The organism is Citrobacter sp. RHBSTW-01044, from assembly GCF_013781945.1.
GTDB lineage: Bacteria > Pseudomonadota > Gammaproteobacteria > Enterobacterales > Enterobacteriaceae > Citrobacter > Citrobacter braakii.
Window position 1 is genome coordinate 3096661 of the sequence record NZ_CP056180.1, and the last position, 57671, is coordinate 3154331.

The 57671-nt window shown below is 52.1% G+C and carries 47 protein-coding genes (2 of these 47 only partly in view); 19 read left to right on the forward strand and 28 right to left on the reverse strand.

Annotation, left to right across the window (positions count from 1 at the left end):
• The 4 genes in view from HV352_RS15135 to ssuB are tightly spaced (at most 11 nt apart) and all read left to right on the forward strand, a layout consistent with a single transcriptional unit that may run on beyond the window.
• On the forward strand, window positions 1-223 hold the 3' end of the coding sequence (locus tag HV352_RS15135; protein WP_181634844.1) for a sulfonate ABC transporter substrate-binding protein. The gene continues 752 nt to the left of window position 1, outside the view; the window shows 223 of its 975 coding nt (coding positions 753-975); the start codon falls outside the window, past its left edge; it ends in the stop codon at window positions 221-223.
• Complete coding sequence (ssuD, locus tag HV352_RS15140) at window positions 220-1365, forward strand: FMNH2-dependent alkanesulfonate monooxygenase (RefSeq protein ID WP_149381063.1); 1146 nt, start codon at window positions 220-222, stop codon at window positions 1363-1365. The genes HV352_RS15135 and ssuD overlap by 4 nt, the downstream gene beginning before the upstream one ends.
• 11 nt (window positions 1366-1376) lie before the next feature.
• On the forward strand, window positions 1377-2168 hold the full coding sequence (ssuC, locus tag HV352_RS15145) for an aliphatic sulfonate ABC transporter permease SsuC (protein ID WP_149381065.1): 792 nt from the start codon (window positions 1377-1379) through the stop codon (window positions 2166-2168).
• Window positions 2165-2932 (forward strand): aliphatic sulfonates ABC transporter ATP-binding protein, encoded by a 768-nt coding sequence (gene ssuB, locus HV352_RS15150; RefSeq protein ID WP_049042117.1) that lies wholly within the window; start codon window positions 2165-2167, stop codon window positions 2930-2932. Before ssuC ends, ssuB begins: the two co-directional genes overlap by 4 nt.
• A 103-nt stretch (window positions 2933-3035) precedes the next feature.
• Here the strand turns inward: ssuB and pepN are convergent, their stop codons facing one another.
• Window positions 3036-5648 (reverse strand): aminopeptidase N, encoded by a 2613-nt coding sequence (gene pepN, locus HV352_RS15155; RefSeq protein WP_016152466.1) that lies wholly within the window; start codon window positions 5646-5648, stop codon window positions 3036-3038.
• A 265-nt stretch (window positions 5649-5913) separates the two neighbouring features.
• Here pepN and pncB point away from each other — a divergent pair, with 265 nt between their 5' ends.
• The 4 genes from pncB (at window position 5914) to aspC (ending at window position 11734) form a co-directional block, all read left to right on the forward strand.
• The gene (pncB, locus tag HV352_RS15160; RefSeq protein ID WP_016152465.1) at window positions 5914-7116 is read left to right on the forward strand and encodes a nicotinate phosphoribosyltransferase; all 1203 of its coding nucleotides are present in this window, start codon (window positions 5914-5916) and stop codon (window positions 7114-7116) included.
• A gap of 165 nt (window positions 7117-7281) precedes the next feature.
• A complete protein-coding gene (asnS, locus tag HV352_RS15165) occupies window positions 7282-8682 on the forward strand; it encodes an asparagine--tRNA ligase (RefSeq protein ID WP_016152464.1) in 1401 nt (466 codons plus the stop codon).
• A gap of 601 nt (window positions 8683-9283) precedes the next feature.
• A complete protein-coding gene (ompF, locus tag HV352_RS15170) occupies window positions 9284-10360 on the forward strand; it encodes a porin OmpF (protein ID WP_016156126.1) in 1077 nt (358 codons plus the stop codon).
• Between the two features lie 183 nt (window positions 10361-10543).
• Window positions 10544-11734, forward strand: a complete 1191-nt coding sequence (gene aspC / locus HV352_RS15175; RefSeq protein ID WP_016152462.1) for an aspartate transaminase — start codon at window positions 10544-10546, stop codon at window positions 11732-11734.
• 54 nt (window positions 11735-11788) lie between these two features.
• On the opposite strand, the gene HV352_RS15180 is transcribed toward aspC, so the two are convergent.
• The 7 genes from HV352_RS15180 to cmoM form a co-directional block, all read right to left on the reverse strand.
• Window positions 11789-12436, reverse strand: coding sequence for an MBL fold metallo-hydrolase (locus tag HV352_RS15180; RefSeq protein WP_003035823.1), 648 nt, complete (start codon window positions 12434-12436; stop codon window positions 11789-11791).
• Window positions 12437-12464: 28 nt separating this feature from the next.
• Window positions 12465-13013 carry a YcbK family protein gene (locus HV352_RS15185; RefSeq protein ID WP_016152461.1) on the reverse strand — a complete coding sequence of 183 codons (549 nt, stop codon included), beginning with the start codon at window positions 13011-13013 and terminating at the stop codon, window positions 12465-12467.
• Window positions 13014-13190: 177 nt separating this feature from the next.
• Window positions 13191-14942, reverse strand: a complete 1752-nt coding sequence (ldtD, locus tag HV352_RS15190; protein ID WP_016152460.1) for a L,D-transpeptidase — start codon at window positions 14940-14942, stop codon at window positions 13191-13193.
• Between the two features lie 255 nt (window positions 14943-15197).
• Window positions 15198-19658, reverse strand: a complete 4461-nt coding sequence (gene mukB / locus HV352_RS15195; RefSeq protein WP_131352054.1) for a chromosome partition protein MukB — start codon at window positions 19656-19658, stop codon at window positions 15198-15200.
• Window positions 19658-20362, reverse strand: coding sequence for a chromosome partition protein MukE (gene mukE / locus HV352_RS15200; protein ID WP_016152457.1), 705 nt, complete (start codon window positions 20360-20362; stop codon window positions 19658-19660). The genes mukB and mukE overlap by 1 nt, the downstream gene beginning before the upstream one ends.
• Complete coding sequence (mukF, locus tag HV352_RS15205; RefSeq protein WP_016156123.1) at window positions 20343-21665, reverse strand: chromosome partition protein MukF; 1323 nt, start codon at window positions 21663-21665, stop codon at window positions 20343-20345. Before mukF ends, mukE begins: the two co-directional genes overlap by 20 nt.
• Complete coding sequence (gene cmoM / locus HV352_RS15210; RefSeq protein ID WP_080858507.1) at window positions 21658-22461, reverse strand: tRNA uridine 5-oxyacetic acid(34) methyltransferase CmoM; 804 nt, start codon at window positions 22459-22461, stop codon at window positions 21658-21660. The genes mukF and cmoM overlap by 8 nt, the downstream gene beginning before the upstream one ends.
• Window positions 22462-22596: 135 nt before the next feature.
• Here cmoM and elyC point away from each other — a divergent pair, with 135 nt between their 5' ends.
• The gene (gene elyC, locus HV352_RS15215; RefSeq protein ID WP_016156121.1) at window positions 22597-23361 is read left to right on the forward strand and encodes an envelope biogenesis factor ElyC; all 765 of its coding nucleotides are present in this window, start codon (window positions 22597-22599) and stop codon (window positions 23359-23361) included.
• Window positions 23362-23396: 35 nt separating this feature from the next.
• On the opposite strand, the gene HV352_RS15220 is transcribed toward elyC, so the two are convergent.
• From HV352_RS15220 to HV352_RS15280, 13 genes are all read right to left on the reverse strand, one after another.
• Window positions 23397-24290, reverse strand: coding sequence for a YcbJ family phosphotransferase (locus HV352_RS15220; protein WP_016156120.1), 894 nt, complete (start codon window positions 24288-24290; stop codon window positions 23397-23399).
• 163 nt (window positions 24291-24453) lie between these two features.
• The gene (gene kdsB, locus HV352_RS15225) at window positions 24454-25200 is read right to left on the reverse strand and encodes a 3-deoxy-manno-octulosonate cytidylyltransferase (protein ID WP_155574099.1); all 747 of its coding nucleotides are present in this window, start codon (window positions 25198-25200) and stop codon (window positions 24454-24456) included.
• Window positions 25197-25379: a protein YcaR gene (ycaR, locus tag HV352_RS15230; RefSeq protein ID WP_003035793.1), complete on the reverse strand. Its 183-nt coding sequence runs from the start codon at window positions 25377-25379 to the stop codon at window positions 25197-25199. Before ycaR ends, kdsB begins: the two co-directional genes overlap by 4 nt.
• Before the next feature lie 51 nt (window positions 25380-25430).
• Window positions 25431-26663, reverse strand: a complete 1233-nt coding sequence (locus tag HV352_RS15235) for a winged helix-turn-helix domain-containing protein (RefSeq protein ID WP_181634845.1) — start codon at window positions 26661-26663, stop codon at window positions 25431-25433.
• Between the two features lie 41 nt (window positions 26664-26704).
• On the reverse strand, window positions 26705-27682 hold the full coding sequence (lpxK, locus tag HV352_RS15240; RefSeq protein WP_016152450.1) for a tetraacyldisaccharide 4'-kinase: 978 nt from the start codon (window positions 27680-27682) through the stop codon (window positions 26705-26707).
• Window positions 27679-29427: a lipid A ABC transporter ATP-binding protein/permease MsbA gene (msbA, locus tag HV352_RS15245; protein ID WP_016156118.1), complete on the reverse strand. Its 1749-nt coding sequence runs from the start codon at window positions 29425-29427 to the stop codon at window positions 27679-27681. The genes lpxK and msbA overlap by 4 nt, the downstream gene beginning before the upstream one ends.
• Before the next feature lie 36 nt (window positions 29428-29463).
• The gene (locus HV352_RS15250) at window positions 29464-31728 is read right to left on the reverse strand and encodes a ComEC family protein (RefSeq protein ID WP_181634846.1); all 2265 of its coding nucleotides are present in this window, start codon (window positions 31726-31728) and stop codon (window positions 29464-29466) included.
• A 206-nt stretch (window positions 31729-31934) separates the two neighbouring features.
• Complete coding sequence (ihfB, locus tag HV352_RS15255) at window positions 31935-32219, reverse strand: integration host factor subunit beta (protein ID WP_003035780.1); 285 nt, start codon at window positions 32217-32219, stop codon at window positions 31935-31937.
• Window positions 32220-32379: 160 nt separating this feature from the next.
• Complete coding sequence (gene rpsA / locus HV352_RS15260) at window positions 32380-34053, reverse strand: 30S ribosomal protein S1 (protein WP_003035776.1); 1674 nt, start codon at window positions 34051-34053, stop codon at window positions 32380-32382.
• Window positions 34054-34166: 113 nt separating this feature from the next.
• Window positions 34167-34850 carry a (d)CMP kinase gene (gene cmk / locus HV352_RS15265; RefSeq protein ID WP_016152447.1) on the reverse strand — a complete coding sequence of 228 codons (684 nt, stop codon included), beginning with the start codon at window positions 34848-34850 and terminating at the stop codon, window positions 34167-34169.
• A 233-nt stretch (window positions 34851-35083) separates the two neighbouring features.
• Window positions 35084-36367: a 3-phosphoshikimate 1-carboxyvinyltransferase gene (gene aroA, locus HV352_RS15270; RefSeq protein WP_047414126.1), complete on the reverse strand. Its 1284-nt coding sequence runs from the start codon at window positions 36365-36367 to the stop codon at window positions 35084-35086.
• A 68-nt stretch (window positions 36368-36435) separates the two neighbouring features.
• On the reverse strand, window positions 36436-37524 hold the full coding sequence (serC, locus tag HV352_RS15275; protein ID WP_137367140.1) for a 3-phosphoserine/phosphohydroxythreonine transaminase: 1089 nt from the start codon (window positions 37522-37524) through the stop codon (window positions 36436-36438).
• Window positions 37525-37736: 212 nt separating this feature from the next.
• A complete protein-coding gene (locus tag HV352_RS15280) occupies window positions 37737-38429 on the reverse strand; it encodes a DUF421 domain-containing protein (RefSeq protein ID WP_016156114.1) in 693 nt (230 codons plus the stop codon).
• A gap of 136 nt (window positions 38430-38565) precedes the next feature.
• Here HV352_RS15280 and ycaO point away from each other — a divergent pair, with 136 nt between their 5' ends.
• From ycaO to pflA, 4 genes are all read left to right on the forward strand, one after another.
• Window positions 38566-40326, forward strand: coding sequence for a 30S ribosomal protein S12 methylthiotransferase accessory factor YcaO (ycaO, locus tag HV352_RS15285; RefSeq protein WP_181634847.1), 1761 nt, complete (start codon window positions 38566-38568; stop codon window positions 40324-40326).
• A gap of 404 nt (window positions 40327-40730) precedes the next feature.
• A complete protein-coding gene (gene focA, locus HV352_RS15290) occupies window positions 40731-41588 on the forward strand; it encodes a formate transporter FocA (RefSeq protein WP_003831909.1) in 858 nt (285 codons plus the stop codon).
• 59 nt (window positions 41589-41647) lie between these two features.
• A complete protein-coding gene (gene pflB, locus HV352_RS15295; RefSeq protein ID WP_016152441.1) occupies window positions 41648-43930 on the forward strand; it encodes a formate C-acetyltransferase in 2283 nt (760 codons plus the stop codon).
• 185 nt (window positions 43931-44115) lie between these two features.
• The gene (gene pflA, locus HV352_RS15300; RefSeq protein ID WP_003035751.1) at window positions 44116-44856 is read left to right on the forward strand and encodes a pyruvate formate lyase 1-activating protein; all 741 of its coding nucleotides are present in this window, start codon (window positions 44116-44118) and stop codon (window positions 44854-44856) included.
• Window positions 44857-44917: 61 nt separating this feature from the next.
• On the opposite strand, the gene HV352_RS15305 is transcribed toward pflA, so the two are convergent.
• Window positions 44918-45766: a MurR/RpiR family transcriptional regulator gene (locus HV352_RS15305; protein WP_016156113.1), complete on the reverse strand. Its 849-nt coding sequence runs from the start codon at window positions 45764-45766 to the stop codon at window positions 44918-44920.
• Window positions 45767-45887: 121 nt separating this feature from the next.
• On the opposite strand from HV352_RS15305, the gene HV352_RS15310 reads away from it, so the two are divergent.
• From HV352_RS15310 to HV352_RS15330, 5 genes are read left to right on the forward strand one after another with little or no spacing between them, the layout of a single operon-like run.
• The gene (locus tag HV352_RS15310; protein WP_016152439.1) at window positions 45888-46163 is read left to right on the forward strand and encodes a PTS sugar transporter subunit IIB; all 276 of its coding nucleotides are present in this window, start codon (window positions 45888-45890) and stop codon (window positions 46161-46163) included.
• Window positions 46164-46179: 16 nt separating this feature from the next.
• A complete protein-coding gene (locus HV352_RS15315) occupies window positions 46180-47445 on the forward strand; it encodes a PTS ascorbate transporter subunit IIC (RefSeq protein ID WP_016156112.1) in 1266 nt (421 codons plus the stop codon).
• Between the two features lie 12 nt (window positions 47446-47457).
• Window positions 47458-48255 (forward strand): transketolase, encoded by a 798-nt coding sequence (locus HV352_RS15320; RefSeq protein WP_016156111.1) that lies wholly within the window; start codon window positions 47458-47460, stop codon window positions 48253-48255.
• Entirely contained in the window at window positions 48255-49166 is a 912-nt protein-coding gene (locus HV352_RS15325) for a transketolase C-terminal domain-containing protein (protein WP_103283675.1), read from the forward strand. The genes HV352_RS15320 and HV352_RS15325 overlap by 1 nt, the downstream gene beginning before the upstream one ends.
• Before the next feature lie 53 nt (window positions 49167-49219).
• On the forward strand, window positions 49220-49696 hold the full coding sequence (locus HV352_RS15330; protein WP_046274696.1) for a PTS sugar transporter subunit IIA: 477 nt from the start codon (window positions 49220-49222) through the stop codon (window positions 49694-49696).
• 45 nt (window positions 49697-49741) lie between these two features.
• Here the strand turns inward: HV352_RS15330 and HV352_RS15335 are convergent, their stop codons facing one another.
• A complete protein-coding gene (locus HV352_RS15335) occupies window positions 49742-50890 on the reverse strand; it encodes an MFS transporter (protein WP_019076392.1) in 1149 nt (382 codons plus the stop codon).
• A 385-nt stretch (window positions 50891-51275) separates the two neighbouring features.
• Between HV352_RS15335 and ycaC the strand changes: the two genes are divergently transcribed.
• Complete coding sequence (ycaC, locus tag HV352_RS15340) at window positions 51276-51902, forward strand: isochorismate family cysteine hydrolase YcaC (RefSeq protein ID WP_016152433.1); 627 nt, start codon at window positions 51276-51278, stop codon at window positions 51900-51902.
• 29 nt (window positions 51903-51931) lie between these two features.
• On the opposite strand, the gene HV352_RS15345 is transcribed toward ycaC, so the two are convergent.
• The 5 genes from HV352_RS15345 to rarA form a co-directional block, all read right to left on the reverse strand.
• A complete protein-coding gene (locus HV352_RS15345) occupies window positions 51932-52795 on the reverse strand; it encodes a dimethyl sulfoxide reductase anchor subunit family protein (protein WP_016152432.1) in 864 nt (287 codons plus the stop codon).
• A 1-nt stretch (window position 52796) separates the two neighbouring features.
• A complete protein-coding gene (locus HV352_RS15350; RefSeq protein ID WP_003035741.1) occupies window positions 52797-53414 on the reverse strand; it encodes a DMSO/selenate family reductase complex B subunit in 618 nt (205 codons plus the stop codon).
• Window positions 53415-53424: 10 nt separating this feature from the next.
• Complete coding sequence (gene dmsA, locus HV352_RS15355; RefSeq protein WP_049269642.1) at window positions 53425-55869, reverse strand: dimethylsulfoxide reductase subunit A; 2445 nt, start codon at window positions 55867-55869, stop codon at window positions 53425-53427.
• Between the two features lie 236 nt (window positions 55870-56105).
• Entirely contained in the window at window positions 56106-57398 is a 1293-nt protein-coding gene (serS, locus tag HV352_RS15360; RefSeq protein WP_049043013.1) for a serine--tRNA ligase, read from the reverse strand.
• A 92-nt stretch (window positions 57399-57490) separates the two neighbouring features.
• Window positions 57491-57671, reverse strand: partial view of a replication-associated recombination protein RarA gene (gene rarA / locus HV352_RS15365; protein WP_016152429.1) — the end only. The gene runs 1163 nt beyond the window's last position; only the last 181 of its 1344 coding nucleotides appear in the window; the start codon falls outside the window, past its right edge; the stop codon is at window positions 57491-57493.

The window sequence follows — 57671 nt, forward strand, 5'->3', positions numbered from 1 at the left end:
AAGCATTACTCTGCTGGCTAAAACCATGGGCCTGCCCGAGCCGGTAATTGCGTCTTATCTGGATCACCGTCCGCCAACCACCATTATGCCCGTCAGCGCCTCTGTTGCCGCCCTACAACAACAAACCGCCGATCTGTTTTATGACAACCGTCTGGTGCCGAAAAAAATCGATATTCGCCAGCGTATCTGGCAACCCACTCAGCAGGCAGGAGAAAAATTATGAGTCTGAACATGTTCTGGTTTTTACCCACCCACGGTGACGGTCATTATCTGGGGACGGAAGAAGGTTCGCGCCCGGTCGATCACGGTTATTTGCAACAAATTGCGCAAACAGCCGATCGCCTGGGATTTACTGGCGTTCTGATCCCAACCGGTCGCTCCTGTGAAGATGCCTGGCTGGTCGCCGCGTCGATGATCCCGGTCACCCAGCGATTAAAGTTTCTGGTCGCGCTACGTCCAAGCGTAACCTCGCCGACGGTCGCCGCCCGCCAGGCCGCGACGCTCGACAGACTCTCTAACGGCCGGGCGTTGTTCAACCTGGTAACCGGCAGCGATCCACAAGAGCTAGCGGGTGACGGCGTGTTCCTTGATCACACCGAGCGCTATGAAGCCTCTGCTGAATTCACTCAGGTCTGGCGGCGTTTGCTGCAAGGTGAAACCGTGGATTTCAACGGCAAACACATTCATGTCCGCGGCGCGAAACTGTTTTTCCCTCCTGTACAACAACCCCGGCTACCGCTTTATTTCGGCGGTTCGTCTGATGTTGCACAAGATCTTGCTGCCGAGCAGGTTGATCTCTATCTGACCTGGGGCGAGCCGCCTGAACAGGTGAAAGAGAAGATTGAACAGGTGCGGGCCAAAGCGGCGGCGCTCGGGCGCAAGATCCGCTTTGGTATTCGTCTGCATGTGATCGTCCGAGAGACAACGCAAGAGGCGTGGCAGGCAGCGGATCGTCTGATAGCCCATCTGGATGACGACACCATTGCCAAAGCCCAGGCCGCCTTCTCAAGAACGGATTCGGTTGGTCAGCAGCGAATGGCTGCACTGCACAACGGTAAACGCGACAAACTGGAAATCAGCCCGAACTTGTGGGCAGGAGTAGGACTGGTGCGCGGTGGCGCGGGTACCGCGCTGGTCGGAGATGGTCCGACGGTCGCGGCGCGTATCAACGAGTATGCCGCACTGGGAATCGACAGTTTTGTCTTGTCCGGGTATCCACATCTGGAAGAGGCATACAAGGTTGGCGAGCTGCTGTTCCCACATCTGGATGTCGCTATACCAGAAATTCCGCAGCCGCAGCGCCAGCATCAACAAGGCGAAGCGGTAGCAAACGAATTTATCCCACGCAAAATCGCGCAAAGCTAAGGAGCCTGCTGATGGCAACGCCGAAAAACAGGTGGTTACTGCGCCTCGCGCCCTGGTTTTTACCGGTTGGGTTGGTCGCGCTCTGGCAGCTCGCATCATCATTGGGCTGGTTGTCCACCCGCATCCTGCCCTCTCCGGAGGGCGTTGTCGAAGCCTTCTGGACGCTTTCCGCCAGCGGCGAGCTTTGGCAGCATCTGGCGATCAGCTCCTGGCGCGCGCTGGTAGGCTTCTCCATCGGCGGATCGATTGGCCTGACGCTGGGACTGATTAGCGGTCTTTCGCGGTGGGGAGAACGCCTGCTGGATACTTCGGTGCAGATGCTGCGTAACGTGCCGCATCTGGCGCTGATCCCACTGGTGATTTTGTGGTTCGGCATTGATGAATCCGCCAAGATCTTTCTCGTCGCGCTGGGCACGCTTTTTCCGATTTACATCAACACCTGGCATGGGATCCGCAATATCGATCGCGGTCTGGTAGAGATGGCTCGCAGCTATGGGCTGTCTGGTTTTTCACTATTTATTCATGTGATCCTCCCCGGCGCCCTGCCCTCGATTATGGTTGGCGTGCGTTTTGCTCTCGGGCTGATGTGGTTAACGCTTATTGTCGCGGAAACCATTTCAGCCAATGCCGGCATTGGTTACCTGGCAATGAACGCCCGCGAATTTCTGCAAACCGATGTGGTCGTGGTGGCCATTATTCTCTACGCCCTGCTCGGCAAACTTGCCGACGTCAGCGCCCAATGGCTAGAGCGGATCTGGCTGCGCTGGAACCCGGCTTACCATGTGAAGGAGGCTACCGTATGAATACCGCTCGCCTAAACCAAGGCACGCCGCTTTTACTAAGTGCCGTGACGAAACAATACGCCGCCAATACGGTGCTCAATCAGTTAGATTTACACATTCAGGCCGGACAGTTTGTTGCCGTGGTTGGCCGCAGCGGGGGAGGAAAAAGCACGTTGCTGCGTCTGCTGGCTGGGCTGGAGTCTCCCACCTCAGGTGCATTACTTGCCGGAACCACCCCGCTGGCAGAAATTCAGGAGGATACGCGAATGATGTTTCAGGATGCGCGTCTGCTGCCCTGGAAGACGGTTATCGATAATGTGGGTCTGGGTCTGAAAGGTCACTGGCGCGATGCGGCCCGGGACGCGCTGGCCGCAGTTGGGCTGGAGAATCGTGCTCAGGAATGGCCTGCCGCCCTGTCCGGTGGACAAAAACAGCGCGTGGCCCTGGCGCGGGCATTAATTCATCGTCCCGGTCTGCTGCTGCTGGATGAACCCCTCGGTGCGCTGGATGCCTTAACCCGCCTTGAAATGCAGGAGCTGATTGTCTCTTTATGGCAAGAGCACGGCTTTACCGTACTGCTGGTCACCCATGACGTCAGTGAAGCGGTGGCAATGGCCGATCGCGTGTTGCTTATTGAAGATGGAAAAATCGGACTGGATTTAACGGTGGATATTGCGCGACCACGCCGGATTGGTTCGGTGCGTCTGGCAGAGCTGGAAGCAGAAGTGTTGAACCGGGTAATGCAGCGTAGCGAAATGGAACAGCCGATCCGCCGGCATGGATAAGCATTCAGAAAAATCAGGCCCAGTAAGCGCAAGCGCCACCGGGCCTTTTGCCGGATAGCGGCGTTACCGCCTAATCCGGCTTACAAAACGACAGGTCAACGTTTCAGGCTAACGCTTTGGTTACCTTCTCGAACAGATCGCCGGAGAGATTCTCCAGACCTTTCAGCTGCTCCAGCGCCGCGCGCATCTGCGTCTGACGTTTTGCATCATACCGTTTTAAGCGAATCAGCGGCTCAATCAGACGTGACGCCACCTGAGGGTTACGGCTATTGAGTTCAGTCAGCATGTCGACCAGGAACTGATAGCCGCTGCCATCTTCCGCATGGAATGCCGCCGGGTTGCTGCCCGCAAAGGCGCCAATCAGAGATCGGATTCGGTTCGGGTTACTCATACTGAAGGAACGGTGCTTCAGTAAGCCACGTACCGTTTCCAGCACGTTTCTCGCCGGGCTGGTGGATTGCAGGATAAACCATTTGTCCATCACCAGACCGTCATGATGCCACTTATCGTCATACTCCTGCATTAGCGTGTCGCGGCAAGGCAGTTGCGCCGCGACTGCCGCGGACAGCGCCGCCAGCGCATCGGTCATATTGTTTGCTTCACGGTACTGCTTGCTGACCAGCGTGTCGGCCAGATGGGTTTCGCCAAAGGCCAGGAAACGCAGGCAGGCATTACGTAGCGTACGCTTGCCAATATCGGCATGTTCAACGCGGTACTCATCAAGATGGTTAGCGTTATAAATGGCGAGGAATTCATCCGCCAGTTCGGCCGCCAGCGTGCGAGTTAACGCTTCACGTACTTCCGTTATCGCCACCGGATCGATGATGTCGAACAGTTCAGCAATTTCATTCACCGAAGGCAGCGTCAGAATCTCTGCCGCCAGTGCCGGATCGATTTTCTCATCCAGCAAAATCGCCCGGAATGCATCGGCCACGTGTACCGGCAGCGACAGCGGCTGTCCCTGCTGATGGCGGGCTACGTTGAGCTTAATATAGGTCGCCAGCAAGCTTTGCGCCGCATCCCAACGAGAGAAATCGTTACGCGCATGACGCATCAGGAAAGTCAGCTGCTGATCGCTCCATTTGTATTCCAGTTTTACCGGTGCGGAGAATTCGCACAGCAGTGCCGGAACCGGCTGGAAGTAGACATTATCAAAGACAAACGTCTGCTCAGCCTGGGTGACATTGAGTACGGAATTCACCGGGTGCCCGCCTTTTTGCAGCGGGATCACTTTCCCTTCGTTGTCATACAACTCGAGGGCGAAAGGAATATGCAGCGGCTGTTTTTCGGCCTGATCCGGCGTGGCCGGCGTGCGCTGGCTGATAGTCAGCGTGTACTGCTCAGTGGATGGATTGTAGTCATCACGCACGGTCAGAATCGGCGTACCGGACTGACTGTACCAGCGGCGGAAATGCGATAGATCGACGTTGGACGCATCTTCCATCGCCTGCACGAAATCATCACAGGTTGCAGCGCTGCCGTCATGACGCTCAAAGTACAACTGCATCCCTTTCTGGAAGTTAGCCTCACCGAGCAGGGTGTGGATCATACGAATAACTTCAGCGCCCTTTTCGTACACGGTCAGGGTATAGAAGTTGTTCATTTCAATAACCATATCCGGACGGATAGGATGCGCCATTGGGCTGGCATCTTCTGCAAACTGCAGGCCGCGCATGGTGCGCACATTGCTGATCCGGTTTACCGCGCGTGAGCCGAGATCGGAACTGAACTCCTGATCGCGAAACACGGTTAGCCCCTCTTTCAGGCTCAACTGGAACCAGTCGCGACAGGTCACGCGGTTGCCGGTCCAGTTGTGGAAATATTCGTGACCGATGACGCGCTCAATATCGAGGTAGTCTTTGTCGGTGGCGGTATCGGTACGTGCCAGCACATATTTGGAGTTAAAGATGTTCAGACCTTTATTCTCCATCGCCCCCATGTTGAAGAAATCGACCGCGACAATCATATAAATGTCGAGGTCATATTCGAGGCCAAAGCGCTCTTCATCCCATTTCATGGAGTTTTTCAGCGAGGTCATCGCCCACGGCGCGCGGTCCAGGTTGCCGCGATCGACGTACAGTTCCAGCGCCACTTCACGCCCGGAACGGGTGGTAAAGGTGTCGCGCAGGACGTCGAAATCACCGGCTACCAGCGCAAACAGATAACACGGTTTCGGGAACGGATCCTGCCACTGTACCCAGTGACGACCATTTTCCAGTTCCCCCTGCGCCACGCGGTTACCATTGGAGAGCAGGAACGGATATTGGGTTTTATCGGCGATAATTTTGGTGGTAAAACGCGCCAGGACATCCGGCCTGTCGAGATACCAGGTAATATGGCGGAACCCTTCCGCTTCACACTGGGTGCACAGCGCGTCGCCGGACTTGTACAGTCCTTCCAGCGCGGTATTGGCCGCCGGGCTAATTTCATTCACGATACGCAGCGTAAAACGTTCCGGCAGTTGACTGATGACCAGAGCGCCCTCTTCTTCTTTATACTCTGCCCACGGCTCGTCGTTCACGTGGATCGACACCAGGGTCAGATCTTCGCCATTCAGGCGCAGGGGCGCATCGGACGCTCCATGACGGACAGCCTGGCTCACGGCGGTGACCACGGTTTTTTCAGCATCCAGGTCAAAGGTCAAGTCAATATCAGTAATCTGGTAATCCGGCGCACGATAGTCGTGACGGTATTTGGCTTGTGGCTGTTGTGTCATAAAAAACCTTTAGCATCTTTGGTAGAGTCTCGGCTTCAGTCTATTCCTGTTGCGTAAATCGCGCTACGCAGAATGTTCATCTTTTCAGGCACAAACACCCTTTTTGCTACATTTTTATAACACGCGGCACGAATTGCCCTCGACCAGAAAGACAGCTTATGGTGTGATCGGGGTTCAATAAATCGCTAAACAAGGTATACTCCAGCGGTTTTCTTAGTTGTTTATTGTACTAAACGCTCCCGTGAGAGGATGCTACTGCGCACCTATGACACAATTCGCTTCTCCTGTTCTGCACTCGCTGCTGGATACAGACGCTTATAAGTTGCATATGCAGCAAGCCGTTTTTCACCACTACTATGATGTACAAGTAGCGGCTGAATTTCGTTGCCGTGGCGATGACCTGCTCGGTATTTATGCCGATTCTATTCGTGAGCAGGTGAATGCTATGCAACACCTGCGACTGCAGGAGGACGAGTACCAGTGGCTCTCCGGCCTGCCTTTCTTTAAAGCTGATTACCTCACCTGGTTACGTGATTTCCGCTATAACCCGGAACAGGTTTGCGTCACCAATGATAACGGTAAGCTGAACATCCGCTTAACCGGGCCGTGGCGTGAAGTGATCATGTGGGAAGTCCCGCTGCTAGCGGTCATCAGCGAGATGGTACACCGTTACCGTTCGCCCGAATCAGGCGTCCCGCAGGCACTCGATGAGCTGGAAAGCAAACTAGTAGAATTCTCTGCTTTAACGAAAGATGTCGATATGTCCCGCTTCCATCTGATGGATTTCGGTACGCGTCGTCGTTTTTCACGTGAAGTACAGCAGGCTATTGTTAAACGCCTGCAGCGAGAGCCCTGGTTTGTCGGCACCAGTAACTACGATCTGGCCCGCCGCCTGTCATTAACCCCAATGGGCACGCAGGCGCATGAGTGGTTCCAGGCTCATCAGCAAATCAGCCCTGAGCTTGCCACCAGCCAGCGCGTTGCCCTGGCCGCCTGGTTAAATGAATATCCTGACCAACTCGGCATTGCGCTGACCGATTGCATCACTATGGATGCGTTTTTACGCGACTTTGGCGTCGAGTTTGCGACCCGCTATCAGGGTTTACGCCATGACTCAGGCGACCCGGTGGAATGGGGTGAAAAAGCCATCGCCCATTATGAAAAACTGGGCATTGATCCGCTGAGCAAAACGCTGGTGTTTTCAGATAACCTCGATTTGAAAAAAGCGATTGAGCTCTACCGCCACTTCTCTTCTCGTGTGCAGTTGAGTTTTGGTATTGGCACACGTTTAACCTGTGATATTCCCCAGGTTAAGCCGCTCAATATTGTGATCAAGCTGGTGGAATGTAACGGCAAACCTGTGGCGAAGTTATCTGATAGCCCGGGTAAAACCATCTGCCACGATAAAGCGTTCGTGCGCGCGCTACGCAAAGCCTTCGATTTGCCGCATATTAAAAAAGCCAGTTAAACCTTCCAGGGAGCCAGTTTGGCTCCCTTTTCACGCTAATTTCCGAAATCTTTCACTCCAGCTACGAATTCTGCTTGTCTGATTGCAGATGCCAGGTAACATAGGTATCCCCCCATTACGGGTGGACATGTGTTTATATATCCGACTATTAACAGAGAGAATATTATGAGCGTTGTGCCTGTAGCCGACGTACTCCAGGGCCGCGTAGCCGTTGACAGCGAAGTCACCGTGCGCGGATGGGTGCGTACCCGCCGAGATTCAAAAGCTGGCATCTCCTTCCTCGCCGTTTATGACGGTTCCTGCTTTGATCCTGTACAGGCCGTCATCAATAATTCTCTGCCCAATTACAATCAGGACGTACTGCGCCTGACGACGGGTTGTTCAGTTATCGTAACGGGTAAAGTCGTTGCATCTCCTGGACAAGGACAGAGCTTTGAAATTCAGGCCACTGAGGTTGAAGTAGCCGGCTGGGTTGAAGATCCTGATACCTATCCAATGGCGGCTAAGCGTCACAGCATTGAGTATCTGCGTGAAGTGGCGCACATGCGCCCACGTACCAACATGATTGGTGCCGTCGCGCGTGTACGTCATACGCTGGCGCAAGCGCTGCATCGCTTCTTCCACGAGCAGGGTTTCTTTTGGGTATCGACTCCGCTGATCACCGCTTCCGACACCGAAGGTGCCGGTGAAATGTTCCGCGTGTCTACGCTGGATCTGGAAAACCTGCCGCGTAACGATCAGGGCAAAGTCGATTTCGACAAAGACTTCTTTGGTAAAGAAGCTTTCCTGACCGTTTCCGGTCAGCTGAACGGCGAAACCTACGCCTGTGCTCTGTCCAAAATTTATACCTTTGGCCCGACGTTCCGTGCAGAAAACTCTAATACCAGTCGTCACCTGGCAGAGTTCTGGATGCTGGAACCGGAAGTGGCTTTCGCCGACCTGAACGATGTTGCAGGCCTGGCTGAAGCGATGCTGAAGTACGCGTTCAAAGCCGTACTGGCTGAGCGTGCGGATGATATGAAATTCTTCGCCGAACGTGTCGACAAAGACGCGATTTCACGCCTGGAACGTTTCATTGAGGCTGACTTCGCGCAGGTGGATTACACCGACGCGGTAAGCATTCTGGAAAAATGCGGCAAACAGTTCGAAAACCCGGTTTACTGGGGTGTGGATCTGTCTTCTGAGCACGAACGTTACCTTGCTGAAGAGCACTTTAAAGCGCCGGTCGTCGTTAAAAACTACCCGAAAGATATCAAAGCGTTTTATATGCGCCTTAACGAAGACGGTAAAACCGTTGCAGCAATGGACGTCCTGGCTCCAGGAATCGGTGAAATCATCGGTGGTTCTCAGCGTGAAGAGCGTCTGGACGTCCTGGATGCCCGTATGCTGGAAATGGGTCTGAACAAAGAAGATTACTGGTGGTATCGCGACCTGCGTCGCTACGGTACCGTTCCACATTCCGGCTTCGGTTTGGGCTTTGAGCGTTTGATCGCTTACGTTACCGGCGTGCAGAACGTCCGTGACGTTATTCCGTTCCCGCGTACCCCGCGTAACGCCACGTTCTAACCCTGCATTTTTGATACAAAAGCCAGCATTGCTGGCTTTTTTTGTCACCGCTTCACGTTTTGGGATCCCCCTCCCGCGTTTAACACAACCCTTCGCCTTCCCCCCTTCCTGTTACGTAATATTTCACTGCAACATATTTGAACAAAAAATAATCAGCATTTTTATTGTGGATTAGTATTTTCTGATTAAATAGTACATTTTCTGACCATTTGCACGGCATTCCAGACGTCCAGAAATAGCCATCTGTAAAGCAGGAACTTTATGGCAGAACAGAGAAAAAAGGAGTTTATCTAAATTAAATATAAGAAAATCATATAAATAGAAATAGAAGCGGTGATTTTTAGCGTACGGACATCTGAAATTTGAAGTTGTTCACAAAGTTGCACAAAAATAACATTTTGTTACACACTTTTTCTTTTTGAAACCAAATCTTTATATTTGTAGCACTTTGACGGTAGCGAAACGATAGTTTGAATGGAAAGATGCCTGTCAGACACATAAAGACACCAAACTCTCATCAATAGTTCCGTAAATTTTTATTGACGGAAATTATTGGCGGCAGTGGCAGGTGTCATATAAAAACCGATGAGGGTAATAAATAATGATGAAGCGCAATATTCTGGCAGTGGTTATCCCTGCTCTGCTGGTAGCCGGGGCAGCTAACGCTGCAGAAATCTATAACAAAGATGGCAACAAAGTAGACCTGTACGGTAAAGCAGTAGGTCTGCACTATTTTTCCAAGCACAACGGTGACAATGCCTACGCACCTAATGGCGATCAGACTTACGCCCGTCTTGGTTTCAAAGGGGAAACTCAGATTAACGACCAACTGACCGGTTACGGCCAGTGGGAATACCAGTTCAGCGGCAATAACTCTGAAGGCGGTGATGATGCTCAGAATGGCAACAAAACCCGTCTGGCGTTTGCCGGTCTGAAATTCGGTGATGCAGGCTCCTTCGATTACGGTCGTAACTACGGCGTCGTTTACGATGCTCTGGGTTACACCGATATGCTGCCAGAATTCGGTGGTGATACTGCTGCTTCCGACCAGTTCTTCTCTCAGCGTAACGGCGGTCTCGCAACTTACCGTAACTCTAACTTCTTCGGTTTGGTTGAAGGCCTGAACTTCGCTGTTCAGTACCTGGGCAAAAACGAGCGTGATGACGTTCGTCGCTCTAACGGTGATGGCGTTGGCGGTTCTGTTAGCTACGAATTCGAAGGTTTTGGTATCGTAGGTGCGTATGGTGCAGCTGATCGTACCGATGCCCAGCAAAACCCACTTCTGCGCGGCCACGGCGACAAAGCTGAGCAGTGGGCGACCGGCTTGAAATACGATGCTAACAACATCTACCTGGCGGCGAACTACAGCGAAACCCGTAACGCAACCCGTATCGCTAACGGTTATGCTAACAAAACTGAAGACGTCCTGTTGGTTGCTCAGTACCAGTTCGACTTCGGCCTGCGTCCGTCCCTCGCCTATACCAAATCTAAAGGTAAGGACATCGAAGGAATCGGCGACGTAGATCTGGTGAACTACTTCGAAGTGGGTGCGACTTACTACTTCAACAAAAACATGTCCACCTATGTTGATTACATCATCAACCAGATCGATTCTGACAACAAACTGGGCGTAGGCTCTGACGACACCGTTGCAGTGGGTATCGTTTACCAGTTCTAATAGCAGACCTCTTTGTTAAATGCCTAAAAAACAGGACTTCGGTCCTGTTTTTTTATCTCTGCTAGCGGATTCTTGCGTCTTAAAAAAACACCTCGGCTTTTCGTCAGTAACGGTTGGCATTTTGTAAATCTACCGTTAACCTGATAGCGGACTTCCCTTCTGTAATCACTATGGAACCTCGTCATGTTTGAGAACATTACTGCCGCTCCTGCCGACCCCATTTTGGGTCTGGCTGATTTGTTTCGTGCCGATGACCGCCCAGGAAAAATAAACCTTGGGATCGGTGTATATAAAGATGAGACAGGCAAAACGCCGGTACTGACCAGCGTTAAAAAAGCCGAGCAATATATTCTGGAAAATGAAACCACCAAAAATTACCTTGGCATCGACGGTATTCCAGAGTTTGGTCGCTGCACTCAGGAATTACTGTTTGGTAAAGAAAGTTCGCTTATCAACGACAAACGTGCGCGTACAGCACAGACCCCTGGCGGCACTGGCGCACTGCGTGTGGCCGCTGATTTCCTGGCAAAAAACACCTCAGCTAAACGCGTATGGGTGAGCAATCCAAGCTGGCCAAACCATAAGAGCGTCTTTAACTCTGCCGGTCTGGAAGTTCGTGAATACAACTATTACGATGCCGCGAATCACTCATTAGACTTTGATGCGCTGCTGGCAAGCCTCAGCGAAGCGCAGGCTGGCGACGTGGTGTTATTCCACGGCTGCTGCCATAACCCAACCGGTATCGATCCTACGCTGGAGCAGTGGCAAACGCTGGCTCAGCTTTCTGTCGAAAAAGGTTGGTTGCCGCTGTTTGACTTCGCATACCAGGGCTTTGCCCGCGGTCTGGAAGAAGATGCAGAAGGTCTGCGCGCATTCGCTGCGCTGCACAAAGAGCTGATCGTCGCCAGCTCCTACTCCAAGAACTTTGGTCTGTACAATGAGCGCGTAGGCGCCTGTACTCTGGTTGCAGCCGATGCTGAAACCGTCGACCGCGCATTTAGCCAGATGAAATCCGTCATTCGTGCCAACTATTCCAACCCACCAGCACACGGTGCGTCGGTTGTGGCAACCATCCTGAGCAACGATGCCCTGCGCGCTATCTGGGAGCAGGAACTGACTGATATGCGTCAACGCATCCAACGCATGCGTTTGCTGTTTGTGAATACGCTGCAAGAGAAAGGTGCGAACCGCGACTTCAGCTTTATCATCAAACAGAACGGCATGTTCTCATTCAGCGGCCTGACCAAAGAGCAGGTTCTGCGTCTGCGTGAAGAGTTTGGTGTCTATGCCGTCGCTTCCGGACGTGTGAACGTAGCAGGAATGACGCCAGATAACATGGCGCCGCTGTGCGAAGCGATTGTCGCAGTACTGTAATCTATCGCGTACTAAAAAGGCCGCAATAGCGGCCTTTTTCATTTATCTGCGGTGTTACCAGACTGGCATTTCATCCTGCAGGAACGGATTATGTAGCCGTTCGTTGCCCAACGTCGAAAGTGGGCCGTGACCCGGAATAAACGTCACGTCATCGCCCAACGGCAACAGTTTACGTTTAATCGAATCAATCAATTGACTATGATCTCCGCGAGGAAAATCGCTGCGCCCTACGCCGCCTTTGAAAATCACGTCACCAGAAATCAGTAGCTTTGATTGTTCATCAAAGAAGACCACATGTCCCGGCGTGTGACCCGGGCAATGCAGTACCTGCAACGTCACGTTACCCACGCTTACCCGGTCGCCTTCATTCAACCAGCGATCGGGCGTCAGCGGCTCACAATCGCCCAGGCCAAACATGCGACTCTGAGCAGGAAGTCCTTGTAACCAGAACTCATCTTCTTTTTCCGGACCAATAACCGGTACACCATAATGCTGTGCCAGTTCAGCCGCCGCACCTACGTGATCAAGATGACCATGGGTGAGCAGGATCTGCATTAGCGTCAGGCCACTGGCATCGACTTCCTGTTTGATTTTCTCAGCATCGCCGCCGGGATCGACCAGCGCAGCCAGACGGGTTTGCTCACACCAGATTAACGAGCAGTTCTGGGCGAATGCAGTGACCGGAATAATACGATAGTTCATACGGCTCCTGTTTCATTAAGCTTATGGATCACCAATGACGCGCCGGTCCGGTGTCAATATGCACAAAGTTACTGCGTGGGTAGTATCCTACACCACCTGCGCGCATAGATAACGCAGCTTTGCGAATATTACTTAATGCGATGCCTTCAATATGGAAATCCATGGCCTGCCCTTTCGTGTGGTAGCTTTTCTTTGCCACACCGCGGCTGTGCGCACGTAATTCATTATTGGTATCAATAGAGCGGTAACCAGAAATAAGCTGTACGGGTTTACGCGTGCCCAGCAGGCCCTGCAGACGGAAGAGTTGATCGAACAATCCCGGATCGATGGATTTCACTTTATTCGCACGAAAATCACGGAAAAAGTGATTAAGTTTAGCTAATTCGTCCTGAATATAGCCCCTGCCATCAAAAAACTCTGCTTTTATTGACTCACCGGTATGCAGGTTATTCAGAGTCAAAATGCGCGGACGTGGGGTGGAGAGTGTAGCAAACGCAGGCGTAGGCAGGATGGCAGCGCCGAGGGCAATGCCACCAAGCGCCAGCAGTTTGCGGCGATTAGCGTCAAATTTGTCCATGGTTTTAAGGTCTACAAGGTCAATGTTATCGTATGTATGCTCTAGCGCACGCGGGAAACCTTATCTGGCTAAGTAGTCCACGTCAAGGCTCCCAACCCCAGGAAATACGGGGCTTGCAGCCATTTCGCCCCGTTTCCAGCATAACTTACGACAATTATTTTCCTCGAACTGCTTCATTTATCTGATTAATTGTTCAGCTTTTGACACAATTTGTGCACTGGATCGCGCTGTCTGATCGTAATTGTAAATATCTGTACGATACTGCGTGCGACCATCCGGGCCAACAAATGCGGTCAGATAGTAGAGGTTGACGGGGATATTCTGGCGAATATTCACGTACCTTGTGTCCCCTTGCTTCAGGGCATCCGAGATGCGCGTATCATTCCACCCCGCATCCTGTAGCAGCATATTCGCCAGCTCAGATGCCTTGTTCACGCGCACGCAGCCGGAGCTTAACGCCCGCGAATCCTTCTGGAACAGAGTGTGGTTCGGCGTATCGTGCAGATAAATAGCATCCGAACTCGGCATATTGAATTTATAGCGTCCGAGCGAGTTACGCGCTCCCGGAGCCTGCTGGAAGCGGAACGGCAGATTGGAGGCGGTGATGGTGGCCCAGTCAACCTGCCACGGATCTATCGTCTCTTTGCTGTTCCAGCCGCGCATTACGGTATAGCCGTGACGCTCAAGATACCCCGGGTCATTCCAAACCTTAGGCAGAATATCCTTCCGGGCCAGCGTCGGCGGCACGTTCCACGGCGGGTTAACGACCACGTTATTCAGCGCACTGCTCATCATCGGCGTTTTACGATCGGGACGTCCCACGATAACGCGCGAGGCCAGCACCTGATTGCCGTTTTGATAATACACCAGCGAGTAGGCAGGAATATTCACCATGATACCGGTAGACAGCGTACCCGGCAGCAGGCGCAAGCGCTGAATATTTAACGCCAGCACGCCCGCACGTTGAGCGGGCGTCACGTTCAGCCAGTCACGCGTGGCTGGGCCAATCGCGCCATCGGCCCCAAGCCCCTGCCACGTCTGAAAACGCTTAACCGCGTCAACAAGTTCACGATCGTAAGCGCTACGGCCTTCTTTGGCAGCCGTACTGACAACAGACTCCAGCATCCCGGTTCGGCGCAAAATTTCACGCAGCGCAGGGATATCCTTACTCCACTCCCCCGGACGCAGCGTCGCGGTACTGGTCAGTTGCGGCCAGGGCCGCGTATCGCCCACCAGCTTGAGCAGCGATTCATGCATTGCTGCGTACTGCGGATGTTGCGGTGCCAGGCTGGCGACAAACGAAGTCAGTTGACCGTTATCCAGCGCGACTTGCCATTGGTTGATCACGGAAATCGGCGGCGTCGTCAGCGCATAGGGCTTATCGCTATAGAGCCAGCGATTGCCTTTGACGGGGATGTTGGCAATAAAGTGCAGATACCCCATCATCGCATCTGAGAGCACGATATCTCGCGCCTGACCGGTTACTGCCGGGTCAGTCAGTAGAGCGACCCAGGTGGTGAACTGCGGCTGAAAGCCGGCAATCGCCACTTCAGCTAACTGTTGCTGAAAGGCTTTTACCGCATCACGATTTTCCCACATCGGTTTCATTTCGCGTGCGGCATACAGCAGTTCCAGTTGGCTCATATAAACCGGTGTGAAGCCCGCTGGAAGTTGAGATTGTAATTCGGCGCGGGCTTTATCAACTGACACGCCCTCGGGCAGCGGTTGAATACCTGCCATGATAGCCGTCGCGGAAGATTGAGCCTGCGGCTGCGATAACGCTGTTGGCTGTTCACTGACGGTCGCTGAGCTATCGCCAGGGATCATTTCAGGCTCATCGGCCTGCGCATTGAACAGTGGAGCGAATGTTACGGCCAGGCACAAACTAATTGCCGACAGCCGACGACCACACATTTTATTAAGCAACATCCCTTGCCCCCTGTTTTTTTATCATACTTTGAGTAGCCAGGCCGTATGTCTTCCCCTTATTTTGGCGGGGCCGAACCTGTAAAACGCCAATACAAGCTGAAGTATGACGAGCAAGCCTGTGACGCGTTAGGCTTACCTTTAGTATATAAACATGAAAAAATTTTTGCCTAACCTAATGTAAAGAAGTTTAAAGAAATTACACCAGTTATTGAGAATTTCCGGAAAAAAGAAGGCGGCCATTTAGCCGCCTTTTATTTAGCTTGCCTGCGAGGAGGCATCTTCGGTGCCAGGCAGCGGCTCAGGTAGCTGAGGCGCAAACCCGCGCAGACCTACCACGTGAACGTGTTCGGTGTTCTGGAAGACTTTACGCACCAGTTTGTAAGTGGTGCCTTTCTCCGGGCTAATGTTTTCTGGGGCTGCGATAATCAGCTGCATTTGCAGACGCTCGCACAGTTCAAACAGGGTCGCGATAGAGCGTGCATCAAGTCGCGCAGCTTCATCCAGGAACAGCAGACGGCAAGGAGAAATATCTTTCCCGCGCAATCTACGCCCTTCGTCTTCCCAGCTTTGCACAACCATCACCAGAATAGACATCCCGGTCCCGATCGCTTCACCGGTTGACAGCGCGCCAGATTCAGCACGCAGCCAGCCGTCAGAGCCACGGTTAACTTCAACTTCCATTTCCAGATAGTTACGGTAATCCAGCAGCTCTTCACCAATGGTTTGCGGCGTACGTTGCCCCATATCAATCTGCGGATTCAGACGCTGATACAACTTCGCCAGCGCTTCAGAGAAGGTCAGACGATTGCTGTTAAACAGATCCTGGTGCTGCTCATGCTGTTCGGAAAGTACGTCCAGCAAGGTAGCATGCGTCTCGCGTACGTTGACGTTCAGACGAACGCTGTTTACCTGGCCAAACGACACGCTTTGCAGCCCCTGGTTCAGCATGCGAATACGGTTCTGTTCGCGCTGAATGGTCTTACGAATGATATTCGCCACGCTGCGAGAGCTGATCGCCAGTTTCTGTTCGCGAGACGTTAATTCTTCCGTCAGACGGCTCAGCTCAATCTCCATCTGTTCGATGGCTTCAACCGGATCGTCGGTACGGATGATATCCTGGCGAATACGTTCACGCAGATGCTGATAAACCGCAACAAAGAACTGAATTTTACGCTCTGGGCGTTTTGGATCTTCAGACATGCGCAGTACATCGCGCAGGTGTTCGTTATCCGCAACCGCCAGGCGCAGCGCACCAAGCGCCTTATCCGACATTGAGCGCAGTTCATCACCGGAAAGATACGCCAGCTCACGACGGTGCAGGCGGCGTTCAACGCCGTTATCTTTCACCATCCGCATCACCGCACACCATCCGGCTTTCGCGGTAACCACCTGCTCGCGCATTTCAAAATAATCACGTTCCAGCTTGCGCAGCCTGCGGGTCAGGTTTTCCATCTCCGCTTCGCAGAAGGTCAACGCTTTTTCCAGTTGGTTACGGCGGGCACGGTTATTGCTGAGCTGCGCATGCAGTTCATCACGACGAATACGCGCGCGCTCTTCGGCACCGCTGTCCGCACGAACGCCAATATCCTGCAGTTCACGTTGTAAATCGTTAAGCAGCTCTTTTTTGGTGTCATAGGAGCTTTTCAGCGACGCCATGACCTGGTTGTACTGGCTTAACTGTGCGGCGTGACTGCGTAGCGCTTCACGGGCGCGGGTACGTTCAGCTTCCGCCTGTTCCAGGCGCTCACGCAGTTTTTCGTTCAGATCGCTGTTGCCGCTAAGCATTTCAGCAGAGTCGGAATAGCTAAAGTGCGCCCGGCGCTGCACCACTTCGGTCAGAGCAAAAGCTTGCTGACGCGCATCGCGCTGCATCTGCTGGGAATACGCGTAGTCTTCCTTCAGTTGTTCAAACTGTTCAGGGTCATTTTGCAGGACCGAAACAATCGGTTCCAGTTTGGCTAACTGGTTGCCATGTTGCTGCACAAAACGCGCCGCTTCCTGGGCTTCATCCAGGCGCTCACGAATTTCGTCCACGCGATCGGCCAGCGTGTCATCCGCCAGCAGATTCAAACGCGGGAGAAGGCGGTTAAGAGCGGAGACCCCCTCTTTCGCCTGCTCAAACTGCATACGGCTTTGCTGATTATCATTTTCATGATTGCTCAGCGCACGTTCCAGTTCAACGCGACGGCCATTCAGTTGGCGAATTTCCGCTTCCGGATCGGCTTCAAACGCCACCGACAAATGACTGCCAATGAAACGACTGAACGCCTGATGCAGACGCTGGGTTTTCTGGACGTCAAAGGAGAGCGTTGCGAAACGTTCAGACAGCCCTTCACGCTCGGCATGCAGGGTTTCGATACGGCTTTCGCGCGCTGCACGGCCAAAAATCGGCACCGTCGGGAAGCGGGAATAACGCCACTGACGCTCGGCGGTTTTCACCACTACCGCTTTTTCCAGCTCATCAACGCTGAAAACGCTGTCATCAAACGACTGCGGATCCCCTTCGATGAAATAGAGATCTTCCGGACAATCCGTCAGCCCTTCAAGCTGCTCGGTAATCAGCGACAGATCCGGCACCACGATGGCATGACGCGAAGGACCGTACAGCGCAGAGAAGTACGGCGCATCTTCAAGGCTAACGTCGTCATAGATTTCTGACAGCAGAACGCCACCGAAGCGCTCCGCCAGCGCGTTCAGACGCTGATCTTCCGCCCCGCCCGGCTGACTTAAACGTTCAATTTCTTCATCAACTGCATTTTTGCGCGCACCGACTTCATCACGCTCAACAATGGCTTCACGCTCGCGCTCCAGCAGTTGTTGCAGATACTCGGTCACATCCTGGCTTGAGGTAAACTCTTCGCCACACTGCTCGCTAAGCTGATTCAGGCTATTCTGCGCGGCCAGCCAGACAGGCGCACGTTTCATCAGATGCTGGATACGAGACTGCAGCTGTTCCTGCTCCTGACGCAACGTCATACGCTGTTCGCTGGCAGAAGAGACGCTGTCCGACAAGGCGGCGATGCGTGCTTCCAGCTCCTGGTGCAGCGATTCCAGCTCATCGATATCGAACTGTTTACCCTGACGCTTGCAGAATTCAGCCAGCAGACGTTCGGCGTCTTGCTGTTCGCGCAGACGCTGCTCCAGTTCGCTGAGTCGCATACGCAACGGCTGAACCTGTTCCGCCAGGTGGCGCTGTTCAACGCCTTCCCGCAGCAGTTCACGCGCCACGCTCCAGGCTTCACCACGCGCCAGCGGGCCATTGATAGCCGCCACCAGCTGATAAGCCTGTTCGAACTGGCTGTGCGCGGTTTGCGCCACGCTCATTTTTTGTTCCAGCGTCAGCAGTTTTTCAGTGGCTTCCTGCTCTTTAGCCTGGAAGGTTTCCAGCCATTCAGCAGCGCTGTCGGCGGTCAGATCCGGTAAGTGGCAGAGCTCTTTCGCCCGATTCAGCGCCTGGATCGCCTGGGTATATTGGATGGCTCGCGTTTGCTGGACGTCCAGCGCTTGCTGATAATCGGCAAGCTGGCTTTTCAGCTCATCCACTTCCAGTTCCGCGGCTTCTGCGCGGGCTTCGTTTTCATCCTGGCGGTCAACGGCTTCCGCGACCACCTCATTTTGTTCTTCGAGACGGACCTGCAGTTCTTCGAGATCCGCTTCGTAGCGTTCAATTTTTTCCTGCTGACGCAGAGCGGTTTGCACCAGATTCAGGTGATCGCTCGCGGCCTGGTAATCAGCTTCCAGATCGCCTTCCGCGCCGTTATGCTCGCCCAGTTCGCGCGCCATATCCACGTGCTTATACTGCTCCGCGGCCAGCTGCTTACGTGAAGTATGCAGCTCACGACGATATTCCAGCGCTTTATCAAGATGGATACGACGTTCGTTGGCGTGACGCATATAATCCGCGGCCACATAGTTGGTCGCTTCGCTGATCAAATGCTTAAACAGATCGCGGTCAGACTGAGTTACGCGAATCGCTTCCAGCGTCATGCGGTTTTCACGCAGCGCAGCTTCCATATCCTGGAAGGCTTTACGTACGCCGCTGTTTTCCGGCAGCAGGTAGTCACGCAGTGAACGCGTAATGGCACTGGAGATCCCGCCGTACAGCGAGGCTTCAATCAGACGATAGAATTTACTACGGTCAGACGCGGAACGCAGACGACGGGCGATGATGCCCAGATCGAACATCAGTGAGTGATAATCGGTGATTGAGTTGAACTGTTTAAACTGCACACCTTCCATCTCATCAAGCTTCTCTTTCAGCTCAGAGAGGGACAGCACGCGCGCCTGGCGTTCATTCAGCGTTTCCGTCACCAGTTGGGTTGGCTGCACCGACATCGGCAGCCCCTGAATGGCAAACGGTTTGATATCCACTTTACGATCGCGACCGGCAACCTGTTGCAGACGCACCCCCACGACCACGCGCTGATGGCGCGAGTTGAGGACGTCGAGCATTGAGTAACAGACGCCCGCTTTCAACTTACCGTGCAGGCCCTTATCACGTGAACCACTGGTTGCACCGGCTTCGGTGGTGTTACGGAAATGCAGCAGGGTTAAGTCCGGAATGAGCGCTGTTACAAATGCCGCCATGGTGGTGGACTTACCCGCACCGTTACCGCCGGACAGCGTGGTAACCAGTTCATCGAGGTCGAACGTACGGGCAAAAAAACCATTCCAGTTAATCAGCGTAAGTGAGCGAAATTTACCGCGTTCAATCATTATTCTTCTTCTCCACTGTCCGGCTGATTCTCTTCGGGCTCATCGTTGAGCTGCAGGCGGTTCTCGACCGGCATCGCTTCGCCATCACGAATTAAGCGACGCTGCGCTTCGCGCGGATCGTCACCGCTGCGCACATCCGCGCCAAAGCGGAAGACTGATTCCGTAATACGGAATTTGCTGCTGTCGTGACCCATAAACCACACCATGCCTAAACGGCGCAGACGGTTTAGCGAAGAACGAACTTTTTCCTGTAGCTTCTGGCGATCAACATCCGAACCGGTTGAACGGTTGTTCACCAGTTTCAGCAGCTTCGCTTCATCAGCCAGCGTTAGCAGCTCGTCGTACAACTCTTGCTGGGTAAAAATCCCTTCGTTCGCCAGGCGTTCCGGGCTGAGATAGAGATAGCAAAGAATTTTACCGACCATCATGTCCAGTTCAGACAGGACCGAACGGGGAATGAGCGTCGTTGAACGCGGGCGAAGGTAGAAGAACCCTTCCGGCGCACGGATCAATTCCACGTTATAGCGGCTGTAAAACTCTTCAAAATATTCCTGAAAATCCATCAGGAAGGCATGATTATCCAGTTCATCCAGACCGATATGGCGGCCCGAACGTAAGGCGCTGTCCAGCGCCGGAAATAACGGATTCGCCAGCGCCTGCGCCAGCTTTACCGGCATCACTTGTTCAATATTTGTCAATGACATGCGCCTGTACCTTGGCTCCGTAATCATTAATCGGCTGCCATTTGGCTGGCAGTCCGGTGAAGTCTGCTTGCGCTACGCCAAGGCGTACCGCCTGATCGATAACTATGCGCGCGACGTCGAAATGACGCGCACGTGGGTATTGCGCCAGATACTCGCGCACGACCAAACCGAGATCCAGTGGTGTTTGTCTGGATTTGTAGATAGCCAGCTGTTCTTCGATGATCGCCGCCAACTGTTCACGGATCTCGTTAAATTCTTCATATTCCAGATCTTCCGGAAGCTCGCCGGTGACCTCTTCGTCACGCAGCACCATCTCTTCGTCACGCATATCCAGCAGACGATCGGCGTTGGCATAGGTTAGCGCCCACGGATCGTCAAAGTATGTCTGCACGGACTGGCGCAGACGCTGGGCAAAGACGCGGTTTTTATCCATATCGATCGCGGTACGGATAAACTTATGCACGTGACGATCGTAGCCGATCCATAAATCAATGGACTGCTGACCCCAACTGATAATGCGGTCGAGCTTACTTTGTAAGTCAAACACCAGCCGATCGACGAAATGCAAATCGTCATGCGTCATCGTGGCGTCCTGGATGTGTAACAGGTGAGCCTGCAGCTTATCCCCCGCCGCTTCCAGCGTATCCTGCAGTTCACGCAGCGTACCAGACGTTTCAGAGAGCAGCAGTTCACAGCTGGAGATCGCCGCCCGCCAGTCTTTATTAAGCAACTGTGCGATGTCGTCTTTTACCTGCTGTTGCTGTTCATCCATGATGCGCTGGGTCAGATCGATACTGTCGAAAATCTCTGCCACCGAGTATTTCAATGGCGCGTAGACGTTGCGATGCCAGTGGAACTCATCGCCACCTTCCGCTGCCGCATCCGCCGCGCGCTTTAGTTCACCTGCAACAATCGACAGCTGCATTGAAAGACGCAGCGTAGAGAATTCGCGCTGACGAATGTAGTAATCCGTGATGCCAATTCCCAATGGCGTTAAACGATATATAGCGTTGCCTTCCGCCTGCTCGCTGGTAAAGCGGTTCAGCAGACGTTGACGCACCATATCGTTGATCGCGTTGTTGGCGCGTACGCCGATGGTTTCGCTGGTTTGCTCAAACGCATCACTCACATGGCGGAACGCATCCACCAGCTCACCTTCACTCATCTCGCCGTCAAGTCGCTCACCGTTCAGGGTCGCGACCGCCAGCAGGAACGAAAGTCTGTCTACCGGCAGAGAGATGGAGAAGTCATTTTTTCTGGCCCAGGCAACCAGTTCGGGGACTGTCTGGGAAAATTCACTCATAAATTATCCTTGCATCTGCGGCTCGGGCCGAACTTTTAATCGCGGTGACATGAATATAGCGCCCAAGGCTGATATACGGTTCCTGGCGGCAATAGCGCGTTTCTAACTCAAGTAACATTTCAAAGTCGTCATGCTGTTTATGTTTATCTCGCAGATAATCATGAAACACGCGGACGCCCGTTTTACCGGTTATCTGCCAACCGATCTCGTCCAGCCACTGGTAGACCTGCCCCGGATCGCGCGGGTAGTCCGGTGAAAGCGTGCGTTTTTTACGTTTCGGCATCCCCACCTGCACATAGTCAAAGTTCCCTGCGACCATGTTATGCATCAACAGACCGTTAGCATTGTAGAACATTAACGACAGCGCGCCGCCAGGACGCAATACTGACCACAGAGTCTGCAACACGTTGACCGGATCTGTCACCCACTCCAGCACAGCATGAAACAATATCAGATCAACCGGGCTTTCCAAATGCGAAGCAACATCCTGAGCGGCGCATTGTATAAAATGCATGTTCCCGCTCACACCTTTTGCCTCTGCCGCCTGTTGCGCTCGGGCGATCATCTCGCCAGACAGATCGCATAATGTGACGAAATGTCCTCGTTCCGCCATTTTGATGGCCGTTTGCCCTTCACCACCACCGGCATCCAGAATGTGCAGTTTTTGCTCACCGAACGTTTCCAGTAATCGATCCAGATCCTGCCAAAGGATAGCCTGTCTTAAATGACCTTTGGTGGTGCCGTAAATGTTACGGGAAAACTTCTCTGCAATGTCATCAAAATTGCGATCCCGCATCGGGCTCTCCGCATACTGGCTTTAGGGTGACTAAGTAAAACCGCTATTTTGTCACACCCACGCCGAGAATGAACCTTCCTGGTGTAATATCCCTGCAGATCCCCTGCTGTATGGTTAAAAAAGGAACCAAAAAGGATGCTTTTTACGCTGAAGAAAGTGATTGGCGGTATGATGCTGCCGCTGCCACTGATGCTAATTGTGATGGGTATTGGCCTGGCGCTGGTCTGGTTCAGTCGCTTTCAAAAAACAGGGAAAGTGTGTATTAGCCTGAGTTGGCTGGCACTGTTACTCCTTAGTTTACAGCCCGTCGCCGACAGCCTGTTGAAACCGATTGAGGACAGTTATCCAACGTGGCAAGGTTCGCAAAAAGTGGAATATATTGTGGTGCTGGGCGGAGGGTATACCTGGAATCCGCAGTGGGCGCCGAGTTCAAATCTGATCAGCAACAGCCTTCCACGTCTGAATGAAGGTATTCGCCTATGGCGCGCAAACCCGGGATCGAAGCTCATCTTTACCGGCGCTGCCGCAAAGACGAATAACGTCAGTACCGCAGAAGCTGGCGCCCGCGTAGCGCAGTCGCTGGGGGTGCCAGCCGATGAAATCATCACCCTGGATCACCCCAAAGATACCGAAGAAGAAGCCGCAGCGGTAAAGAAGGCCATCGGCAATGCGCCGTTCCTGCTGGTAACCTCTGCCTCCCACTTACCGCGGGCGATGATCTTCTTCCAGCAGGCCGGCTTGCATCCGCTGCCAGCGCCAGCCAATCAGTTAGCAATTGATTCACCGCTTAATCCGTGGGAGCGCGCTATACCTTCACCCGTCTGGTTGATGCACAGCGATCGCGTTGGTTACGAAACCCTGGGACGCATCTGGCAGTGGCTGAAAGGATCGGAACATTGACAGGAATATTGCCTGATAAGATGTTCACATGTTTATCATGCGAGCCACGGCAGTAATGATTTCGTTGCCAGGTCAAAGTTGGAACGATTAAAGCGTCCGGTGTTGACCAGTTGCGTCACTTCATCCCATAACACGTACAACCAGCGCCGCCAGATGAATGACTCCGCCACTGGCGCGCGCTGCAGGTATTGCCAAAGCAGGCTTTCCGCCAGCGCATTATCCATCAAGCGGAACAGTTCATATTCCCTTGGCGCCCACAGCATCAACCCCGGTCCCACCATAGCCAGAAGCTGATCGCTACGGGCGTCTTTGAGCATGCTACGTAAACTGAAATTACCGTGGATCAGCACGCAGTTATCATTGAATCCTTCAAATAAGGCAGGCAAACACTCACGGGTGCGAAACAGGATCCGCTTGTCCTGCATCGTTAGTCCGGTATTGTTGAACTGATTTAACGTGGTCCACAGCACCTCAACCCGCTGACGATACCAGGATGGCCAGATATTCTCTTGCGTGTTATCCACCATTCCCACGCAGCCAGCACTATCCTGCCGATGCCATGACAGCAGACCTTCTACGATCTGATCTTTTAAATGTTCCCAGCGTTCGGGCGTTCGGGCAGGCGCTTCCACCGGCACTCCACGTAAACGCTCAAGCAGTAGCACATCAGGACCGGGATGTTCCTCGTGGGTTAAGACCCCATAAATGACGGGCATACGCACCGTACCACTGCGCGCCAGCATGGAGGTTTTCCATGCCAACTGCTGCGCCATACCCGGCGTGGTGAAACTTCTCGCCATCAGTGGCATCGGATTTCCCTGGCTGTCGTACAGTGACCACAGGGCCGTATCCACTTTTTCATTCACGCATTCTATACGACTGAGTTTTTCACCCAACAGATGACTGAGTTCGGCACGCAACTGTTCCATTTCGGATTGCCCTCATAAATGCTACTGCTTTCATAATGAGCGTCGTGCAGACAGATGTCACCCGGATGAGATCAATTGATGAAAAGAAAAGTGGCGGGAAAGCGTAACGATATGACACTCCTCCCAAAAATTCGCGTCATCAGGGGGAGTGTCGTGAGAAAAACTAACGCATTTCGGCGCGAACGCGCTCAAGATCTTCGGCAGTGTCTACGCCGGTACCGGGTACTTCTTTGGCGACGGCAACATGAATTTTTTCGCCGTACCACAGCACACGTAGCTGCTCCAGCATTTCAATATGCTCAAGCGGGCTGGGCTGCCAGTTAACATAACGGCGGATAAAACCGGCGCGATAGCCGTAAATACCCAGATGTCGCAAGAAGGTGTCACCCACCGTTTCCAGGCTTTTAGCGAAACGGTCGCGATCCCACGGAATGGTCGCGCGTGAAAAATAGAGTGCATAACCTTCGGCGTCCAGAACGACTTTCACCGCGTTCGGATTAAATGCCTCTTCCGCACTGTGAATCGGGGCAGCAAGGGTCGCCATACCGACCTGGCGCTGTGCCAGATTCTCAGCGACCTGGCGAATAATGACCGCCGGGATCATCGGCTCATCACCCTGTACGTTCACAATAACGGTATCATCGCTAAAGCCACATTTCTCGACGACTTCCGCCAGACGCTCCGTACCGGACTGGTGATCGGCGCGGGTCATGCATACTTCACCCCCCACCGCTTCTACCGCGCGAGCGACATCTTGGTGATCGGTCGCAACGATAATACGTTCAGCGCCAGATTCACGCGCACGCTCCAGCACATGCACGATCATCGGCTTGCCATTGATATCCAGCAGCGGCTTGCCCGGCAAACGTGTGGACGCATAACGCGCAGGAATAATGACCACAAAACTCATGATTTACTCTCATCAGCAGTCAGAACGCGAGCTTCGGTTTCCAGTAACACGGGAATGCCATCACGCAGTGGGAAAGCAAGGTTATCCAGTTTACAAATCAGTTCCTGTTTTTCCTGGTTAAACCAGAGTTTGCCATTGCATACCGGGCAGGCAATGATTTCAAGCAGACGATGATCCATAGTTCCTCCAGATGGACCGGATTGTGAATCCGTAAATATTAACATAATCGCTTACCGTGCTGGGTCTATTTCCCAACCATGGCGCGCATCAGCAAATAAACCTTCAGGATAGCGTCCCAGCGTCACACGTGTTGCCTGCTGCCAGCGGGCAAAATCATCAATCGCCTGAAACAATCCTTTTTGCAGAGTAACCCCAGGTTTGACGCCATCCTGTAACCAGAGCGAAATCACTTCCAGTACGCCCGTTTTGCGGTGCATTTTGGCATCCATCCGCCCAACTAACTGCCCGCGATGCAGCAGCGGCAGGACAAAATAACCATACTGACGTTTCGGTGCTGGCGTGTAGCATTCGAGGCGATAGCTAAAATCGAATAGCTGCTCTGCCCGTTTACGATCCCAGACCACCGGATCAAAGGGTGATAATACTGCGCTATGCGTCGCCGTTAATTTACCCGTCAATGCCTGCTCCAGCAGCGGCTGAAGGTGGCTATGCAGCCACAGGGTTCCTAACCCTTCGACATCGACAGGAATAATCTGTTGCTGCTGTGCACATACGTTGCACCAGTTTTTTAGCGCCGGACGCTTCAGGCGATAGTAGTCTGCCAGCCATTGTTCGCGAAAAATCCCCAGACTGCGGGCACTGTTATCCAGCATGAGGCTTTCTGCTTCTTCCTGTGAAAGCCGGTCGCGTTCATCATCCCAGTGCGGCATGACGCGATGGGTTAAATCATACACTCGCTGGAAATTACGCCGTTCCACCACCATCACTTTCCCGGCGGTGAACAGGCCTTCAAGATGACGCTTATGCGGTTTCCATGCCCACCAGCCGCTGGCCCCCTTGCGCAGATGCTCAAAATCGGCAGAGCGTACTGGTCCGTTATGCTGGATGTGCTGGAGCAGTTGCTCAATCTCATGCGCATGTTCTTTCATCCACTCCGCTTTATATTTCCAGCCCATTTTCTCCGGGGCCAGCATGCGGTGACGTATCAGCATAAAGTCGCTACGCGGCAAAAAGCAGGCCTCGTGCGCCCAGTATTCCATCAGTTCGCCCCGCAGCAATGCGTCATCCAGCCACTGGGGCGAATAATCACCCAACCGACTAAACAGCACCAGGTAAGGGCTGCGCGACACAATATTGATGGTATCGATTTGCAATAACGACATGCGCGAAATGGTAGCAAGAATATCTGCTGGGGTTGCCCGACGGCGTGTTTTTTTCAGCAGCCCTTGAGCGGCAAGGTGAAGATGACGGGCATCCGTCAAAGAAAGACGCGGCAACGACATTTATGGCCTCATAAATGATTCGCTGCCGCAGCGTGAATCAGTTAGCGAGTCAGCGAGATTAAGCTATCCAGCAACATATCAGGCCGATCGCCTGACAAATGAGCGTCAACAGGTAAATACCACCAGTTTTCATCGGCAAATGCACGGCACTTAACCGCATCTTTTTCCGTCATCACCAGCGTTTGCCCGGCGTCTGCAAACGCACTGACGTCACTGTAGGTCAGAGACTGATGGTCTGCCAGCGCAATACTTTTTTGCACGCTGGCACCGCATGCTTCCAGCGTGGCAAAAAAACGCGGTGGATGGCCAATGCCCGCCATGGCGACAATATTGGACAGCTGCGACACATCGCGGCGTTCACCCGTACGTAAATTAACGGCCAGCCCCGGTTCAAGTCGCATAGGGATTTCCCCTGGCTGCGCAACGCCACCGTTAACGATAGTCGCATCCACCGATTTAAGCCGACCTGCGCGTTCCCGCATGGGACCCGCGGGAAGCCACCAGCCATTGCCAAACCGACGTTCTCCGTCAATAACCACGATTTCAACATCTCGCGCCAGACGGTAGTGCTGTAGCCCATCGTCCGTCACAATCATCTGCACATCGTGTTGGGCCAAAATGGCTTTGACTGCATCCGATCTTACCGGGGATACCGCTACGGGCACACCGGTACGTTGGGCGATCAGTACAGGTTCATCACCCGCTTCTGCCGTAGTGGTATCTGCGGTCAGTAACAGCGGGTAAGCAGCCGCTTTCCCGCCATAACCACGCGACACCACGCCCACGCGAATCCCACGTTGACGCAGTTGTTCAACCAGCCAAATCACCACTGGTGTTTTGCCATTGCCACCCGCGGTCAGGTTTCCGACCACCACAACCGGGACTGGTGCACGCCACGCGCGTTTAATCCCAAGCTTGTAACATAAGCGGATCCCCCCACTCACCAGGCCATACAGCCAGGAGAGCGGGAGTAACAGTCGCCACAGCGGCGACTCACCAGACCAGATTCGAGCGATCATTGACCGAATTGCATTTTATGTAATTGTGCATACACCCCACGCTGCTCAATCAGCTCGCTATGGGTTCCACGCTCAACAATAATACCGTCTTCCACCACGATGATTTCATCCGCCTGTTCAATGGTAGAAAGGCGGTGAGCAATCACCAGGGAGGTACGGTTTTTCTGAAGCTCATCCAGAGCAGCCTGAATCGCGCGTTCAGACTCGGTATCGAGTGCCGACGTTGCTTCATCAAGGATCAGAATCGGACTGTCACGCAACAAGGCGCGGGCAATAGCGATACGCTGACGCTGACCACCAGATAGCAGGACGCCGTTTTCGCCAATCACCGTATCCAGGCCATTGTCCATCTTATTGATGAAATCCATGGCGTAAGCCATTTTCGCCGCTTTTTCGATCTGCTCACGGCTGTACAAATCGGTACGCGCGTAGGCGATGTTGTTGGCAACCGTATCGTTAAACAGGTGCACATTCTGCGAAACCAACGCGACCTGATCGCGCAGGGATGCCAGGGTATATTCACGTAGATCGTGTCCGTCCATTAGAATCTGCCCTTCATCAATATCATAGAAGCGCGTGATCAAGCTGGCGATGGTGGATTTCCCTGAACCTGAACGGCCAACCAGGGCAACGGTTTTCCCCGCTGGAATATTCAGGTTGATGTTGCGCAGCGCAGGTACTTCACGTCCTGGATAGGTGAATGTCACGTTGCGGAACTCGAGATTGCCGGTAGCGCGTTCGATTTCGCGTGTACCTTCATCTTTTTCCTGCTCGCTATCCAGAATCGTAAATAAGGTCTGGCAGGCCGCCATACCGCGCTGGAACTGTGCGTTGACGTTGGTCAGCGATTTCAACGGACGCATCAGCGCGATCATTGAGGAGAAGACAACCGTAATTGTCCCTGCAGTCAGGTTTTCCATTACGCTTGGGAAGCTGGCTGCATACAACACGAAGGCCAGAGCCAGAGACGCAATCAGCTGGATGATAGGATCGGAGATAGAAGAGGCGGAAACCATCTTCATGCCCTGCAAACGCATCTTATTGCTGACTTTATCAAAGCGCTTAGTTTCGACTTCCTGACCACCAAAAATCAGAACTTCTTTGTGGCCTTTCAGCATCTGCTCCGCACTGGTCGTAACCTGACCCATGGTGTTTTGCATATTTTTACTGATGCTACGAAAACGCTTGGAAACTATACGAATCGCCACTGAAACAATTGGCGCCAGTACAATCAGGATCAATGACAGCTGCCAGCTGTAATAGAACATCATGATAAACAGGCCAATAATTGAAGCCCCTTCACGTACCACGGTGATCAGCGCGCCGGAGGACGATGATGCGACCTGCTCTGAATCATAGGTAATACGTGACAACAGCGTACCTGTAGACTGTTTATCAAAAAAGGACACCGGCATGCCCATCATATGGCCAAACAGGCGGCGACGCATGGTCATGACCACTTTGCCTGATACCCATGAGATGCAGTAGCTGGAGACATAGCTGGTGAATCCGCGAAGAACCATTAGTCCAATGACCACCAGCGGCATCCACAGCAGCACCGAGCGATCCGTTTTACCAAAACCATCATCCAGTAATGGCTTAAGGAGCGATAGCATGAAGGTATCGCTGGCCGCGTTCAGGATTAACGCTATACCCGCCACGATCAGACCCGATTTAAAAGGCGCTATGGTTGGCCATAGTCGGCGAAACGTCTGCCACGTAGAGAGATCTTTATCGTTATGCATTCAAAAAACCAGCATTTGTTAGAATAGCCGCATATTCTACCCGTTATCCTCCGACACGCCAAACCACTGATGATACCAACGAGGTAAAATCTGATCCCGCAAGCTGTTTATTCGCCAGTTTTTTTGATAAAAATCCAGCGTAATCTGCCCCTGGTGGGGTGTATCCAGCCATTGATAATTTTGTTGCCGATAACGTTGCTTCACTTTCCTGGACGGGAGACGCCAGGCATTGTAACGGGATGAGGAGGCTAACGCGGCCTGCCCGCCGACCCGCTGAATCAGCGCCTGCGATGATGAGGTATTGCTACCATGATGTGGAACCTGTATCACCGTAGACTGCAGATGCTGCCAGTAGTGACTGAGCATTTTTTGTTCAGCGGGAGACTCAATATCGCCGGTCAGCAGAATACTCTGATGCCCGTCATCGACCTTAACCACGCAGGAGTGGTTATTCCCCAGATCTTTATTTCCACGCACGGGCCAATGCGCACTAAAGGTTAACCCTTGCCATTGCCAGCGCTCCCCGCGTAAACACGGGAGATGCCCCTCCCAACCTAATGGGCTTCTTATCCATAGCGACGGCCAGGCTTGCTGCAGCGAACGCAACCCGCCCCGGTGATCCATATGCTCATGGCTTAAAATAACGCCTTCTGGCTCCAGGTTGTGCCAACGTAGCCAGGGAATAATCAGCTGTTGCGCGCTATCGCCTTCAGGCCATGCCAGACCGGTATCGTAAAGAATCGCTTTGCCATTGCGCGCAATGACCATCGCCAGCCCCTGCCCGACGTCCAGCATATGCACTTGCCAGACATCAGTACGTGGCGTTCGCCAGAACGGGGCGCTCAGTAATAGGAGCACAGTGACACAAACTACCGGTATAGTTCGCCACGCGTTCAGCCGATATGCGATGAGCAGGAGTCCGGGTACAAATGCAAGCCATTGCCAACGTGCATCAATATTGATCCCCCCTTCAGGCAGGCTCCTGAGCCCCCAAAATAATAGCGCGAGGGAGCGATCCGCTAAATACCATAGGTTCGACTCAACCATCGCCAGCCCGGTTAAATGGACGATCATGCCTGCTAATATCAATGGTACGGAAATAAATGTAACCAGCGGTACAGCAAACAAATTGGCCAAAAATGAGGTCAGGCTAAAACCGTGAAACATCGCGATTTGCACAGGCAGAAGCAGGAGCGTAATTCCCAATTGCAAATGAGCAAGCGCCAGAAATTGGCGTCCAACGCGAGACAGCGGCCAATCCGGCATCGGAACCCATTGATACCAGAACAGCAGCGCCGCAACGGCAAAAGCAGACAACCACAGACTTTGTGAAAGAACGGCGACAGGATCCACCACCAGAATGGCTGCCAGACAGCAGATCCACACCGACCATCCACTCCACTGCCTGCCGCTGAGTTTTAGCCCTCCCCAGACCAGTAGCGCAACAACCGTACGTAATGCCGGGGGCTGTAGCCCCGTTAACCAGGCATAGAATGTTGCGCAGACGATCCCGCCAACTAACGGAACCTGCCAGCAAATCCATCTGGTTGGCATAAAAAATTGCCCCGCGCGAATTAATCCTGCTGCCAGAAGTGCGGCAAATGCAATATGCAGCCCGGAGATAGCCATCAAATGGGCCGTACCGGTATCACGCATAATGGTTTTCACCGCTTGTGACACGGACAAGCGCTCCCCCATTCCCAGGCCCAGTATAACCTGCTGCCAGGGATAGTCTGCGAGCGCGCTTTTCAACGAGGAGAGATACCGCGAACGCAAACTGCATTGTTGTGTGATAACCGAAGCCTGCAAAAATCTTCCCGTCAGCAGCTGGTGCTGCGCCAATGCATAACGCTGGCTATCAAACCCGCCCTCGTTCAATTGACCGTGTATGGCACGAACCTTCAACGTCATCGCCCATGTCTGGCCCGCACAAACGTTGCCGGGTAGGTACTGCCCATACAGAGTAATTCCGATGACAGGAAATACCCGCTTCCCCTGCAGATGCGTGATCTGGCCGTAGTGCGTTGTCATATTATCGGTTCCGGTTATCCGCACGATGGCCTGCTGGCTTTTTGCAGGCAGCGTATTACCGGCCCACAGCGCATCTTTCGCAGCCAGAACTCCCCAAAGAAAAAATAGCAGGGTTAATCCGGCGAAACGTACAGGGCTGTGAGAAATAAGACAGAGCAGAATTGCCAGACCAAATATAACGCCGATGCACAGCATGTCAGGTAACGCAGGTAATAGCATAAGCGGGAGAATGCCGAATAAGGCACTCGTACTAACCGTTGTTATTTTCATCAGTCACCTCCCTGTAGCAGGAAGTGTGCAGTAATGTTCGACGGTTGTCTGGTGCCAATTAAGCGTTATACGGTATGCATTCCGCTAACATTTAGCGGCGCTTGTAACGTGCAAATTAACTGGGATGGAGATTCCAGGATGGGTTGGCAGAAATGAAAAAAGCACCCATGCGGGTGCTTTTCTCGGCGTTAAGTCTCGCTAAAAACTTAACCGTAAATATTGGCGCGATCGCGCAGTTCTTTACCTGGTTTAAAGTGCGGAACGTATTTTCCTTCCAGGTCCACTTTATCGCCGGTCTTCGGATTACGTCCGGTGCGCGGTGCGCGGTAATGCAAAGAGAAACTGCCGAAACCGCGGATTTCAATACGCTCGCCCTGCGCAAGAGTCGAGGCCATATGTTCCAGCATCTCTTTAACTGCATCTTCAACCGCTTTCGCGGGAATATGAGGTTGCTGGGTTGCAAGTCTTTCAATCAATTCTGACTTGGTCATGATTCCTCCGGTTCCTTAAAGGCATAATTAGCTGCTGCATTGATTAAGGGCGGCCTTAGCCGCCCTTTGTCATTGATTACAGGACGAATCCTGTAATCTGTCAAGCTACTCGTCACCCTTTGTGCTGTTAACAGCACAAAGGATTTAGGAGCACTCGATATTACTCGCCTTTAGCTGCTTTGAAAGCTTCAGCCATTGCGTTGTTAGAGAAGTTAGCATCTTCCTGTTTGTTAACAGTTGCGATTGCATCTTTCTCATCAGCTTCGTCTTTAGCACGAACAGACAGGCTGATTGCGCGGTTCTTACGATCAACGCCGGTGAATTTAGCTTCAACGTCGTCGCCTACGCTCAGAACCAGAGTTGCATCTTCAACGCGGTCGCGGGAAGCTTCAGAAGCGCGCAGGTAACCTTCAACGCCGTCAGCCAGTTCTACGGTTGCGCCTTTAGCATCAACTGCAGTGACTTTACCGTTTACGATTGCGCCTTTCTTGTTCAGTGCAACCCAGTTGTTGAACGGATCTTCTGCGAGCTGTTTAACGCCCAGAGAGATACGCTCACGTTCTGCGTCAACCTGCAGAACAACAGCTGCGATTTCGTCGCCTTTTTTGTATTCACGAACTGCTTCTTCGCCTGCAACGTTCCAGGAGATGTCAGACAGGTGAACCAGGCCGTCGATGCCGCCGTCCAGGCCGATGAAGATACCGAAGTCAGTGATAGACTTGATTTTACCTTCAACACGGTCGCCCTTGTTGTGGGTTTCCGCGAACTGCTGCCATGGGTTGTTTTTGCACTGCTTCAGACCCAGGGAGATACGACGACGTTCTTCGTCGATATCCAGAACCATAACTTCCACTACATCGCCAACGTTAACAACTTTGGACGGGTGGATGTTTTTGTTGGTCCAATCCATTTCGGAAACGTGAACCAGGCCTTCAACGCCTTCTTCGATTTCAACGAAGCAGCCGTAGTCGGTCAGGTTGGTCACGCGACCAGTCAGTTTGGTACCTTCCGGATAACGCTTAGCGATAGCTACCCATGGATCTTCGCCCAGCTGTTTCAGGCCCAGAGATACACGAGTACGCTCGCGGTCGAACTTCAGCACTTTAACAGTGATTTCGTCGCCAACGTTTACGATTTCGCTCGGATGCTTAACGCGTTTCCATGCCATGTCGGTGATGTGCAGCAGGCCGTCAACGCCACCCAGATCAACGAATGCACCGTAGTCAGTGAGGTTCTTAACGATACCTTTAACTTCCATGCCTTCCTGCAGGTTTTCCAGCAGCTGATCGCGTTCTGCGCTGTTTTCGGATTCGATAACGGCACGACGGGAAACAACAACGTTGTTACGCTTCTGATCCAGCTTGATTACTTTGAATTCAAGCTCTTTGCCTTCCAGGTGCAGCGTGTCGCGGACCGGACGAACGTCTACCAGGGAACCCGGCAGGAACGCGCGAATACCATTCAGCTCAACAGTGAAGCCACCCTTGACTTTGCCATTGATAACACCAGTAACGGTTGCAGCTTCTTCGTAAGCTTTTTCCAGCGTGATCCAAGCTTCGTGACGTTTAGCTTTTTCACGGGACAGCAGGGTTTCACCGAAGCCGTCTTCTACTGCATCCAGAGCAACGTCAACTTCGTCACCAACCTGGATTTCCAACTCGCCCTGGGCGTTTTTGAACTGCTCAGCCGGAATGGCGGACTCAGATTTCAGACCAGCGTCAACCAGTACTACGTCTTTGTCGATAGCAACAACAACACCACGAACGATGGAACCCGGACGGGTTTCGATTTCTTTTAAGGATTCTTCAAACAGTTGAGCAAAAGATTCAGTCATGTTTAATCTTCAGGTTTCATATTTAACGTCCACCTGGCTCCATGCCGGATGGGGTTGTTTAACATACCCGCTGTCAATCCATTGCAACGGGGGTACTGCAAATTCGGTCGCACTTAAGCGAGTGCCAGTTTTTGGCGCGCGTATTGTAACGCTTTTTCAATCACTTGCTCAATGCTTAATCGGGTTGAATCCAAAACTAAAGCATCAGCAGCGGGAACCAGCGGCGCTACAGCACGGTTACGATCGCGGAAATCGCGTTCTTCGATCTCGGCCAAAAGGCGTTCAAAGTTAACACTAAAGCCCTTTTCCTGCAACTGTAGCATACGTCTATGCGCACGTTCTTGCGAGGAGGCGTCCAGGAAAATTTTCACTGGTGCATCCGGGAACACCACGGTCCCCATGTCTCGTCCGTCGGCAATCAGGCCGGGCGCTTCACGAAACGCGCGTTGGCGGCGTAACAGCGCTTCGCGTACGCGAGGAAACGCAGCGACCTGAGATGCGGCATTCGCTACTTCCTGGGTGCGGATTTCGCCGCTGACATCTTCACCTTCCAGAATGACTTCCAGGTTGCCGTCCGTTGAGATAAAACGCACATCCAGGTGTGAGGCAAGCGGTACCAGAGCATCTTCAGATGTGACATCAACATGGTGATGCAACGCTGCGAGCGCCAGTACGCGGTAGATCGCGCCTGAATCTAACAGATGCCATTGCAATGCTTCCGCCATTGCCTTGCACAAGGTGCCTTTTCCTGCACCACTTGGGCCATCAATGGTAATAACCGGGGCAATTGCCGTCATCTTTTTCTCCTTAAACGGGCATACGTTAACGTGAACGCCGCGCATTATACGCGCCAACGCTAATAATCGTTAACACAGAGTGTAAAAACCCGATTAGTCTGTAACGATATGAGGAAGAATTGCGCAATTATAGCGGGCTGGCGAGAAACCAGCCCGGAAGATGACACTGATTTACTTTTTATCTGCAGCGATGCGCTCACGAATATGCTGAGCGCGATCGTCAGATGTGAGGATCAGGCAGGTGTACTAATACGCGCCAGCTGTTCGAAATAATCCGGGAAGGTTTTGGCGGTACATTTAGGGTCCAGAATGGTCACCGGCGTGTCAGACAACGCCACCAGCGAGAAACACATCGCCATGCGGTGATCGTTGTAGGTCGCGATCTCCGCAAACTGTAACGTCGCCGGTGGTGTAACGCGAATATAGTCTTCGCCCTCTTCAACGATCGCACCCACTTTACGCAACTCGGTCGCCATCGCGAACAGGCGGTCGGTCTCTTTGACGCGCCAGTTATAGATGTTACGTAAGGTCGTGGTGCCTTTAGCGAACAGCGCTGCCGTGGCGATGGTCATCGCCGCATCGGGAATATGGTTCATATCCATGTCTACCGCGTTCAGCTCACCGTGAGTACAGGCAATAAAGTCTTCGCCCCAGGTAATGGTCGCGCCCATTTTTTCAAGCACATCAGCGAAGCGGATATCACCCTGCATACTGTTGCGGCCAATCCCGGTGACTTTTACCGTACCGCCTTTAATGGCTCCTGCTGCGAGAAAATAGGAAGCGGAAGAAGCGTCACCTTCAACCAGATATGCCCCCGGTGACTGATACTGCTGCTGACCCTGCACAATAAAGCGCTGGTAGTTCTGATTCTCAATTTCAACACCAAACGTTTTCATCAGGTTCAGTGTGATATCAATGTAAGGTTTGGATACCAGCTCGCCTTTAATGGCGATCGTCGTATCCTGCGGCGCCAGTGGCGCAGTCATCAGCAACGCAGTCAGGAACTGGCTGGATACGCTGCCGTCTACCTCAACCTGTCCTCCGGTAAAGCCACCGCGCAGACGTAAAGGCGGATAGTTTTCCTGCTCCAGGTATTCAATGTTGGCTCCGCCCTGGCGTAACGCATCAACCAGATGGCCAATCGGGCGCTCTTTCATGCGCGGCTCGCCCGTCAACACGATGTCATTACTGCCCAGACACAGCGCAGCGGCCAGTGGGCGCATTGCGGTTCCGGCATTGCCAAGGAACAGTTCTACTGCGCCTTCGGCATGCAGCGCGCCGCCATTGCCGATAATCTCGCAACGCGTACGGTCGGCAGAAAGGGTATAGCTAATTCCTAACGCATTCAGAGCATTAAGCATATGGCGGACATCATCGCTGTCCAGAAGGTTGGTCAGGACAGTGGTGCCATTTGCTAATGCAGCCAGCAGCAAAGCGCGGTTAGAAACACTTTTGGATCCAGGCAGATTGATGGTGCCATCCACCCGCGCAATGGGTTGTAACGTCAGGGATTCCATGAAACTCGACTCTCAAAAACAGACATAAAAACCCCACAGACTGGCTGTGGGGATGAAAATACAGCAGATTAACCGCGGCGGCGCTCGAAATCGACCATGAAATCGGTCAGCGCTTTTACACCTTCTAGCGGCATTGCATTGTAGATGGACGCGCGCATACCGCCGACCACACGGTGCCCTTTCAACGCGTGCAGACCCGCAGCGAAAGACTCTTCCAGGAAGAGTTTATCCAGGGCGCTGTCAGCAAGCTGGAACGGTACGTTCATGCGTGAACGGTTCGATTTTGCCACGTCGTTACGGTAGAAATCGCTGTTATCGATTACGCCGTACAGCAGTTGCGCTTTTTGCTGGTTAATTTTATCCATCGCGTTAACACCGCCCTGCTCTTTCAGCCATTTAAAGACCAGGCCAGACAGATACCAGGCAAAGGTTGGCGGCGTGTTGAACATGGAGTCGTTGTCATTCAGCACGGTATAGTCGAGGATTGACGGGCATGACACATGAGCCTTACCCAGCAAATCTTCACGTACGATGACAATGGTCAGCCCGGCCGGGCCGATGTTTTTCTGCGCCCCGGCATAAATTACGCCATAACGGCTCACGTCAAGCGGTGCGGAAAGAATGGTAGAGGACAGATCCGCCGTAACCACCACATTGCTGGCAAAATTCGGCGTTTCATCGATCGCAATGCCATCAATGGTTTCATTCGGGCAATAGTGCAAATACGCAGCGTTGTCAGAAAGCTGCCATTCGCTCATTGGCTTAACAGCGCGCAGTCCGTCAACGGTGACTTTGGCGTCAATAACGTTTGGCGTACAGTATTTTTTCGCTTCTTTAATTGCGCTGGCGGCCCAATAACCGGCATCGACGTAATCCGCCGTGGTTTTGTCACCCAGAATATTTAACGGGATACCCGCAAACTGCCCGCGCCCACCGCCATGGCAGAACAACACTTTATAGTTGGAGGGGATGCTGAGAAGATCGCGAAAATCCTGCTCCGCTTCCTCTGCGACCTGGATGAATTCTTTGCCACGGTGGCTAATTTCCATCACCGACGTGCCAAGACCGTTCCAGTCGCGAAGATCCTGTTGAGCCAGTTTAAGTACTTCTGCCGGTAACATTGCCGGACCTGAACTAAAATTGAAGACCTGAGCCATTTCCCCTCACCACGTTGTGTTGTTGTCCAATCAACATCCTGTCATTGGCGATAATCCGGTGACAGACATTGGTATAAGTTATTCCTGTGGATATCGGTTTTATCATTCAGTGACACGCGCCGCAATGGGTAAAACTGGCCAGGGTAAAAATGTGTCATTGGTCACACAACAGAATCTATCGGATTGACGGGTAAAAACCGAGATTTTCGCTGTCAGGTGACCCGTTTTGCCCGACTGGCCTTCGACCATTCTGGATTTGCACAGCGTGGACATAATTGATGATCTCCGGCGTTCATTTGCACCACTTCACTACACCGTATACATGCATAGTCCCCAGCTTCAGGTATCACTTTAAATCGCTGTGTACAGCGTTTAGGCAAAATACTGAGCCCCGGCTTTACGTCTTCATCGGCAAAGAAATAGACGCTGATTTGCCCATTTGTCTCCAGGATGGCCAGTCTCACCTGTCCCAATTGCTCCACGCCGTTCAAACGCAATTCCATAAAGAATTCGAATTCCGTCATATTGGCGCTATTGAGCTTCGACCATGCCAGCTCGCCGTCCTCAATGATCACAACGGGCTTGCCCTCCAGCAAATCCTCCATTTTCTCGCTATGCGCCATCAGCCACATAACCAGCCGATATAGCACGGCAAGCGTAATAAAGACCACTAGCACCGGCAGCATCGGGACATCATCATAAAATGCCACGTCTCCCGCCGCAGACCCCAGCGTAAGGATGATCAGCACTTCAAAAAGCGACATCTGGCGTACGCCGCGACGTCCGGTGATTTTTAAAAACAGAAAAACCAATATAAAGGTATAGAGGCTGCGCAGAGCAACTTCTCCCAGAAAGTCCATGGGCACCTTATCCAGTACCATTCGGTGTAAATCGAAAGCTTTCATTATTATGCTCTAAACGTGGTTGGCTGTAGGAAAGCATAGCTAATACTTTTATTTACGTCTGAACTCCGGCGACGATAGCGCCATTCATTTAAAACCCGTATCATTGCGCGCTTTCCGTACGACAAAAGTGATTTTCATGACGCAAACATTTATCCCCGGCAAAGATGCCGCTCTGGAAGACTCCATCGCTCGCTTCCAGCAAAAATTGCTCGACCTTGATTTTCAAATTGAAGAAGCCTCGTGGTTGAATCCCGTCCCTAACGTCTGGTCTGTACATATTCGCGACAAAGAATGCGCGCTGTGCTTCACCAACGGTAAAGGCGCGACGAAAAAAGCGGCGCTGGCTTCCGCGCTGGGCGAATATTTTGAGCGTCTGTCGACTAACTATTTCTTTGCGGATTTCTGGCTGGGTGAAACCATCGCCAACGGCCCATTCGTGCATTATCCGAACGAAAAATGGTTCCCGTTGACTGAAGAAGACGACGTACCAGAAGGTCTACTGGATGCTCGTCTGCGTGCGTTTTACGATCCAGACAACGAACTGACTGGCAGCATGCTTATCGATCTGCAATCCGGTAATGAAGAACGTGGGGTCTGCGGCCTACCGTTTACCCGTCAGTCGGATAACCAGATCGTCTATATTCCGATGAACATTATTGGCAACCTGTACGTTTCTAACGGCATGTCTGCGGGTAACACCCGAAACGAAGCGCGCGTTCAGGGCCTGTCTGAAGTCTTTGAGCGCCATGTGAAGAACCGTATTATTGCGGAAAGCATCAGCCTGCCGGAAATCCCGGCCGAAGTCATGGCGCGCTACCCGGCAGTGGTGGAGTCCATCGCCAAACTGGAAGCGGAAGGTTTCCCAATTTTCGCCTACGATGGCTCGCTGGGCGGCAAGTATCCGGTGATTTGCGTTGTCCTGTTCAACCCGGCCAATGGTACCTGCTTTGCCTCCTTCGGTGCGCACCCGGATTTCGGCGTTGCGCTGGAGCGTACTGTCACTGAACTGCTGCAGGGCCGTGGTCTGAAAGATCTTGATGTCTTCACCCCACCAACCTTTGACGACGAAGAAGTGGCTGAACACACTAACCTTGAAACCCACTTCATCGATTCCAGCGGCCTGATCTCCTGGGATCTGTTCAAGCAGGATGCTGACTATCCGTTCGTTGACTGGAATTTCTCCGGTACCACCGAAGAAGAGTTCGCCACCCTGATGGCCATCTTCAATGCTGAAGATAAAGAAGTGTATATCGCCGACTACGAACACCTGAGCGTTTACGCGTGCCGCATTATTGTTCCGGGAATGTCTGACATCTATCCGGCTGAAGATCTGTGGTTAGCCAACAACGCCATGGGCGCCCATCTGCGTGACACTATTCTCTCGCTCCCGGGCAGTGAATGGGATAAAGAAGACTATCTCAATCTGATCGAACAACTGGATGAGGAAGGCTTTGACGACTTCACCCGCGTACGCGAGCTGCTCGGTCTGGCAACCGGTGCGGATAACGGTTGGTACACCCTGCGCATTGGCGAGCTTAAAGTGATGCTGGCGCTGGCCGGCGGCGACCTGGAGCAGGCGCTGGTCTGGACAGAATGGACGATGGAATTCAACGCCTCTGTCTTTAGCGCTGAACGTGCCAACTACTACCGCTGTCTGCAAACGCTGCTGCTGCTATCTCAGGAAGAAGATCGTCAGCCGCTACAATATCTGAACGCGTTTGTGCGCATGTACGGTGCCGAGGCGGTTGAAGCCGCAAGTGCAGCATTAAGTGGCGAAGCGCCGTTCTACGGGCTTCAAACTGTTGATAGCGATCTGCAGGCTTTCCCGGCGCATCAGTCTCTGCTGAAAGCTTACGAAAAACTGCAGCGCGCGAAAGCAGCACATTGGTCAAAATAGTGACAATCAGCCTGCGCTGAGTAGGCTAAAGGTATTGTCTGGGCTATATTACGGGGCGCTTAATGCGCCCTGTTTTTTATTTTGGTCAAATCAAAAAATAAATGTAAAAACAAGGTTAAATATTAGTAGTTGATATTAAGAAAATTAGCTTATTAATGTGGTTTTTTATCTCAATTACTCCATTTTAATTAACCGTCCCAGAGGAGACAGAAAGAAAAAATTCAACTCACTTTATAATTTTTAAAATTTATTTTTATTTGGATAATCAATAAGTTACACCGTAATCGCATAAAAACCATGCGCCTTACGGGCCTATAAGCCAGGCGAGATATGATCTATATCAAATTCTCATCTATAATGCTTTGTTAGTATCTCGTCGCCGACTTAATAAAGAGAGAGTTAGTGTGAAAGCTGACAACCCTTTTGATCTTATTCTTCCTGCTGCAATGGCCAAAGTTGCCGAAGAAGCAGGCGTCTATAAAGCAACGAAACATCCGCTTAAGACGTTCTATCTGGCAATTACTGCCGGTGTATTCATTTCAATTGCCTTTGTTTTCTATATCACCGCCACAACCGGTACCGGCACAATGCCTTTCGGCATGGCGAAGCTAGTAGGTGGTATCTGCTTTTCCCTGGGGCTGATTCTCTGCGTTGTCTGCGGTGCAGACCTCTTCACCTCAACCGTACTGATTGTCGTAGCGAAAGCCAGTGGTCGCATCACCTGGGGCCAATTGGCGAAAAACTGGCTTAACGTTTATGTCGGCAACCTGATTGGCGCCCTGATCTTCGTGTTACTCATGTGGCTTTCTGGCGAGTATATGACCGCTAACGGCGCGTGGGGTCTCAACGTCCTGCAAACAGCCGACCACAAAGTGCACCATACTTTTGTTGAGGCGGTAAGTCTTGGCATCCTGGCGAACCTGATGGTGTGTCTGGCAGTATGGATGAGCTATTCGGGTCGCAGCCTGATGGACAAAGCGTTTATCATGGTATTACCGGTCGCAATGTTTGTTGCCAGCGGTTTTGAGCACAGTATCGCAAACATGTTTATGATCCCTATGGGTATTGTAATTCGCGATTTCGCCACCCCGGAATTCTGGACCGCTGTTGGGTCTTCTCCGGAGAATTTTTCTCACCTGACCGTGATGAATTTCATCACCGATAACCTGATTCCGGTTACGATCGGCAACATTATCGGCGGCGGTTTGTTGGTCGGGTTGACATACTGGGTCATTTATCTGCGTGGTAACGATCATCATTAATCTGATGATGCCCATTACACGCAGTAAATAAAAAATCCACTTAAGAAGGTAGGTGTTACATGTCCGAGCTTAATGAAAAGTTAGCCACAGCCTGGGAAGGTTTTACCAAAGGTGATTGGCAGAATGAAGTAAACGTCCGTGACTTCATTCAGAAAAACTACACTCCGTATGAGGGTGACGAGTCCTTCCTGGCTGGCGCAACTGATGCGACCACTGCACTGTGGGACAGCGTGATGGAAGGCGTTAAACAGGAAAACCGCACTCACGCGCCTGTTGACTTTGACACCTCCGTTGCTTCTACCATCACTTCTCACGACGCTGGCTACATCAACAAAGCGCTCGAGAAAATTGTTGGTCTGCAGACTGAAGCTCCGCTGAAACGTGCGATCATTCCGTTTGGCGGCATCAAAATGGTTGAAGGTTCCTGCAAAGCGTACAATCGCGAACTGGACCCGATGCTGAAAAAAATCTTCACCGAATACCGCAAAACCCACAACCAGGGCGTATTCGATGTTTACACCAAAGACATTCTGAACTGCCGTAAATCCGGTGTTCTGACTGGTCTGCCAGATGCCTATGGCCGTGGCCGTATCATCGGTGACTACCGTCGCGTTGCGCTGTACGGTATCGACTACCTGATGAAAGACAAATACGCTCAGTTCGTCTCTCTGCAGTCCGATCTGGAAAACGGCGTAAACCTGGAAGCCACTATCCGTCTGCGTGAAGAAATTGCTGAACAGCACCGCGCACTGGGTCAGATCAAAGAAATGGCTGCTAAATATGGCTGCGATATATCTGGTCCGGCAACCAATGCTCAGGAAGCTATCCAGTGGACTTACTTCGGCTACCTGGCCGCGGTTAAATCTCAGAACGGCGCAGCAATGTCCTTCGGTCGCGTATCCACCTTCCTGGATGCCTACATCGAACGTGATATCAAAGCAGGCAAAATCACCGAGCAAGACGCTCAGGAAATGATTGACCACCTGGTCATGAAACTGCGTATGGTTCGTTTCCTGCGTACCCCTGAATATGATGAACTGTTCTCCGGTGACCCGATTTGGGCAACTGAATCTATCGGTGGTATGGGCGTTGATGGCCGTACTCTGGTTACCAAAAACAGCTTCCGCTTCCTGAATACCCTGTACACCATGGGTCCTTCTCCGGAGCCGAACATCACCGTTCTGTGGTCTGAAAAACTGCCTCTGAACTTCAAGAAATTCGCCGCTAAAGTGTCCATCGACACCTCTTCTCTGCAGTACGAGAACGATGACCTGATGCGTCCGGACTTCAACAACGACGACTACGCTATCGCTTGCTGCGTAAGCCCGATGGTTGTTGGTAAACAAATGCAGTTCTTCGGTGCGCGTGCAAACCTGGCGAAAACCATGCTGTACGCAATCAACGGCGGCGTTGATGAAAAACTGAAAATGCAGGTTGGTCCTAAATCTGAACCGATCAAAGGCGACGTTCTGAACTTCGACGAAGTTATGGAGCGCATGGATCACTTCATGGACTGGCTGGCTAAACAGTACGTCACTGCACTGAACGTTATCCACTACATGCACGACAAGTACAGCTACGAAGCCTCTCTGATGGCGCTGCACGACCGTGACGTTATCCGCACCATGGCGTGTGGTATCGCTGGTCTGTCCGTTGCTGCTGACTCCCTGTCTGCAATCAAATATGCGAAAGTTAAACCGATTCGTGACGAAGACGGTCTGGCTGTCGACTTCGAAATCGAAGGCGAATACCCGCAGTTTGGTAACAACGACTCTCGCGTTGATGACATGGCGGTTGACCTGGTAGAACGTTTCATGAAGAAAATTCAGAAACTGACTACTTATCGTAACGCTATCCCGACTCAGTCTGTTCTGACCATCACCTCTAACGTGGTTTATGGTAAGAAAACCGGTAACACCCCAGATGGTCGTCGTGCTGGCGCGCCGTTCGGACCGGGTGCTAACCCAATGCACGGTCGTGACCAGAAAGGTGCTGTTGCCTCTCTGACCTCCGTTGCTAAACTGCCGTTTGCTTACGCTAAAGATGGTATCTCTTACACCTTCTCTATCGTTCCGAACGCACTGGGTAAAGACGACGAAGTTCGTAAGACCAACCTGGCTGGTCTGATGGATGGTTACTTCCACCACGAAGCGTCCATCGAAGGTGGTCAGCACCTGAACGTGAACGTCATGAACCGTGAAATGCTGCTGGATGCGATGGAACATCCGGAAAAATATCCGCAGCTGACCATCCGTGTTTCTGGCTACGCAGTACGTTTTAACTCCCTGACTAAAGAACAGCAGCAGGACGTTATTACTCGTACCTTCACTCAGACCATGTAATTGGTTTTGACTGAAATCGTACTTTAAAAAGCGTACAATAAAGGCTCCACGTAAGTGGGGCCTTTTTAATAGCCTGCTTTGTCAGCTATCTATACTTATGGATAGCAGCCAAAACAGACTCGACACAGTTAATAACTGTGCACTAACACTGGCCCCGGATGGGCCACACCTGGAGAAACACCGCAATGTCAGTTATTGGTCGCATTCACTCCTTTGAATCCTGTGGCACTGTTGATGGCCCGGGCATCCGTTTTATTACCTTCTTCCAGGGCTGCCTGATGCGCTGCCTGTATTGTCATAACCGTGACACATGGGATACGCACGGTGGCAAAGAAGTCACCGTCGACGAGTTAATGAAAGAGGTCGTGACCTACCGCCACTTTATGAACGCCTCCGGTGGCGGTGTGACAGCGTCCGGTGGCGAAGCTATCCTGCAAGCTGAATTTGTACGCGACTGGTTTCGTGCCTGTAAAAAAGAAGGTATTCATACCTGTCTGGATACCAACGGTTTTGTTCGCCGCTACGATCCGGTGATCGATGAATTGCTGGAAGTCACCGACCTGGTGATGCTCGATCTCAAACAGATGAACGATGAAATCCATCAGAATCTGGTGGGCGTATCTAACCATCGTACGCTTGAGTTCGCACGTTACCTGTCCAATAAAGACATCAAGGTGTGGATCCGCTACGTCGTTGTGCCTGGCTGGTCTGACGATGACGACTCCGCGCACCGCCTGGGCGAGTTTACCCGCGATATGGGCAACGTAGAGAAAATCGAACTGCTGCCATACCATGAGCTGGGCAAACACAAATGGGTGGCAATGGGTGAAGAGTACAAACTTGACGGTGTTAAGCCACCGAAGAAAGAGACCATGGAGCGCGTGAAAGGCATTCTTGAGCAGTATGGTCATAAAGTAATGTACTAAGGTATGACGACCACGGCGTCGCAGCGCTCTGCTTGAGTAGCGCGACGCCAACGTTCGATGCCTACGACATAAAATATTCTGAAAGTTTATTGGTCACGCTTTCAATAGAGAAAATACGTTTCTGGTGTGCTTTACGACACTGCACGTAACGCTCATCCTGCTCTTCCAGAGCACTGAGTATGCGATCTGCCACCATCATCGCACCAGCAATTTCAGCAAAACCAGACTCACCTTCCCCCTGTAACGCAACCGCCGCCTGCAAATTCCAGTCAGAAAGCCGATTTAATGGCGCAAACGATCCGCGAGTTAACGAGAGAATTTTTATGCCTTGTTCCTTCGCTAGCGTCAGCGACTGCATCATATCGGTAGAGACTTGTTCTGTATGAATAACGATAATCCCTGTTTTTTGGCTGTCCGCCAACGGAGAGATAGCCGCCGGATAAAATCGGTCGATATAACTGGCTATTTTCCCCATCTGCACCAGATTGATTTGCAGGAATAACGCCACTGGCACCGCAGTACCTACCGCATAAATTGCAATATTACTGAGCTGATTTAACCAGGTCGCAACCGCCTGCAACTCTTTGCTGTCAATGATGGCATTGCTGTCACAAACGCTTGCCAGTACCGCCGCCGTCTCCTCACTTCCTCCATCATTCGGCCGTGCAGCTCCTTGCTCCAGTGCAAGAGCCGTTCTGAAATCAGAAAACCCCTTAAAACCAAAGGCACGGCAAAAACGAGTGATACTCCCCTCACTGGTATCAATAGAATCGGCCAGCTCGGTTATCGTATGCCGCATCACAAAATCAGGATTTTCAGTGATAAAACGCCCTACCTTTTCCAGGATCGGACTCAGCTCTGAAGCCCCATTTCTTATGTTAATCAATAAATTAGTATCTATCTGACTCATTTTTCGCCTTTTTGCACAAAATGCAAATGCTGTCACATACTTTGCCCGGCTTTGCGATAATAATTTTTATCGCACCAATGATAATTAAAAATAATTATTTTTACAAACAGGAGAACGTCTAATGAAAGGTCTGATCGTCTGTCGTACCGGTATGGGCAGTTCGCTAATGCTGAAAATCAAAGCCCAAAAAGTCATCGATAAACATGGCTGGGATATCGATCTTGAACACGATGTCCTGTCAGGGCTACGAACCTGGCAAAACATCGACTTCGTGATCACCATGAGCGACCTGACCGATGAGGTAGAAGCCGCCGGGTTCAGAGCAATCGGTATCACCGATCTGATGAACAGCGAAGAAATGGAATCTGCGCTCACCAGCGTTGTTCAAAACAACTAACCTCTCCGGGGGAAATATGGATCTCCTAAAGTTCATTGTATTCGACATTTTGGGTGTAACCCCACTTTTAGTTGGCTTTATTGCGCTAATTGGTTTGCTTATCCAGCGTAAACCCATCGAAAAAGTGCTTTCAGGTACCTTTAAAACCATCGTCGGATTTCTGGTATTTGCCGGCGGAGCAGGGATTGCGGTGACATCCTTAGGTAATTTTCAGACCTTATTCAGCGATGGATTCGGTCTGAAAGGTGTGATGCCGTTAGCCGAAGCGTTAACTGGGCTGGCACAGACCAAGTTTGCCATGTGCGTTTCACTCATCATGGTCGTTGGTTTCGGCTGGAACTTGTTTTTTGCCCGCGTAACGCCGTTCAAATACATCTTCCTGACGGGTCAACATAATCTGTATCTGTCTGCCCTCTTAACCGTTACGCTTAAGGCGCTTGGCTACAGCGATGTAACAACAATTATCGTCGGCTCCATACTGCTGGGGCTTGCGGCCTGTGTCTATCCAGCTATCGCTCAGCCGTGGATGCGTAAGATTACCGGTAATGATGAAATTGCGATGGGTCATTACGTTACTCTGGCCTACGCGCTATCGGGATGGATCGGTTCGAAAGTGGGCGATCCTAAGCAGTCAACAGAAAAGCTAAATCTTCCCGGATGGTTGGGGATTTTTAAAGACTACATTGTCTCCGTGTCCATCTCTGTCAGTATTTTCTATTACATCGCGGCGCTTGCCGCAGGCGAAGAAGCGGTAACGGCCGCCGCCGGTGGAATGCATTGGCTGGTTTATCCTCTATTCCAGTCACTCACGTTTACCGCATCGCTTTATATCATCATCACCGGAGTTCGCTTGCTGTTGTCAGAAATAGTCCCGGCATTTCTGGGCATCTCTGAAAAATTTATCCCGAACGCCAAACCCGCACTGGATTGTCCAGTCGTCTTTCCGTATGCCCCAACCGCCACCGTTTTAGGTTTCATCTCTTCCTTTGTGGGTGGATTGGTGGTTATGGGGGTACTCGCATCAATTGGGCAAACGGTCATTATCCCCGTCGCCATCCCCTACTTCTTCATTGGTGCTACCGCCGCCGTCTTCGGTAATGCGTCAGGAGGCTGGAAAGGGGCCATCGCCGGTAGCTTTGTCACTGGCATATTAATTGGTATTGGCCCGGCACTCATCTATCCCATCATGGAATCGGTGGGATTGTCCGGTACTAGCTTCCCGGAGACAGATTTTGTTGCCCTCGGCTTAGTGGTTTATTACATCGGCAAAATGTTGCCCTGATAAGGAATGAACATGAATATTGACGAATTAAAATCCCATGCGCTGGCTGCTCGCCGGGATATTGTCACCATGATTTATGAATCAGGCATTGGCCATCCTGGCGGTGCATTGTCCATCATCGACATTCTGACCTGGATTTACGATCAAGAGGTGGACTTCTCCTGCGCCCCTCGCGCTCGCGTGGTCATGAGCAAAGGTCATGCGGTTGCTGCTCAGTACGCCATGCTGCATCAAAAAGGCAAAATTGAGCGCAGCGAATTTAATACTTTTCGACAAATTAACTCACGTTTACAGGGACACCCTAGCATCAAATCTCTTCCCGAAGTCGATGCAACAACCGGCCTGCTGGGCCAGGGATTATCCATTGCCTTTGGTATGGCGGCGGCCAAAAAACAGCGGGGGGAATCACAGCGCGTTTTCGCCATCATTGGCGATGGCGAAATGCACGAAGGGCAAATCTGGGAAACGCTACAACAGGCAGGCCATATGAAGATGGATAACCTGGTGGCGATTATTGACTACAACGGTTTTTCCTCCCACGACCCCGTTAATCAGGTGGTGAATCTGGAACCTCTGGCCGACAAAGTGCGTCTTTTCGGCTGGCACGTACTCGAACTCCATAACGGTAACGATATGCATCAGGTTGCCGACACGCTGATGCTTTCACGCCATCTGAAAGGAAAACCTGTCGCCATTATTGCGCATACCACCAAAGGCAGTGGAGTTAGCTATATGGAAAATAACGGTGACTGGCATTCAAAAACCCCAACCACCGAACAATATCAGCAGGCTATGGAGGAGTTGCAGTGATGAAAGCCCCACGTGATGAAATTGGTAACGCACTCATTGCCCTGAAAAAAAAGGGCTATCCCATTGTCGCCATTGATAGTGATTTAGCCAGCTCCACCCGCACTGACCAGTTCCAGGCCGTCTATCCAGACGCTTTCTTTGAAATGGGTATTGCGGAAGGATCGGCAATGAGCTTTGCCACTGGCCAGGCGTTGGAAGGAAATATTCCGTTCTACGTTAACTTTGCGATGTTTGTGACAGGCACCGCCTGGACTCAACTGCGCCAGGCGTGCTACGCCAAAGCTAACATTAAATTAGTTGGTAGCCACCCAGGAATGGATGATGGACCTGACGGCGCATCGCATCATGCGCTGGAAGATCTGGCCCTGACGCGCGTACTGCCGGGGCTCACAATTCTAACACCTGCCGACGCTGAAGAAGTTGAGGCCGCATTTGAACAGGCAGTAAACATTCCCGGTCCGGTCTATATTCGCGTAGCCCGAGAACCGATGCCCGTGCGCGATAAATCTACCGTTCCGCGAGTGACCGATATCGCCGCCGTGGAGGACTCAGGCAATGACTTCGCCATTCTCTATGAAGGGACCGTTCTGGAGCAGGCAAGCGCAGGTTATGTGCAGCTGTGCGCCCAGGGAAAACGTGGCAAGCTGATTCACGTCGCCATGCTAAAACCGTTTAACCGCCAGCGCTTTCTGCAACTGATTGCCAACTGCCCGCAGATCGCAACGATTGAAAATCACACGATCATCGGTGGGCTTGGCGGACAGGTTGCTGAAGTATTGGCGGAGGAAGGATTAACCACGAGATTAATCCGACTGGGGACACAAGATACGTTTACGGAATCAGGCAATAGCCGCCAGTTGAAAGAGAAATACGGTATTTCGGCGACCGCACTCTTTGAAGCCCTGAGATAGTTCGGGTTGGCAGACCGCAATGCGGTCTGCTGCTCTGAAATAAGGAGAACACAATGACATCTGCGCTATTTTCTGCCTGTCAGTTTCGTGAACAATGCCGATCCTGGCAGGAGGCCGTGACGCTGGCTTGCCAGCCTCTGGAAGAACTGGGCGCGATTACGTCCGCCTACGCACAGGCAATCATCCGTGAAACAGAACAACTGGGTCCGTGGTACATCTTAAGCCCTGAGTTTGCCCTGCCGCACGCTCGTCCGGAAGAAGGAGTGATAAGCAGTGAGACACATTTGTCGCTCTTGTGTCTGAAAGAGGCGGTGCCTTTTCCTGGGCATCCAGATGTGCGGTTAATTATTGTCCTGGCGGCTGCCAGCAGCACCCGACATATTGAAATGATTCAAAAACTGGTTTGCTGGCTGGATGAAGGGGAGCATTTACAACAGCTGACGAGTATGACCAGTCAGGCGCAGCTTCACTGCACGCTGAAAGCATGCGAATACCTCGCAACTTCCGGCATACCCGCAATGGGAAAATGAGTCACGGTATGCAAACATTTTGCCTTGCATACCGTCTGGCGCGCTTTATACGTGAGCCACCGGAGTCGGCGTATGTCTGGCGCTACGCAACAACATCAGCAGATAAATAAACGATACGCTGGCAATCATAATGAATAATAGATTATCGGAATAATTCTGCATCAGCATTGCGGTGAATGAAGGACCCAGCAGGCTGCCAACGGTATAGCTTAATAACAATGCCTGATTCATGGCGACCAGCTGATGATGTTCAACCTTTTCACAGGCCCAGGCCATCGCCACCGGATAGAGGGTAAAACCTGCCGCACCCAACATAAACAACGCAGGCGCCATCGCCGCCTGATTCAGCATGGCGATACTTCCGACGATAACCACGAAGACCTGGACGCGTAAAACCAGCAGGCGTCCCAGCTTGTCTGCCAGGCGGCCAATCGGCCATTGCCCCAGAATACCGGCGCTAACCAGAACCGCCATCCAGAAACCAATGCTGGCGTTGCTCACCCCTTGATGGTTGAGATACAGCGGCATCAGCCCATACAAAGACCCCAGCACAATCCCGGAAATAATACAGCCGTTAACGCCCAGACGCGCCTGACGCAGCCTCAGCATGGAGGTAATAGGAGTAGACTGCTGTTCATCACCCTGCTGATTGGCAATGCGCGTAAAGAGCAATGGCAAAACGCCAGCCAGGATCGTACCCGTCACCCACGGCAGGACGTTCATCAATTCTGTTGATACTTTACTGACCAGTAGCTGGCCTAAAAACGTCCCCACGTAATAGATCATCATATAGGCGGCAAGCAAGCGTCCGCGATTACGCGAATTCCCGCTGCACATCAGCGCACTTTCCACTACCACCCAAATCATGGCGCAGCCAACACCGGCGATAAAACGCCAGGTCATCCAGCTCCAGAACCCCACCATAACCCCCAGGCCGATACAGCCCGCGGCAAAAATAAGCGAGGCAATGTAATAGCTGCGATTAAAACCAAGGTGTTTTATTAAATACCCGGTCAGCAACGTCCCTACCAGATTGCCGGTAAAGTAGGAAGAACTCACCACACCTACCTGCCAGGTTGGCAGATTTTCATGGGCGAGCCAAAGCGGGACGAGCGTGTTTAACACGGCGATCGCCAGGGTCAGCAGAAGCAGCCCGCACAGCAACAGCATGACGGGACGGGTATAGATGGACATGAATAAAAACCGTGAGGAAGTTCAAATTTCATGCGCATCATGCCACTGCCAAAAACATTGTCAATCGGCGCAATCAAAGGGCTGAGGCGCTTTCCGGACGATCGATTTGCATTACTGATTCTTAATGTGAATAGATAAAAAACACAAAAACACATCTGCTTGTTTTTATTGATCTAAAACAAAAATCTCGCGTTGCGTTCAGTCGAAAAATTTCATGGACTCCCCTTACTTTTATTTCTTACTAAACTCTATGCGGGATGCAGATCTGCATTGTCTTCAAAATAGAACAGTGAGTTCTTATTTAGGTATCTAATCCATATATCGTTCTTTCTGTAGACTTAAACTCATCAAATTTCCCCCACTGATGCTGAACAGGAGAAATATCATGACTAAACCTTACGTAAGACTTGATAAAGATAATGCGGCAGTACTGCTGGTCGACCATCAGGCTGGCCTGCTCTCTTTGGTTCGGGATATCGATCCCGATAAATTTAAAAACAACGTGCTTGCCCTCGGCGACTTAGCAAAATACTTCAAACTCCCAACCATTCTGACAACCAGTTTCGAGACAGGACCAAACGGGCCACTGGTACCGGAACTGAAAGCTCAATTTCCCGATGCGCCTTATATTGCTCGCCCCGGAAACATTAACGCGTGGGATAACGAAGATTTCGTGAAAGCAGTGAAAGCGACCGGTAAAAAACAGCTGATTATTGCCGGTGTCGTGACGGAAGTTTGCGTTGCTTTCCCTGCGCTCTCGGCTATTGAAGAAGGTTTTGATGTCTTTGTCGTAACCGATGCGTCGGGTACATTTAATGAAATTACTCGCCATTCAGCATGGGATCGGATGTCCCAGGCCGGTGCTCAACTGATGACGTGGTTTGGTGTCGCATGTGAGTTGCATCGCGACTGGCGCAACGATATCGAAGGTCTGGCAACGCTGTTCTCTAATCACATTCCTGATTATCGCAATCTGATGACCAGCTACGACACGTTAACTAAACAGAAGTAAAAAACCGGGGCTATGCCCCGGTTTGTCATTTAGCTGGCAACCGCCATACCGACGGTCATATGCAGCCCGTAGAACACGCCACGACCAATCAACTCGCCGACTAACAGCAGAATAAACGCGACGGAAAGCAGCGGAACTGCAGGCTGGTAGCCTTTCACTTGCGGTACAATCCAACAGCACAACGCTAATGCCAGAGCGACAATCCGCCACGCCATCAGCGAGCCGTAATCTGGAACCAGCGCAGACGCCTGTTGAATGGAACTGTGGATCGTCGCCAGTTCAGCCCCCTGCATTACAGACATGATGGCGCTCACGACCAGAGCAAGCACTGAAATAGCCGGCAACAGGCGCATCGCCCAACCGTCCACGCCAGCAATTCTCAGCAACAGATATCCCAGCAGCGGACCGCCCATAAACATCGTCAGGAAGAAGCCCAGCGGCGTCCAGATGCTGTACCAGGTCGGCACAGTATCGATGGTGTTATACACGCGCACCATCATCCAGACAAAAACCACGCCCAGTACCATGGTGACAACTAACCACAGATTGCGTAATACGGGCGACATTTTTTTCAACGTTGCCAGCAGCCAGCCGATGCCGCCAACGGCAAAGAAGATTGAGCCGCTGGCAATTTCATTACTCAACGCAGAAGACCCTACACGATTGAGTGAGTTAAAGGCGCGCATCGGTGAGCCCAGGTGGAGCATAGAAGCAATAAAGCCAATGCCCATTAATACCCACAGCCCGAACATACAGGCAATCACGCGCTGCTGCGATTCAGGGCGTAAGTCCCCTTTCATCAACGCCAGCGCAAGAACGATAAAGCCACCAACTACACACTGTCCGAAGACAGTGAAGATCATCAGCGGCCATTCATGCCATCCACTTCCCATCTTACACCTCCTTCGGATTGGCCAGATAACCTGTAGTATCCCCGGTCGGACGGCTATTGGCGTTAGGTTTGATGACAATACTTGGTTTGGTAAAGTGCGCGCCCGGCAGTGGCGCTACCGCAGCCAAAGTACCATGTTTTTTGCGCAGCTCTTCAATCGGACCAAAATCCAGCGCACGCAGTGGGCAGGACTCCACGCAGATAGGTTTCTTGCCTTCAGCGACGCGCTCATGGCAGCCATCACATTTAGTCATATGCCCTTTTTCAGCATTGTACTGTGGCGCGCCGTAAGGACAGGCCATGTGGCAATACCGGCAGCCAATGCAAACATCTTCGTCGACAACGACAAAACCATCTTCACGTTTGTGCATCGCGCCGCTCGGACAAACCTTGGTACAGGCTGGATCTTCACAGTGGTTACACGCAATGGAGAGGTAATAAGCAAAGACGTTCTGATGCCAGACGCCGTTGTCCTCCTGCCAGTCGCCGCCTGCGTATTCATAAATGCGGCGGAAGCTGACTTCCGGGGTTAAATTTTTGAAATCTTTGCAGGCCAGTTCGCAGGTTTTGCAACCGGTGCAACGGCTGGAATCAATAAAAAATCCATACTGGGTTGTCATCGGTTACTCCTTACGCCTTTTCAACCTGAACAAGGTTCGTGTGTGACGGATTCCCCTTTGCGAGAGGAGACGGACGCTGGGTCGTCAGGACGTTAATACAACCGCCCTGATCCACGCGTTTTGCATCCGGGTCATACCAGGCCCCTTCGCCCAATGCCACCACGCCGGGCATCATACGTGGCGTCACTTTCGCCTCAATATGCACTTCACCACGATCGTTAAAGATACGTACCTTGTCGCCGTTGTTAATACCGCGTCGCTGCGCATCCATCGGGTTGATCCACATTTCCTGGCGGCAGGATGCTTTCAGGACATCGACGTTGCCATAGGTCGAGTGAACGCGAGACTTATAGTGGAAGCCGGTCAGCTGCAAAGGGAATTTCTCCACCAGCGGATCGTTTAAGCTTTCAAAGCCTGGGGTATAAATCGGTAGCGGATCAATTACATCACCTTCCGGCAGTTCCCAGGTTGCCGCGATCTCGGCAAGCTGCTGCGAATAAATTTCGATCTTACCTGACGGCGTGGTCAGCGGATTGGCTTTAGGATCCTCACGGAATGCCTTGTACGCCACATGATGTCCTTGCGGATCGCGCTGTTTAAAGATCCCTTGCTGACGGAATTCTTCAAATGTAGGCAGTTCAGGAATCGCTTTGCGCGACTGCTCATACAGATGGCGCATCCACTCTTCCTGAGTACGACCTTCTGTAAACTGCTGCTCAACGCCAAGGCGCTTCGCCAGCTCGCTGGTCATCTGGTAGATAGTCTTGCATTCGAAGCGTGGTTTGATCGCCTGATCGGTGAAAATCACATAGGACATGTTCCCGCATGAGGCATCCAGCGCAAAATCCATCTGTTCGGAGGCAGTGCAGTCCGGCAGCAAAATGTCTGCGTATTTCGCCGAGGAAGTCATATGACAGTCGATGACGACGATCATCTCGCACTTCTTCTCGTCCTGGAGGATTTCATGCGTGCGGTTAATATCAGAGTGTTGGTTAATCAGACAGTTACCGGCATAGTTCCAGATCATCTTAATAGGAACATCGAGCTTGTCTTTGCCGCGTACGCCGTCACGCAGGGCCGTCATCTCCGGGCCTCGCTCAATCGCGTCCGTCCACATGAACATCGAGATGCTGGTTTCAACAGGGTTTTCCAGCGTTGGCATACGCTCAAACGGCAAACTGTATGAGCCCTCACGCGCCCCGCTGTTGCCGCCGTTGATCCCAACGTTACCGGTCAGGATAGCGAGCATAGAAATGGCGCGGGTCGCTATTTCACCGTTAGCATGACGCTGCGGCCCCCACCCCTGGCTGATGTATGCCGGTTTAGCGCTACCTATTTCACGCGCCAGTTTGACGATACGTTCAGCGGGAATACCGGTAATCTGCGCCGCCCACTCCGGGGTCTTGGCAATGCCATCCTTACCCTGCCCAAGAATATACGCCTTATAGTGACCGTTCTTCGGTGCGTCGGCCGGTAAGGTTTTCTCGTCGTAACCCACGCAGTATTTGTCGAGGAACGGTTGGTCAACCATGTTTTCGGTGATCAGGACATACGCCAGACCATTGACCAGCGCCGCATCAGTACCAGGACGGATCGGGATCCATTCATCTTCACGCCCCGCACCGGTATCCGTATAACGGGGATCGATAATGATCATGCGGGCATTGGATTTCTGTCGCGCCTGTTCAAGGTAATAGGTTACCCCACCCCCGCTCATACGGGTTTCACCAGGGTTATTACCGAACAGAACCACCAGCTTGCTGTTTTCAATGTCGGACGGGCTGTTACCGTCAGCCCAGCCGCCGTAGGTATAGTTCAACCCGGCAGCGATTTGCGCTGAAGAGTAGTCACCGTAGTGGTTAAGGTAGCCGCCGCAGCAGTTCATCAACCGTGCCACCAGCGTTTTACCCGGCGGCCACGAGCGCGTCATAGTGCCACCCAGCGTACCGGTACCGTAGTTCAGGTAGATAGACTCATTGCCGTAGTCTTTGATAAGACGCTGCATATTGCTGGCAATGATGTCGTAGGCTTCATCCCAACTGATGCGCTCAAATTTTCCTTCGCCACGCTTACCAACGCGTTTCATCGGGTATTTCAGACGATCGGGATTATAGACTCGGCGACGCATGGAACGACCACGCAGACAGGCGCGTACCTGGTGCAGACCGTCATAGTTGTCATCGCCGGTGTTGTCGGTTTCGACATACTTTATTTCACCGTCGACCACATGCATACGCAGCGGGCAGCGGCTGCCGCAGTTCACCGTACACGCGCTCCAGATCACTTTCTCATTAATCGGTGTCGGATTAAGGGCTTCTGCAGCATTTGCAATACGGGTAAATGGCAGGGTAAACGCGCTACTGGCCACCGCCAGTCCGCCTATCGCCGTCGTTTTCACCAAACCGCGGCGACTAACCTCAGCTGCCAGCACGGCATCGGGGATCTTAGTTTTCATAGTGGCTCACTCTGCTGCTCACAATAAACAAAATACAAATATTCGATGTATAGTTTTTTATATAACGTTAATATCGATATACGGGCTGGTAGAAACTGAATTTGCTAAAAGACAGAGAAAAATACTGACTTTCATTCGAAGTCAGTATTACCCCTATGGGAGTAGTCGTTATTGTCCGACGTCAAACGGGCATAAAAAAAGCGCCCTGAGGCGCTTTTTTAGCAGAGAAAGGTAACTTAACCGATGAATTCCAGGCCATTCATGTACGGACGTAATACTTCCGGAACCTGAATGCGGCCATCAGCCTGCTGATAGTTTTCCATTACCGCAACCAGCGTACGCCCAACCGCCAGACCGGAACCGTTCAGAGTATGCACTAAACGAGTCTTTTTGTCGGATTTGCTGCGGCAACGCGCCTGCATACGACGAGCCTGGAAATCCCACACGTTGGAGCAAGAGGAGATTTCGCGATAGGTGTTCTGCGCCGGGATCCACACTTCCAGATCGTAAGTTTTGCATGCGCCGAAGCCCATGTCGCCAGTGCACAGGATGATTTTGCGATACGGCAGACCCAGCAGTTGCAGGACCTTCTCGGCATGGCCGGTCATCTCTTCCAGCGCGTCCATCGACTCTTCCGGGCGAACAATCTGCACCATCTCAACTTTATCGAACTGGTGCATACGGATCAGACCACGCGTGTCACGACCGTAAGAACCTGCTTCAGAACGGAAGCACGGCGTATGCGCAGTCATTTTGATCGGCAGCGCATCTTCATCGATGATTTCGTCGCGCACCAGGTTGGTCAGCGGAACTTCTGCTGTTGGGATCAGCGCATAGTTGCTGCTGTCAGCTTCTTCATCCAGCGGACGGGTATGGAACAGATCGCCAGCGAATTTCGGCAGTTGGCCTGTACCGTACAGCGTGTCATGGTTAACCAGATACGGGACGTAGTTTTCGCTATAGCCATGCTGTTCAGTATGCAGATCCAGCATGAACTGAGACAGCGCACGGTGCATACGCGCAATCTGCCCTTTCATGACCACGAAACGAGAGCCGGTCAGCTTAACCGCAGCGGCGAAATCAAGACCCGTGTGCATTTCACCCAAGGTAACGTGATCGCGCACTTCGAAATCAAACTCACGCGGAGTACCCCAGCGGCTGACTTCGACGTTGTCATTTTCATCTTTACCCACCGGAACGTCGTCCGCTGGCAAGTTAGGAATAGTCAGCGCAATGTCGCGGATCTCGGCCTGTAAGGTATCAAGTTCAGCTTTCGCGGCATCCAGCTCTTCGCCCAGTTTGTTCACTTCCAGACGTAAAGACTCGATATCTTCCCCGCGCGCTTTTGCCTGGCCGATGGATTTCGATCGCGAGTTACGCTCTGCCTGCAGGTTTTCAGTTTGTACCTGCAGAACTTTACGACGCTCTTCAAGAGCGCGCAGCTTATCTACATCCAGCTTAAAGCCCCGGCTTGCCAGTTTTTCTGCGACTGCGTCTGGCTCATTACGCAGCAGATTGGGATCGAGCATGCTTATCCTGTGCTTATCGAATTAAAATAGGAGAAAGTGACCACAGCCTGCGGTCACAGGGATACAGAGACAACATTACCGCAACGATAACACTAACGGTAGCGTTTTATAGGGCTATTTTGATCCTGTCCGGCGAGCCAGGCGAGCTTTTCGCCAATCTTGCCTTCAAGACCTCTGTTTGTGGGGCGATAATAGCGCGTTTGTGCCATTTCCTGCGGGAAGTACTCTTCTCCGGCGGCATAGGCATTAGGCTCATCATGGGCATAACGATAC

Coding starts and splice junctions, on each gene's coding strand:
- ssuD (WP_149381063.1), top strand. CDS start 220: ATGAGTCTGAACATGTTCTGGTTTTTACCCACCCACGGTGACGGTCAT.
- ssuC (WP_149381065.1), top strand. CDS start 1,377: ATGGCAACGCCGAAAAACAGGTGGTTACTGCGCCTCGCGCCCTGGTTT.
- ssuB (WP_049042117.1), top strand. CDS start 2,165: ATGAATACCGCTCGCCTAAACCAAGGCACGCCGCTTTTACTAAGTGCC.
- pepN (WP_016152466.1), bottom strand. CDS start 5,648: ATGACACAACAGCCACAAGCCAAATACCGTCACGACTATCGTGCGCCG.
- pncB (WP_016152465.1), top strand. CDS start 5,914: ATGACACAATTCGCTTCTCCTGTTCTGCACTCGCTGCTGGATACAGAC.
- asnS (WP_016152464.1), top strand. CDS start 7,282: ATGAGCGTTGTGCCTGTAGCCGACGTACTCCAGGGCCGCGTAGCCGTT.
- ompF (WP_016156126.1), top strand. CDS start 9,284: ATGATGAAGCGCAATATTCTGGCAGTGGTTATCCCTGCTCTGCTGGTA.
- aspC (WP_016152462.1), top strand. CDS start 10,544: ATGTTTGAGAACATTACTGCCGCTCCTGCCGACCCCATTTTGGGTCTG.
- HV352_RS15180 (WP_003035823.1), bottom strand. CDS start 12,436: ATGAACTATCGTATTATTCCGGTCACTGCATTCGCCCAGAACTGCTCG.
- HV352_RS15185 (WP_016152461.1), bottom strand. CDS start 13,013: ATGGACAAATTTGACGCTAATCGCCGCAAACTGCTGGCGCTTGGTGGC.
- ldtD (WP_016152460.1), bottom strand. CDS start 14,942: ATGTTGCTTAATAAAATGTGTGGTCGTCGGCTGTCGGCAATTAGTTTG.
- mukB (WP_131352054.1), bottom strand. CDS start 19,658: ATGATTGAACGCGGTAAATTTCGCTCACTTACGCTGATTAACTGGAAT.
- mukE (WP_016152457.1), bottom strand. CDS start 20,362: ATGTCATTGACAAATATTGAACAAGTGATGCCGGTAAAGCTGGCGCAG.
- mukF (WP_016156123.1), bottom strand. CDS start 21,665: ATGAGTGAATTTTCCCAGACAGTCCCCGAACTGGTTGCCTGGGCCAGA.
- cmoM (WP_080858507.1), bottom strand. CDS start 22,461: ATGCGGGATCGCAATTTTGATGACATTGCAGAGAAGTTTTCCCGTAAC.
- elyC (WP_016156121.1), top strand. CDS start 22,597: ATGCTTTTTACGCTGAAGAAAGTGATTGGCGGTATGATGCTGCCGCTG.
- HV352_RS15220 (WP_016156120.1), bottom strand. CDS start 24,290: ATGGAACAGTTGCGTGCCGAACTCAGTCATCTGTTGGGTGAAAAACTC.
- kdsB (WP_155574099.1), bottom strand. CDS start 25,200: ATGAGTTTTGTGGTCATTATTCCTGCGCGTTATGCGTCCACACGTTTG.
- ycaR (WP_003035793.1), bottom strand. CDS start 25,379: ATGGATCATCGTCTGCTTGAAATCATTGCCTGCCCGGTATGCAATGGC.
- HV352_RS15235 (WP_181634845.1), bottom strand. CDS start 26,663: ATGTCGTTGCCGCGTCTTTCTTTGACGGATGCCCGTCATCTTCACCTT.
- lpxK (WP_016152450.1), bottom strand. CDS start 27,682: ATGATCGCTCGAATCTGGTCTGGTGAGTCGCCGCTGTGGCGACTGTTA.
- msbA (WP_016156118.1), bottom strand. CDS start 29,427: ATGCATAACGATAAAGATCTCTCTACGTGGCAGACGTTTCGCCGACTA.
- HV352_RS15250 (WP_181634846.1), bottom strand. CDS start 31,728: ATGAAAATAACAACGGTTAGTACGAGTGCCTTATTCGGCATTCTCCCG.
- ihfB (WP_003035780.1), bottom strand. CDS start 32,219: ATGACCAAGTCAGAATTGATTGAAAGACTTGCAACCCAGCAACCTCAT.
- rpsA (WP_003035776.1), bottom strand. CDS start 34,053: ATGACTGAATCTTTTGCTCAACTGTTTGAAGAATCCTTAAAAGAAATC.
- cmk (WP_016152447.1), bottom strand. CDS start 34,850: ATGACGGCAATTGCCCCGGTTATTACCATTGATGGCCCAAGTGGTGCA.
- aroA (WP_047414126.1), bottom strand. CDS start 36,367: ATGGAATCCCTGACGTTACAACCCATTGCGCGGGTGGATGGCACCATC.
- serC (WP_137367140.1), bottom strand. CDS start 37,524: ATGGCTCAGGTCTTCAATTTTAGTTCAGGTCCGGCAATGTTACCGGCA.
- HV352_RS15280 (WP_016156114.1), bottom strand. CDS start 38,429: ATGAAAGCTTTCGATTTACACCGAATGGTACTGGATAAGGTGCCCATG.
- ycaO (WP_181634847.1), top strand. CDS start 38,566: ATGACGCAAACATTTATCCCCGGCAAAGATGCCGCTCTGGAAGACTCC.
- pflB (WP_016152441.1), top strand. CDS start 41,648: ATGTCCGAGCTTAATGAAAAGTTAGCCACAGCCTGGGAAGGTTTTACC.
- pflA (WP_003035751.1), top strand. CDS start 44,116: ATGTCAGTTATTGGTCGCATTCACTCCTTTGAATCCTGTGGCACTGTT.
- HV352_RS15305 (WP_016156113.1), bottom strand. CDS start 45,766: ATGAGTCAGATAGATACTAATTTATTGATTAACATAAGAAATGGGGCT.
- HV352_RS15310 (WP_016152439.1), top strand. CDS start 45,888: ATGAAAGGTCTGATCGTCTGTCGTACCGGTATGGGCAGTTCGCTAATG.
- HV352_RS15315 (WP_016156112.1), top strand. CDS start 46,180: ATGGATCTCCTAAAGTTCATTGTATTCGACATTTTGGGTGTAACCCCA.
- HV352_RS15320 (WP_016156111.1), top strand. CDS start 47,458: ATGAATATTGACGAATTAAAATCCCATGCGCTGGCTGCTCGCCGGGAT.
- HV352_RS15325 (WP_103283675.1), top strand. CDS start 48,255: ATGAAAGCCCCACGTGATGAAATTGGTAACGCACTCATTGCCCTGAAA.
- HV352_RS15330 (WP_046274696.1), top strand. CDS start 49,220: ATGACATCTGCGCTATTTTCTGCCTGTCAGTTTCGTGAACAATGCCGA.
- HV352_RS15335 (WP_019076392.1), bottom strand. CDS start 50,890: ATGTCCATCTATACCCGTCCCGTCATGCTGTTGCTGTGCGGGCTGCTT.
- ycaC (WP_016152433.1), top strand. CDS start 51,276: ATGACTAAACCTTACGTAAGACTTGATAAAGATAATGCGGCAGTACTG.
- HV352_RS15345 (WP_016152432.1), bottom strand. CDS start 52,795: ATGGGAAGTGGATGGCATGAATGGCCGCTGATGATCTTCACTGTCTTC.
- HV352_RS15350 (WP_003035741.1), bottom strand. CDS start 53,414: ATGACAACCCAGTATGGATTTTTTATTGATTCCAGCCGTTGCACCGGT.
- dmsA (WP_049269642.1), bottom strand. CDS start 55,869: ATGAAAACTAAGATCCCCGATGCCGTGCTGGCAGCTGAGGTTAGTCGC.
- serS (WP_049043013.1), bottom strand. CDS start 57,398: ATGCTCGATCCCAATCTGCTGCGTAATGAGCCAGACGCAGTCGCAGAA.